The sequence below is a fragment of the Vibrio ordalii ATCC 33509 genome (genome assembly GCA_000257205.1).
In the GTDB taxonomy this organism is placed as follows: Bacteria; Pseudomonadota; Gammaproteobacteria; order Enterobacterales; family Vibrionaceae; genus Vibrio; species Vibrio ordalii.
In genome coordinates this window covers 1-46,432 of the sequence record AEZC01000106.1, presented here as the reverse complement: position 1 = coordinate 46,432, position 46,432 = coordinate 1, and the positions used below count along the sequence as shown (strand labels likewise).

At 44.2% G+C, this 46,432-nt stretch carries 37 protein-coding genes and 3 pseudogenes; 16 read left to right on the top strand and 24 right to left on the bottom strand.

Features of this window, described 5'->3' with window-relative positions:
* The 3 genes from VOR_RS16915 to yjjX all read left to right on the top strand — a co-directional run.
* The coding region (locus VOR_RS16915; protein WP_010319166.1) for an extracellular solute-binding protein at positions 1 to 324 on the top strand (324 nt) is incomplete at its 5' end.
* Positions 308 to 2,662, top strand: a complete 2,355-nt coding sequence (locus VOR_RS0107870) for a putative bifunctional diguanylate cyclase/phosphodiesterase (protein ID WP_010319165.1) — start codon at positions 308 to 310, stop codon at positions 2,660 to 2,662. The genes VOR_RS16915 and VOR_RS0107870, both read left to right, overlap by 17 nt.
* On the top strand, positions 2,634 to 3,161 hold the full coding sequence (gene yjjX, locus VOR_RS0107865; RefSeq protein WP_010319164.1) for an inosine/xanthosine triphosphatase: 528 nt from the start codon (positions 2,634 to 2,636) through the stop codon (positions 3,159 to 3,161). The genes VOR_RS0107870 and yjjX overlap by 29 nt, the downstream gene beginning before the upstream one ends.
* 24 nt (positions 3,162 to 3,185) lie before the next feature.
* Here yjjX and trpR read toward each other — a convergent pair whose 3' ends face one another.
* The gene (gene trpR / locus VOR_RS0107860) at positions 3,186 to 3,485 is read right to left on the bottom strand and encodes a trp operon repressor (protein WP_010319163.1); all 300 of its coding nucleotides are present in this window, start codon (positions 3,483 to 3,485) and stop codon (positions 3,186 to 3,188) included.
* Positions 3,486 to 3,543: 58 nt separating this feature from the next.
* The gene (locus VOR_RS0107855; RefSeq protein WP_010319162.1) at positions 3,544 to 5,493 is read right to left on the bottom strand and encodes a transglycosylase SLT domain-containing protein; all 1,950 of its coding nucleotides are present in this window, start codon (positions 5,491 to 5,493) and stop codon (positions 3,544 to 3,546) included.
* Positions 5,494 to 5,754: 261 nt separating this feature from the next.
* Between VOR_RS0107855 and ettA the strand changes: the two genes are divergently transcribed.
* Both ettA and VOR_RS0107845 read left to right on the top strand, forming a co-directional pair.
* Positions 5,755 to 7,422: an energy-dependent translational throttle protein EttA gene (gene ettA / locus VOR_RS0107850; RefSeq protein WP_010319161.1), complete on the top strand. Its 1,668-nt coding sequence runs from the start codon at positions 5,755 to 5,757 to the stop codon at positions 7,420 to 7,422.
* A gap of 190 nt (positions 7,423 to 7,612) precedes the next feature.
* Complete coding sequence (locus VOR_RS0107845; RefSeq protein ID WP_010319160.1) at positions 7,613 to 7,990, top strand: PilZ domain-containing protein; 378 nt, start codon at positions 7,613 to 7,615, stop codon at positions 7,988 to 7,990.
* Positions 7,991 to 8,035: 45 nt separating this feature from the next.
* Here the strand turns inward: VOR_RS0107845 and tyrA are convergent, their stop codons facing one another.
* Both tyrA and VOR_RS0107835 read right to left on the bottom strand, forming a co-directional pair.
* Positions 8,036 to 9,163 carry a bifunctional chorismate mutase/prephenate dehydrogenase gene (gene tyrA / locus VOR_RS0107840; RefSeq protein ID WP_010319159.1) on the bottom strand — a complete coding sequence of 376 codons (1,128 nt, stop codon included), beginning with the start codon at positions 9,161 to 9,163 and terminating at the stop codon, positions 8,036 to 8,038.
* Positions 9,164 to 9,174: 11 nt separating this feature from the next.
* Positions 9,175 to 10,254, bottom strand: a complete 1,080-nt coding sequence (locus VOR_RS0107835; protein WP_010319158.1) for a 3-deoxy-7-phosphoheptulonate synthase — start codon at positions 10,252 to 10,254, stop codon at positions 9,175 to 9,177.
* A 375-nt stretch (positions 10,255 to 10,629) separates the two neighbouring features.
* Here VOR_RS0107835 and VOR_RS0107830 point away from each other — a divergent pair, with 375 nt between their 5' ends.
* Together VOR_RS0107830 and btsR are read left to right on the top strand one after the other, a co-directional pair.
* Positions 10,630 to 12,309 (top strand): sensor histidine kinase, encoded by a 1,680-nt coding sequence (locus VOR_RS0107830; RefSeq protein WP_010319157.1) that lies wholly within the window; start codon positions 10,630 to 10,632, stop codon positions 12,307 to 12,309.
* A 9-nt stretch (positions 12,310 to 12,318) separates the two neighbouring features.
* A pseudogene (gene btsR / locus VOR_RS17775) lies at positions 12,319 to 13,036 on the top strand (two-component system response regulator BtsR).
* Positions 13,037 to 13,090: 54 nt separating this feature from the next.
* Here the strand turns inward: btsR and nagZ are convergent.
* Positions 13,091 to 14,077 carry a beta-N-acetylhexosaminidase gene (nagZ, locus tag VOR_RS0107820; RefSeq protein WP_010319154.1) on the bottom strand — a complete coding sequence of 329 codons (987 nt, stop codon included), beginning with the start codon at positions 14,075 to 14,077 and terminating at the stop codon, positions 13,091 to 13,093.
* A 98-nt stretch (positions 14,078 to 14,175) separates the two neighbouring features.
* On the opposite strand from nagZ, the gene VOR_RS0107815 reads away from it, so the two are divergent.
* Both VOR_RS0107815 and murQ read left to right on the top strand, forming a co-directional pair.
* Complete coding sequence (locus VOR_RS0107815) at positions 14,176 to 15,288, top strand: anhydro-N-acetylmuramic acid kinase (RefSeq protein WP_010319153.1); 1,113 nt, start codon at positions 14,176 to 14,178, stop codon at positions 15,286 to 15,288.
* Positions 15,289 to 15,303: 15 nt separating this feature from the next.
* Complete coding sequence (gene murQ / locus VOR_RS0107810) at positions 15,304 to 16,221, top strand: N-acetylmuramic acid 6-phosphate etherase (protein ID WP_010319152.1); 918 nt, start codon at positions 15,304 to 15,306, stop codon at positions 16,219 to 16,221.
* Positions 16,222 to 16,251: 30 nt separating this feature from the next.
* Here the strand turns inward: murQ and VOR_RS0107805 are convergent, their stop codons facing one another.
* Entirely contained in the window at positions 16,252 to 16,593 is a 342-nt protein-coding gene (locus tag VOR_RS0107805; RefSeq protein ID WP_010319151.1) for a DUF2799 domain-containing protein, read from the bottom strand.
* 243 nt (positions 16,594 to 16,836) lie between these two features.
* On the opposite strand from VOR_RS0107805, the gene VOR_RS0107800 reads away from it, so the two are divergent.
* Positions 16,837 to 18,321, top strand: a complete 1,485-nt coding sequence (locus VOR_RS0107800; RefSeq protein WP_010319150.1) for a carbon starvation CstA family protein — start codon at positions 16,837 to 16,839, stop codon at positions 18,319 to 18,321.
* 95 nt (positions 18,322 to 18,416) lie between these two features.
* Here the strand turns inward: VOR_RS0107800 and ispH are convergent, their stop codons facing one another.
* From ispH to murJ, 6 genes are all read right to left on the bottom strand, one after another.
* The gene (ispH, locus tag VOR_RS0107795; RefSeq protein WP_029626990.1) at positions 18,417 to 19,379 is read right to left on the bottom strand and encodes a 4-hydroxy-3-methylbut-2-enyl diphosphate reductase; all 963 of its coding nucleotides are present in this window, start codon (positions 19,377 to 19,379) and stop codon (positions 18,417 to 18,419) included.
* 26 nt (positions 19,380 to 19,405) lie between these two features.
* Entirely contained in the window at positions 19,406 to 19,837 is a 432-nt protein-coding gene (gene fkpB / locus VOR_RS0107790) for an FKBP-type peptidyl-prolyl cis-trans isomerase (RefSeq protein ID WP_010319148.1), read from the bottom strand.
* A gap of 169 nt (positions 19,838 to 20,006) precedes the next feature.
* Positions 20,007 to 20,516 (bottom strand): signal peptidase II, encoded by a 510-nt coding sequence (gene lspA, locus VOR_RS0107785; RefSeq protein ID WP_010319147.1) that lies wholly within the window; start codon positions 20,514 to 20,516, stop codon positions 20,007 to 20,009.
* A 17-nt stretch (positions 20,517 to 20,533) separates the two neighbouring features.
* The gene (gene ileS / locus VOR_RS0107780; RefSeq protein ID WP_010319146.1) at positions 20,534 to 23,392 is read right to left on the bottom strand and encodes an isoleucine--tRNA ligase; all 2,859 of its coding nucleotides are present in this window, start codon (positions 23,390 to 23,392) and stop codon (positions 20,534 to 20,536) included.
* 63 nt (positions 23,393 to 23,455) lie between these two features.
* Positions 23,456 to 24,391: a bifunctional riboflavin kinase/FAD synthetase gene (gene ribF / locus VOR_RS0107775; protein ID WP_010319145.1), complete on the bottom strand. Its 936-nt coding sequence runs from the start codon at positions 24,389 to 24,391 to the stop codon at positions 23,456 to 23,458.
* A 72-nt stretch (positions 24,392 to 24,463) separates the two neighbouring features.
* On the bottom strand, positions 24,464 to 26,026 hold the full coding sequence (gene murJ, locus VOR_RS0107770; protein ID WP_010319144.1) for a murein biosynthesis integral membrane protein MurJ: 1,563 nt from the start codon (positions 26,024 to 26,026) through the stop codon (positions 24,464 to 24,466).
* Between the two features lie 257 nt (positions 26,027 to 26,283).
* Here murJ and rpsT point away from each other — a divergent pair, with 257 nt between their 5' ends.
* On the top strand, positions 26,284 to 26,544 hold the full coding sequence (gene rpsT, locus VOR_RS0107765; protein WP_010319143.1) for a 30S ribosomal protein S20: 261 nt from the start codon (positions 26,284 to 26,286) through the stop codon (positions 26,542 to 26,544).
* Between the two features lie 151 nt (positions 26,545 to 26,695).
* On the opposite strand, the gene VOR_RS0107760 is transcribed toward rpsT, so the two are convergent.
* Positions 26,696 to 26,989: an ArsR/SmtB family transcription factor gene (locus tag VOR_RS0107760; protein WP_010319142.1), complete on the bottom strand. Its 294-nt coding sequence runs from the start codon at positions 26,987 to 26,989 to the stop codon at positions 26,696 to 26,698.
* 276 nt (positions 26,990 to 27,265) lie between these two features.
* Positions 27,266 to 28,157: pseudogene (gene nhaR / locus VOR_RS17770) on the bottom strand (transcriptional activator NhaR).
* A 436-nt stretch (positions 28,158 to 28,593) separates the two neighbouring features.
* On the opposite strand from nhaR, the gene VOR_RS16895 reads away from it, so the two are divergent.
* Positions 28,594 to 29,688 carry a Na/Pi symporter gene (locus VOR_RS16895; protein ID WP_286118384.1) on the top strand — a complete coding sequence of 365 codons (1,095 nt, stop codon included), beginning with the start codon at positions 28,594 to 28,596 and terminating at the stop codon, positions 29,686 to 29,688.
* 103 nt (positions 29,689 to 29,791) lie between these two features.
* On the opposite strand, the gene VOR_RS0107740 is transcribed toward VOR_RS16895, so the two are convergent.
* The 5 genes from VOR_RS0107740 to rppH are packed head-to-tail and all read right to left on the bottom strand — an operon-like array spanning position 29,792 to position 35,073.
* Positions 29,792 to 30,643, bottom strand: a complete 852-nt coding sequence (locus tag VOR_RS0107740) for a thymidylate synthase (RefSeq protein ID WP_010319137.1) — start codon at positions 30,641 to 30,643, stop codon at positions 29,792 to 29,794.
* 15 nt (positions 30,644 to 30,658) lie between these two features.
* Positions 30,659 to 31,462 (bottom strand): prolipoprotein diacylglyceryl transferase, encoded by an 804-nt coding sequence (gene lgt / locus VOR_RS0107735; RefSeq protein WP_010319136.1) that lies wholly within the window; start codon positions 31,460 to 31,462, stop codon positions 30,659 to 30,661.
* Positions 31,463 to 31,505: 43 nt separating this feature from the next.
* Positions 31,506 to 32,297 (bottom strand): sulfite exporter TauE/SafE family protein, encoded by a 792-nt coding sequence (locus tag VOR_RS0107730; RefSeq protein ID WP_010319135.1) that lies wholly within the window; start codon positions 32,295 to 32,297, stop codon positions 31,506 to 31,508.
* A gap of 8 nt (positions 32,298 to 32,305) precedes the next feature.
* Entirely contained in the window at positions 32,306 to 34,552 is a 2,247-nt protein-coding gene (ptsP, locus tag VOR_RS0107725; RefSeq protein ID WP_010319134.1) for a phosphoenolpyruvate--protein phosphotransferase, read from the bottom strand.
* 2 nt (positions 34,553 to 34,554) lie between these two features.
* Positions 34,555 to 35,073: an RNA pyrophosphohydrolase gene (gene rppH, locus VOR_RS0107720; RefSeq protein WP_010319133.1), complete on the bottom strand. Its 519-nt coding sequence runs from the start codon at positions 35,071 to 35,073 to the stop codon at positions 34,555 to 34,557.
* Between the two features lie 604 nt (positions 35,074 to 35,677).
* On the opposite strand from rppH, the gene mutH reads away from it, so the two are divergent.
* A complete protein-coding gene (gene mutH / locus VOR_RS0107715; protein ID WP_010319132.1) occupies positions 35,678 to 36,343 on the top strand; it encodes a DNA mismatch repair endonuclease MutH in 666 nt (221 codons plus the stop codon).
* A gap of 134 nt (positions 36,344 to 36,477) precedes the next feature.
* The gene (locus VOR_RS0107710) at positions 36,478 to 37,512 is read left to right on the top strand and encodes an NADP(H)-dependent aldo-keto reductase (RefSeq protein WP_010319131.1); all 1,035 of its coding nucleotides are present in this window, start codon (positions 36,478 to 36,480) and stop codon (positions 37,510 to 37,512) included.
* Between the two features lie 37 nt (positions 37,513 to 37,549).
* Here VOR_RS0107710 and VOR_RS0107705 read toward each other — a convergent pair whose 3' ends face one another.
* The 5 genes from VOR_RS0107705 to brnQ form a co-directional block, all read right to left on the bottom strand.
* Positions 37,550 to 37,801 (bottom strand): hypothetical protein, encoded by a 252-nt coding sequence (locus VOR_RS0107705; RefSeq protein ID WP_010319130.1) that lies wholly within the window; start codon positions 37,799 to 37,801, stop codon positions 37,550 to 37,552.
* A 500-nt stretch (positions 37,802 to 38,301) separates the two neighbouring features.
* Positions 38,302 to 39,636, bottom strand: a complete 1,335-nt coding sequence (gene vpsR, locus VOR_RS0107700; RefSeq protein ID WP_010319129.1) for a cyclic-di-GMP-binding transcriptional regulator VpsR — start codon at positions 39,634 to 39,636, stop codon at positions 38,302 to 38,304.
* A 262-nt stretch (positions 39,637 to 39,898) separates the two neighbouring features.
* Positions 39,899 to 41,431: a lysine--tRNA ligase gene (lysS, locus tag VOR_RS0107695; protein ID WP_010319128.1), complete on the bottom strand. Its 1,533-nt coding sequence runs from the start codon at positions 41,429 to 41,431 to the stop codon at positions 39,899 to 39,901.
* A gap of 33 nt (positions 41,432 to 41,464) precedes the next feature.
* Positions 41,465 to 42,563, bottom strand: a protein-coding gene (gene prfB / locus VOR_RS0107690; RefSeq protein ID WP_155815350.1) for a peptide chain release factor 2 whose coding sequence is annotated in 2 segments (ribosomal slippage) — positions 41,465 to 42,487 and positions 42,489 to 42,563 — 1,098 coding nt in all. Because the reading frame shifts where the segments join, the coding sequence is not laid out codon by codon here.
* Between the two features lie 168 nt (positions 42,564 to 42,731).
* Complete coding sequence (brnQ, locus tag VOR_RS0107685) at positions 42,732 to 44,045, bottom strand: branched-chain amino acid transport system II carrier protein (protein WP_010319126.1); 1,314 nt, start codon at positions 44,043 to 44,045, stop codon at positions 42,732 to 42,734.
* 308 nt (positions 44,046 to 44,353) lie between these two features.
* Between brnQ and VOR_RS0107680 the strand changes: the two genes are divergently transcribed.
* Together VOR_RS0107680 and srmB are read left to right on the top strand one after the other, a co-directional pair.
* The gene (locus VOR_RS0107680) at positions 44,354 to 45,076 is read left to right on the top strand and encodes a tRNA1(Val) (adenine(37)-N6)-methyltransferase (protein ID WP_029626988.1); all 723 of its coding nucleotides are present in this window, start codon (positions 44,354 to 44,356) and stop codon (positions 45,074 to 45,076) included.
* A 92-nt stretch (positions 45,077 to 45,168) separates the two neighbouring features.
* Positions 45,169 to 46,408: pseudogene (gene srmB / locus VOR_RS17765) on the top strand (ATP-dependent RNA helicase SrmB).
* The last annotated feature ends 24 nt before the right edge of the window (positions 46,409 to 46,432 follow it).

Below are 46,432 nucleotides of genomic sequence, written 5' to 3'. Positions count from 1 at the left end.
ACCCCACAAGGCCAACCCTATATTTGGGTTGATTGTTTAGCCATCAACAGTAATTCAAAAAATAAAGAGCAAGCAAAAGCATTTATAAATCACTTATTGAGTCCAGAAGTTGCTGCAATCAATGCAAAAGATATTAAAGCTGCGACACCGAACTTAAGTGCCCTAAATTTAATGCCAGATAGTTACCTAAATGATGCATCATTATTTCCAGATCCTGCTTTGTTAGAACAAAGCATTATTGATAGCGAATTGCTCCCAGAAGACCTTAGTTTGAGAGCAAAAATCATTAACAGTATTTTGGAACAACATGAAGCTCAACAATAGAATTCTGTTGCTGGTAACACCGGTTATTCTTCTCAGTGCAGTGGCATCAAGTTACATTATCTACTCAAATCAGAAAGATGCTTTACTAAAAAGAGAGGAAAGCTATCTTCAACTGAGTATGGAAAAACTCGCAGGGCACTTTCGTCAAACTCAATACCTTGTGAATAGCTACGCTTACACTCTAACGAAAAGCGATATCATTCGTCATTACATCACACATGAGCGCAATCCTTATCGGGAATTAGAGTTGGTTGATAACTTCCAACAGACCTTAGATATCCTTCAAGCTCAAGAGAATCGTTTTATTGCATTGTCGATTTTAGATGGCAGTAAAAATGTGCTTTATTACGCTGAAAATAGTGGTGATCCTTTTGCAAAAATTGACACTAAAATACTTAGTCATATTCAAGATACTTTTTATAACACGCAAAAGACCTCTTATATTGACTATACGACAAATTCGAGTGGTGAAGACGTTTTCGTTCGCTATGATGTCTTAGATACACAGACACTCACCACTCCGCTGAGTTATAACCGCGATAAAATTTTCTTTGTGGTTGTTTTTGTCGCCTTAGAGCCCTTTAATCGACTGAAAACAAAAATAGAATTTGATAACCAAAGCTCCATATTTTTTACTGATAGGCCCGATATTAAAAAAGTAGGCTTGACGCAAACGGTTGAATTAAAATCTGATCTGTATGCCACGCTTGATCCTGCACAGTATCTAATTAACGACAAACTTTATGCAATTAAAAAACGATTGGCATTATCATTTGGAATATCGACATTAGTCACTGTATTGCTACTCTTGTATTTACTGTATCGATATGTCATTAAACCCATATCTCAATTAGATCAACAGCTAAAAGAGGTCGAAAATAAGCAACGTGACAATATCGAAACACTCAATAGCAACGATGAAATTGGTCGATTATCCTCTCGTTTTTACGATATGTATCAGGAGCTTGATACCACATATAAGAAAACGAAAGCGCTTGCTGAATACGATCATCTGACCAAACTGGCTAATCGTCACCACTTTCAGCAATCAGTAGAAAGAGTGCTATCCAAAGCAAAGCACACAGATAACATCTGGGTTCTATATATTGATTTAGATAATTTCAAATACGTTAATGACAAATACGGCCATCAGGTCGGTGATGCATTATTAGCCAACTTTGCACAGCATATTGGCTCATTGCGCCACTTTTTCTTTGAAAAGTATCAAGTAAAAAGCCTAGCAGCGCGACTATCAGGGGATGAGTTTTCAATTTTTATTTCTACACCTGATAGTAATTTTATACAAGCGGCAAGCGAATTTGCCACTCAGCTATTGATCCCATTACAAAACCAGCATAATTCACCGCTCGGAAATTTTCCGATCACAGCAAGTATTGGTATCGCTACCTACCCAACCGATGGCTATGCCTTAGAAAAATTATTATCTAATGCTGATACGGCCATGTATCAAGCAAAAAATGCTGGGAAGAACCAAATAGCTTACTACTCGCCAGAGCTCAATAAGGGTGTTCTGCGCAGAGCCAATATTGAGCAAGCATTACGCCGAGGTGATTTTGATCAGGAATTTAGCTTGGTCTATCAACCTTATTTAAATCGTGCAGGTAATACAGTCTCAGGATTTGAAGTTTTACTTCGTTGGGAATCCAAGCTGCTCGGTACGATTTCACCAAAAGAATTTATTCCGATAGCCGAACAAACCGGGTTATTTGGCAACATTGATCGCTGGGTCGTCCGTTCAGCTTTCGAGGATTTCCACGCACTGCAAGCGATATTTGAACACCCTGTTCAGTTATCAATTAACCTTTCATCAGCAGAATTAAACTCTTTGCAATTGGCTCATTATATTCATAAACACGCACAGGAGAATGCGGTTCCTCCTCATTTGATTGATTTTGAAATTACAGAAACTTTTTCAACCAATTCAAAAGGTTTTCCGCTACTTCACGAACTATCGCACCTGGGCTACGGCTTAGCAATTGATGATTTTGGTTCTGGTTACACCTCTATTACTCAATTGGTTCAGTATCCCGTACAAAAAATTAAGTTTGATCGTCTTTTTTTAGATACACTCATCACCACGAATAATCACAAAGTCATTAAACCTTTGATCGAACTTTGTCATTCTCAATCAATGCAAGTCACCGCCGAAGGTATTGAAAGTAAAGAGATGCATCATTGGCTTGCTGATTACCAATGTGATTTTATGCAAGGCTACTATTTCGCCAAACCGATGCCATTAAATGCGTTGGTTTCATGGCATCAACAACAAAAAGAGTTAAACGCTGTTTATGAAAAACGTGATCATTGCCTCTCTTAACCCGGCCAAAATCAATGCCGTCAAAAGTGCATTTGAAAATACCTTTCCACAGGGTATTTTCTCATTTAAAGGCGTGAGTGTGCCCAGTGGTGTCGCGGCTCAACCGATGACAGATGAAGAAACTCACCTAGGTGCACTTAATCGCGTACGAAATGCGAAAGAGCAAGATCCTACGGCAGATTACTACGTTGGATTAGAAGCTGGCATTGAGAATACCGTGACTTTTGCATGGATGGTGATTGCATCTACCACTCATAGAGGAGAATCTCGCTCAGCCAGCTTAATGCTACCACCTCAAGTATTGAAGCTGTTAAGCCATGAAAATGAGCTAGGCGATGTAATGGATAAACTGTTTGACTGCCAAAATATCAAACAGAAAGGTGGGGCAATAAGCGTGCTTACTCATAACCAGCTCACTCGCAGCTCGGTCTACCATCAAGCGTTGATTCTCGCACTAATCCCTTTTATCAACCCAGAGCATTTTCCTGCTAATTTGTAAAAAGCTGGCAAACTCAAGGGGTCACTAAGACACCTTGAGTAGCAAAGCAGCTAATTGCGACTTTTCTTGTTCTGATTTACTTTTGAGCTCATTTGAGCCGCGCGTAATGGTCGCAATTCCCACTCCGAGCAATTGGCTAATCTGCCGCTGTGATAACTCCCCTTTAAGTAGCTCACATAAGATGTTCGCACGCGCCACGAGCGCATCTCGCTCATCTGGGGTCATCATCATGGTGAGTAGCATGGTGTGCTGCTCTTGCTCTGTGGCAGATTTAACCAATTCCATTAACTGCTGCCAATCAGTGTACTCAGGTTGGTGTGGCATGAATGTACTCGCTAAGTGATACGTTCCGCTATTGTAGAACTTTCACTTTGTATTGGAATTAATATTTTGTATTGAGCTCATCTTGGTTGAGAAATTCACCTTCAATGCCCATCAAATCTCGGTAGTAAGTCTCAAACATCAAAATATTTTGCACATACCCACGTGTTTCTCGAAAAGGGATCGCTTCAATAAAAGCGTAGGCATCTAACTTGCCTTGTGTCTTCTCTCGCCACTGATTGACACGATTTGGCCCCGCATTATAAGCAGCCAATGCCAAAATACGGTTGTCTCCGTATTGTTTTAATAAGCCATTTAAGTAATGGCTGCCTATTTCGATATTTTTGCCCACCTCATATAACTCTTGCTCATCGTTATAGGCCAACTGATATTTTTTAGCTGTGTACTTAGCCGTACTCGGCATAACTTGCATGATGCCACGAGCACCTACGGGTGATTGAGCCTCGACATCCATTCCGCTTTCTTGGCGAGCAAGTGACATCAACATAATCGGATCAATACCATGTTTTTCGCCATAAAAATTAAACCACCATTGATGGGCTAACGGAAAACGCAATTGTATATTGTCCCACATCTGAGCCGCGATCGAGGCCGTTACGGTCAAACTATACCAGTGCTGAGAATCCGCGTAGGCCGCTAGCATCTCTTTTTCTTTTGTACCGACGCGCTCTAGTAGCCATTTCCATTCACTTTTTGCAGCCGCGATTTTATCTCGTTCAATCAGCTCTTGGATTCGTAATAACGTTTTTTTATGCGCTGTCAGTAGCTTGGGGTTTAAAGTAATTGATGAACTCGGATAATTAACAGACTGTTTCACCATATTGGCGGCCGCTACACTGTAAAAATTACGTTGTCCTACCATCGCACTTAAACGTTGTAATCCTTTGGCGTCATCCCCCAACGCAATATCCGCCCGCCCAAGCCAATACTGCCAGCGTAAGCTGGCTTTTTCATCGGCGGGGAGCTGTTCTGTCCAGAATTTCACTTCATCCCAATGACCTGCGGTCAGTGCCTTGCGGATCCTCAGCTCAAGTAAGAGACTGTTTGAGCTTTGTGCTATCACATTATCTCGCCAGTTTGCGAGTGCTTGCTCCTCGGTATCAAGTAATATTCTGGCTATATATTCTGCAATAGGACGCTGATAAGCATCCGCCAGTATTTTCTGATCGAAAAGAGTTTGATACACGCTTTGTGCAAACTTCGCATCTTGGCGTGCTAGTTTTTCTAGAGCAAATTGAATTGACTGCTGATTAAAATCACCATTGGAGTGTTGCTGAGCAAAAGCCAGTACATTGTCTGGCGAGTTATAGAGCGCAATCATCGCTTGCGCCATTACTTGCGATTTTGGCTTGGTTAACTTTTTCTGTAAGAATTTCATTAACGTCAAATTACGCCCCTCAAACGCCAGTAACATTCGCTTGAGTAGCAAATCATCACTTAACCCACCATGTTCACTCAATGCAGTAAAAAGTGGATCGCAAGCATCGGAAATGCTACTGCCACTGAGCCATAGTTTTTGCGCGCCTTTGAACGCAATATCTCTATGGCCTGTTTGGTAGTGCGCGTTGTAATAGTGGCAACGATAAGACTCATCATTCGGCTCCTTTTTTTGAAAATCAAGCAAGGTGGCCCATTTCCCTTTCGCCGCCAACGCATCTAAATACGGTGCTCGAATGCGGTTTGAAAAAGGGAAATCTTGATGTGTATCGATAAAAACCTGAACCGCTAATGGCGGTTTATTACCAATATCGACCAGCAGAGATCGATAATCCAGATAAGGCGTCAATGGATAGTTTTTGATCTTATTTCTAATTTTTTTAGCTTCATCAACTTTATCTTCATCAAGCCACCTCTGCGCTTGATCGTACAGCTCTCGTTGACTATCCAAATCCTCTATTGCGCCTGAAAACGCGGTGCCGCACACCAAGGAGCTCAAGGCTAATATTGATGATAACAATCGCTGCGGTCTTATAAAATGCATGAGCGTCATGTGTGCTCTCGTCCTATCCAAAGCAAGGTGATTTCCGTTTCATTACGCTGATTCTAGATAAAAAAGTAAAGGCCATAGATGTAAATAATATTAAATTCATAAAAGTGCGACATATGAACTTAGTAACTTAATGTTTCGTTACTTTTTTATCGATGAAAAACACCATCTAAGCTCTAAAAATTAGGTACCTAGTAACAAATGCGATCGCTTTGGTATAAAATGACCACTTTCTTCTGTTACTAAGATTAGGAACAATCGGCAATGGCTGAATACGTATATACCATGTCGCGGGTGAGTAAAATTGTCCCGCCTAAGCGTCAAATTCTCAAAGACATCTCTCTGAGCTTTTTCCCTGGAGCTAAAATCGGTGTTTTAGGTCTCAATGGTTCAGGTAAATCCACCCTGTTACGTATCATGGCTGGCATCGATACTGATATTGATGGAGAAGCACGCCCGCAAGCAGGATTGAAAGTCGGCTACTTGCCTCAAGAACCAGTACTCGATGAATCAAAAACCGTGCGTGAAGTGGTGGAAGAGGCCGTTTCTGATGTGGCTGGCGCACTAACTCGCCTCGATGCTGTTTATGCGGCATATGCAGAACCCGACGCCGATTTTGATGCGTTAGCCAAAGAGCAAGGTGAGCTCGAGGCTCTGATTCAAGCCAAAGATGGCCATAATTTAGAGAACGCTTTAGAACGTGCGGCCAATGCACTTCGTCTACCAGAATGGGATGCTAAAATCGCCGTTTTGTCTGGTGGTGAGCGCCGCCGTGTGGCGATCTGCCGTTTGCTACTTGAAAAGCCAGACATGCTGCTGCTTGACGAACCAACCAACCACTTAGACGCGGAATCTGTTGCTTGGCTAGAGCACTTCCTTGTCGACTATTCAGGCACAGTCGTCGCCATCACCCACGACCGTTACTTCCTTGATAATGCTGCGGGTTGGATTTTAGAACTTGACCGCGGCGAAGGCATTCCTTGGCAAGGTAACTACACCTCGTGGCTCGAACAGAAAGATGAACGCTTAAAGCAAGAATCATCTCAAGAGAGTGCTCGCCAAAAAACGATTGAAAAAGAGCTGGAATGGGTTCGTAAAAACCCGAAAGGCCGCCAAGCAAAATCCAAAGCACGTATGGCACGCTTTGAAGAACTTAATAATACTGAACATCAAAAACGTAATGAAACCAACGAACTCTTCATCCCGCCTGGCGAACGTTTAGGCGACAAAGTATTGGAAGTTCGCAACTTAACCAAATCGTTTGGTGATCGTGTATTGATTGATAATTTGTCATTTAGCATGCCGAAAGGAGCGATTGTCGGTATCATCGGTGCTAACGGTGCGGGTAAATCAACGCTGTTTAAAATGCTAAGTGGCGTAGAGCAACCAGATTCTGGTGAAATTGAATTGGGTGCAACCGTGAAACTAGCTTCGGTTGATCAGTTCCGTGACAGCATGAACGACAAAAATACCGTCTTCCAAGAGATCTCTGAAGGGGCGGATATTATCAAGATCAACAATTTTGAAATTCCTGCGCGTGCTTACTGCTCTCGCTTTAACTTCAAAGGCGTCGATCAACAAAAAGTGCTCGGTCAGCTATCGGGCGGTGAGCGCAACCGTGTTCATTTAGCCAAATTGCTTAAAGCTGGCGGTAACGTCCTATTACTCGACGAACCAACCAACGATCTGGATGTTGAAACGCTACGCGCATTGGAAGAGGCGCTGCTGGAATTCCCGGGTTGCGCCATGGTTATCTCGCACGACCGTTGGTTCCTAGACCGTATCGCGACCCACATTCTGGACTACCGTGATGAAGGTGAAGTGAAATTCTATGAAGGCAACTACAGCGAATACACTGAGTGGTTAAAACAGACGTTGGGCGCTCAAGCAGCAGAACCACACCGCATTAAATACAAGCGTATGACCAAATAACTCTGTATTTGAAGTCTCTGGCCGCAATCTATTGCGGCCTTTTTGTTACTTGTACATCACCCATCACACAACAAAATGCTGGATCCGCGACACTGCCTTCAATTAGGTCTAAACTTAATGGGTATAATTTTTCAATGATCGATACAGAGCCGAAGCTGGCACAGGTCAACGCTCAACAAGAGAGAGTACCATGATTGAAAGACGTCGCTTTTCACGCATCATCTATCAGATGCCTGCCACCTTATTGCAAGGTAAACATACCGTCACCACGACGATTCAAGATTTATCGCTGCATGGGTTATTGCTCTCATGCCCTGACGCGGACAAATTGGTGCTCAATGAAATGGCACAAGTTCATTTCACACTTCCAGACAGCGATGTCACTATTAATCTGGTCGCCAAGCTGATCCACATTCAAAACAACATTATTCGTATCAGCATCGATCACATTGATATTGAAAGTATTGGTCATTTGAAACGTTTAGTTGAATTGAATATGGGAGATGAAAGCTTGCTCCATCGCGAGCTGGAATACTTGTCTGATTTAGGGGATGAACCGGAAGAATGAGCGGCGGCCATATTCACAACCACCGCACTCGCCGTTCAGACAGCCTTAAGCACGATGAATGGCATCGTTCGCTTGTTTTAACAAGTTTTGACTTTCAAGCATAAATTGTTGTGAATAACTGCCAAACCATTCGCTCACTTTGCTAAAGTTTTCCACAAAAGCTTGCTTCTCACGTCCATCAAGTAAGGTTAACGCTTCGCCAAAACAGGCATGAAAACGTTTTATCATCTCAACGTTCTCTTCCGATGAGAAAATGATATCGCCATACAAGTGAGGGTCTTGACCAAAAAGCCGTCCAACCATCGCCAGTTCTAAACGATAAATCGGTGAACTCAGCTGCAGTAATTGTTGGATATTCGGATTTTCTTTAGAAAGATGTAAACCGTATACAAACGAAGTGAAGTGACGCAGTGCTTGGATCAAGGTCATGCCGTGATCGTGTTCTGCGGCATCAATCTGGCACAAACTCGCTCCCCATATCGAAAACTGTTTTAGCAACCACTGATAACTCTCTTCTCCTCGCCCATCGCAATAGACGATCACTTGCTTGGCCATGCTAGGGACATCTGGGCCAAACATTGGGTGCAACCCAACCACTGGGCCAGAGTGTGTTTTAAGCATCGCCTGTAGCGGCTTAGATTTAATCGATGTGAGGTCGCACAAAATACAATCGGCAGGCAAATGAGCGAGTTTTTCAATCACACCGACCGTTAAATGAATAGGAACCGTCACCACAACCAAACCAGCATCATGCAGTATCTCATCGGCTTGGTGCCAATCTTTACTGCCTAATACTTTCACCTGATAGCCCGACAGTTTGAACATACGGCCAAATAAGCCGCCAAGTTGACCATGACCGCCAATAATCACCACAGAGCGCAGCTCTGGGTTTAAGCACTTAAAGCCAGAATCCTTTTCACTGGCATAAGATTCACGCATAGTACGGCGCAAAATATCTTCAATCAGTTGCGGGGGTACGCCTTTTCTTTCCGCTTCAGCGCGGCGAGAAGCCAGCATCGCCGCTTCTCGATCAGGAGCATAAATCGGTAGACCATGTCGGCTCTTGACTTCCCCCACCTTTTCAACCAAAGCTAATCGGCGTGCAAGCAGCTCGACCATTTGTTTATCGACAGCATCAATTTGATCACGTAATTCGTTAAGTTCAACAGCCATGGCACTTCCCTTTATTCACCTTTTTTTAGGCGATTTTCTAAGAACGGAACGAGCTCTTGATGAGCATGTCGTAATAGTGCCTCAGTTGATGACCAATTAATACAGGCATCCGTAATCGATACACCGTATTCCATTTCGTTGCGAGGAAGGTCAGAAGATTGATTACCTTCATTGAGGTGACTTTCAATCATCAAACCAATAATAGACTGATTTCCTTCACGAATTTGATGAATCACATCTTCAGCGACTAACGGCTGACGACGGTAATCTTTACGTGAATTAGCATGGCTGCAATCCACCATTAACGAGGCATCCAATTTATGTTTTGCCATCTCTTGCTCACACTCGGTGACCGACACTGAATCGTAGTTGGTTTGCTTACCGCCACGTAAAATGACATGCCCATTTGGGTTGCCTTGTGTGGTAAGCAAGGCCACTTGCCCTTCACTATTAATGCCCATAAAGCGGTGGCTGGATGATGCCGCCTGCATCGCATTAATTGCCGTTGCTAAATTGCCATCGGTACCATTCTTAAACCCAATAGGCATCGACAAACCACTGGCCATTTCTCGGTGTGTTTGAGATTCCGTGGTGCGCGCACCAATCGCCGCCCAACTGAATGTATCGGCTAAATATTGAGGGCTGATCGGATCAAGCGCTTCGGTCGCCAGAGGGATCTCCATCTCCGCTAGCTCAACTAACAATTGACGACCAACGTGTAAACCATGTTCGATATCAAAACTGCCATCAAGATGAGGATCGTTAATCAGCCCTTTCCAGCCAACCGTTGTACGCGGCTTTTCAAAGTAAACACGCATGACAATGTACAGTTGATCGCTCAACTGCTCTGAGAGTGATTTCAGGCGCTTTGCATACTCTTTTGCCGCATCAATATCATGAATAGAGCAAGGGCCGCACACCACCAGTAAACGGTGATCTTTTTTATGGATAATATTGGCAATTGTCTGACGAGAGTGTTGGATGAACTGGCGAGCTTGATGACTGAGCGGCAGCTTAGCTTTTAATTGTTCCGGAGTGATCAGCACTTGCTCATCACTGATATTAATGTTACTTAGTTCACTTTTTTGCATCTCATCACCTGTAATTATTTTCTTACACGAAATTTTATCGCATACCTAAACACCAATAAAAGACAAATTAACAGGCTTTAAAAACATTTCAAGTGTAAATTTAAAAAAACATCATGTGTAAAAATAAAATTACACACATATTTATCTTATCTTAAAACGAAAAATATAAGCTGACGCGTATTTTATTCTCTCTATCTCACCTAAAATAGTGAGGATGAATCGTAAATCATACCCAAAAAGATTGGCGTTACAGTCGGGCCATCCGTACATAAATCCTAATGTATATAGAAAACTCTACGCTTAGGAAAATGAGCAAAGCCAATACCACTGTAGCTTCAAGTGAAAAGGGGATCACCAAACCAACGGGTTTTTGACATGGATTTAATTCTTTCCTTACTGCAACAGATGTGTGTTTACCTCGTTCTCGCTTATATGTTGAGTAAAACACCCATTTTCTTACCGCTGCTTAACATTTCCAGTCGAATTAGCCACAAAATCAGTACCTATGTTTTGTTTTCCCTCTTTTGCATCATGGGCACCTATTTTGGTTTGCAGATCAACGATGCGATTGCCAATACGCGGGCAATAGGTGCCGTCATGGGTGGGTTATTTGGTGGCCATATTGTGGGCTTTGCGGTTGGGTTTACTGGCGGTATGCATCGCTACACTTTAGGCGGTTTTACCGATGTGGCATGCGCCATTTCAACCACTGCAGAAGGTTTGATTGGTGGATTGCTGCACACCTATTTACTGAGAAAGGGCAAAGGACAACTCCTGTTTAGCCCCAGCATTGTCTTTGCCGTAACACTGTTTGCTGAAATAGTGCAAATGTTGGTGATTTTGTTAGTCGCTAAACCGTTTGTTGATGCATACGCCTTAGTCTCGACCATCGCCGCGCCCATGATCATCGCTAACTCAGTCGGTGCGGCGCTGTTCATGAGCATTTTACAAGACAGAAAAACCATTTTTGAAGAGTACTCCGCCACCTTTTCTCGTCGCGCACTGAATATTGCTGAGCGTTCAGTTGGCATTTTGGCCAACGGTTTTAATCCACACAATGCAGGCAAAGTGGCTCGAATTGTTTATGAAATGACCAACGTAGGCGCGGTATCCATTACCGATAGAGAAAAAATACTCGCGTTTATCGGTATCGGTGATGACCACCACAAACCCAATACACCCATCTCATCACAAAGTACATTGGATGCGATCACCAAAAACCGCATTATTTACCTCGACGGAAAAGATTCCCCTTATCAATGCTCACTTTCTAAAAGCTGCAAACTCGGTTCAGCGTTAATCATTCCACTTAGAGCAGGTGATCGCGTAATTGGAACCATAAAGCTGTACGAGCCGAAACGTAAGCTTTTTTCAACCATTAACATGTCAATGGCGGAAGGGATTGCACAATTACTGTCAAGCCAAATTCTGTACGGTGAATACCAACAAAAACAGATGCTACTTTCCCGTGCCGAGATAAAACTGCTGCATGCTCAAGTCAACCCTCACTTTCTGTTTAATGCGCTCAATACCATTAGTGCCATCACCCGCCGTGATCCCGACAAAGCGCGAGAACTTATCCAGCATCTTTCGCACTTCTTTCGTAGTAACCTCAAACAAAATATTGAGACAGTAACTCTTAAAGAAGAGTTAGCACATGTCAAAGCTTACTTAACCATAGAGCAAGCGCGTTTTGCCGATCGCCTTGAAGTGGATATCGCCATCGATGATGCATTACTGCTTGAACGCAACGTACCCAGTTTTACCCTACAACCACTGGTAGAAAATGCGATAAAACATGGCACCTCTAACTTGTTAGAAGGCGGGCGGGTACGAATCTACAGCCAAGTGCAAACGGAAGGATACAAAATTGTAGTGGAAGATAATGCGGGCAGTTACCAAGCTCCGAATGAAGATTACGATGGTTTAGGTATGCAGATTGTCAATAAACGCTTAACCAATAAATTTGGTGAACAAGCCGCACTAAAAACGGAAGTATTGGCTAATCAATACACACGGATGAGCTTTCTCATTCCTCATCAAGGATTTTACTAAGGGAATAACATGTTATCGGCACTGGTTATTGATGACGAATTACTTGCTCGGGAAGAACTGAGTGAGCTGCTAGAAGAGACGGGTGATGTTGATGTGGTTGGTCACGCCAGTAATGCGATCGAAAGGGTTAAAAAAAATCAATCAGCTAAAGCCAGACGTGGTGTTTCTCGACATCCAAATGCCACAAGTTACTGGTATTGAGTTGCTAGGGATGCTTGACCCAGATACGATGCCCAATGTGGTGTTTGTCACCGCTTATGATCAGTATGCGCTGCAAGCGTTTGAGGAAAATGCGTTTGATTACCTACTCAAGCCGGTTGACCCCGAGCGCTTAAAGAAAACACTGCAACGCTTAATTCGCCAAGGGCAAAAAAAGCAGGATTTTTCGATTTTATCGCCTGCAGGGTTAGATCAAGTTCCTTGCATTGGATTAAATCGGATTGTGATCATTGCCACCCAAGATATCGAGTTTGCTTTGAGCGACATCAGTGGTGTTCATGTGCAAACCAATTTACAACGAGCCACCAGCCAATTAACGCTCAAAATTTTGGAAGAAAGAACCGCACTGGTTCGCTGTCACCGCCAGTATCTAATCAACACTAAGGCCATTAAAGAGATCAAATTATTGGACAATGGGCTGGCGGAAATCATCACCCTTAGCAATCACAAAGTGCCCGTCAGCCGACGTTATCTGAAAAATTTAAAAGAAGTTCTAGGTTTTCACTAACCGCAACGAATAGGAAATAACGGCGCTGAAGCTCTGACGCGTAGCGCCATTTTTTTACTCACCAAGCAGTCGTTTCATCGCTTCTGAAGCTTGTTTCCACTGTTCAGTACTTTGCAGTTGAGACAGATTAAAAGCACGGCGTTTGAGAAGAGACTCGGCCGCTGGCACGTCCAAAATCGGCAAATTATCCAATACTTCAATTTGAGCTGCGCGTTGATTGCACACTAAAATCATGTCACATCCAGCGGCTAACGATTGATGCGCGCGCTCGGCAGGACCGCCCATGACAGATGCCCCTTCCATTGTTAAATCATCAGAAAAGACTAATCCTTTAAAGCCTAACTGCTGACGAAGTACTTGCTTCAACCAAAACCCAGAGCCGCTGGCCGGTTGATCATCATAGTGAGGATAAATCACATGCGCAGGCATCATGGCATCGAGCACTCCAGCTTCAATCTGCGCTTTGAATATCGCCATGTCTTCTTCCATCACAGTGCTGCGCTCATCATAGGGCGTCTCAAGATGCGAGTCAGCGATTACCCCGCCGTGACCGGGAAAGTGTTTACCTGTTGTTGCCATGCCAGCCTCTTTCATGCCTTGCATATAGGCTGAACTGTGGCGAATGATGCTCTGTACATCATCACCAAAAGCACGATTACCAATCGCTTTACACGCATGACCTTTATCCAGCACAGGAGCAAAACTGAGATCAATATCATGAGCAATCAACTCCGCCGCCATCAGCCAGCCGCCTTGGCGAGCTAATGCTTCACCATTATTCTGCTTGGCATACTGCTGCGCGGCGGGGATCAGCGAAAACCCATCACGAAAACGTTGTACTCGCCCACCTTCTTGATCAACACCAATTAAAATCGGACGTTTTGCTGCGTGGCGAATCGCTTTATTAAGCGCAAGCAACTGCGCGTTATCGTGATAATTACGCGCAAAAAGAATGACCCCGCCGACAGTCGGATGCTCAAGAATCTCGTTGTCTTCAACGCTCAATTCACAGCCTGCCACATCTAGCCACAACGGTCCCATGCTCACTCCAAAAATTTACTTAAACAGTTAATTTAACGAGGTTATTCGCTTTGAATTTCTATTACAATGATTTTGTTTTCGAGTTGAAGGAGAAGCGAATGAAGAGCATTGAACGCTACATTGGTGTGATGTCTGGCACCAGCATGGATGGTGTCGATACAGCGCTGGTCGAAATGGATGGCAACCAAATTCGTTTATTGGCTCACGCTGATTTCCCAATGCCAGAAGATCTCAAACAGCGTTTGCTGAATGTCTGTATTGGGCAATCAACCAATGTGCAAGAGATTGGCGAGTTAGACCACTTGCTCGGCCATCTGTTTGCAGATGCAGTCATTGCTTTACTGGCTCAATCAGGCTATCAAGCGTGCGATATTCGCGCGATTGGCTGCCATGGCCAAACGGTTTTTCATCAACCCAACGGCAATACGCCTTTTACGATGCAACTCGGTGATGCCAATATTATCAGCAGCAAAACTGGCATCGACACGGTGGCTGATTTTCGGCGCAAAGATATGGCGCTCGGCGGCCAAGGAGCTCCATTAGTCCCTGCATTTCACGACACCATTTTCAAATCAATCGATTCGAGAGTTGTAGTACTCAATATTGGCGGCATCGCTAATATTTCGGTACTGCGGCCGCAGCAAAAAGTATTAGGCTACGATACGGGCCCGGGCAATATGTTGATGGATGCGTGGTGCTTTGAACAGACAGGCCATAAGTTTGATGATAATGGCATGTGGGCGAGATCGGGAAAGGTGCATCAGCCACTACTCGAACGTCTCAATCAAGAGCCGTACCTTGCGTTGAATGCACCGAAAAGTACGGGCCGCGAGCTGTTTAATCTCCCTTGGCTTCAGCAGATACTGGCTGAGTTTTCGTTAGCAGCAGAAGATGTTCAACGTACACTCTGTGAATACACAGCACTCACCATCGCCACGCAAGTCGCACACTACCAATGTGGGCCAGCGCCGGAATTGCTGCTGTGTGGGGGCGGCGCCCGTAACCCGCTATTGGTTGAACGTCTGCAGGCCCATTTAGCACACTGGCGCATCATGCCCACCAGCGATAAAGGGGTGGATAGTGACTACATGGAAGCAATGGCTTTTGCTTGGCTTGCTCAACGTCGTCTGCATAATTTACCCAGCAATCTACCAGAAGTAACCGGAGCAAGCGCTCTCGCTTCGTTGGGTGTGGTCTATTTTACTCATTAATAAGTAAGGAATGGTATGACTAATGACGCGCTGCTCTCTGCGCTTTCTCACCTTATTTCCGAAGGTCGCAACCCTGACACAATGGATATTGACCTACTATCAGCACAAGAAATTGTAGAACGGCTCAATCAACAAGATAAACACGTTCCGCTGGCCGTCGAAAAAGTCCTTCCGGAGATCGCCTTAGCCGTGGATCGAATTACCTATGCCTTCAAACATGGTGGTCGATTAATCTATATCGGTGCAGGAACCAGTGGCCGATTAGGCGTTCTTGATGCGTCTGAGTGCCCTCCAACATTTGGGGTTAGCGATCAGATGGTGATTGGTTTGATTGCCGGCGGGAAAGAGGCCATGTTCAGTGCTCAAGAAGGGGCGGAAGATTGCGCAGAACTCGGCATTCAAGATCTCAAAAGTGTTCATTTTACGGATCAAGATGTGGTTGTTGGCATTGCCGCTAGTGGGCGCACACCTTATGTCATCGGTGCCTTGGAGTATGCTAATGATTTGGGAGCGACAACAATTGCCCTATCATGTAACCCGGATTCCCCGATTGCAGAATTGGCTCAAATAGCCATTAGCCCTGTCGTTGGGCCAGAAGCTCTGACCGGTTCAACGCGCTTAAAATCCGGTACAGCGCAGAAGCTGGTACTCAACATGCTCACCACCGCTAGCATGATCCGCCTTGGTAAGAGTTACCAAAATTTAATGGTCGATGTTAAGGCCACTAACAGAAAACTCATCGCCAGAGCGGTGCGAATTGTGATGCAAGCAACCGACTGTGAACGCGCTGAGGCTGAATACTTATTAGCCCAAAGCAACAACAATGTAAAAGTAGCTATATTGATGCACTTGACGGGGTTAAGTTATGCAGAAGCTATGGATAAATTGACTGAGTCTGATGGTTTTCTTCGCCGGGCAATGGAAAGCGAATAAGAGAGCCGCTAGCGGCTCTCAATCAAAAAGTCAGTTAGAAAACTCATTCCAACCCCGCTGCCATTCCATGCGAAAGCGCTGTGCTTGTTCGGTGCCTTCGCAGACACCTTCATAATATTGGCCTGACAACCCCATTTGATAAGCGAAATGGGGGTTACAATACTCGCTTAGCCCTTTAACGTATCCCGCTTCGTAATCGGCTTGTTGCACCGAACCCAGCTCAGAAAGCTTTTTATAGCTGCGCTCAGCGTGGCCGGTGACTCCATCTTGGTAACCAATTTGTTGCCAATCTCCGTTTTGCGCTAATTCAGCATCAGAGGCCGCACACCCAACCATCAATATAGCAGCGCACAGTACACTTAACTTTTTCATTGTTGTCCTTAAGTTCTTATTTTCATTCGATTAGCCTAGCAGATTGCTTGTAAGATGCCACTCATTGCCTCCCAGCAGCAAAGCATTATTGATCCAGATGATGAGACGAGCCCTAAACCACTTATTGTGTGAAATAGCCACTTAACTGGCTATAGTGCCGCTCACTGGAAAAGCAGATGTTTCTCGTCACAGAGCCCTTTATTATCCACAGTGAGCTTAATTCATTCATAAAGGACAATTGCTATGATGTGGTTTCTTACCTGTGTCGCAGCCCTACTGGCCGGATACTTTATCTACGGCGCTTTTGTAGAAAAAATATTTGGAATTAACGAGAACCGTAAAACACCCGCCCACACCATGAGTGATGGCGTGGACTATGTTCCCATGTCGACCAAAAAAGTCTACTTGGTACAATTACTTAATATTGCTGGTGTAGGCCCAATTTTCGGCCCAATCATGGGCGCACTCTATGGTCCTGCGGCGATGCTGTGGATTGTCGTCGGCTGTATTTTTGCTGGTGCCGTACATGACTATTTTTCAGGCATGTTGTCGGTACGCAATGGCGGCGCTTCAGTGCCCACCATTACTGGTCGTTACCTAGGCAATGGCGCCAAACATTTTATGAACATTTTTGCCATTGTACTGTTACTGCTTGTGGGGGTTGTTTTCGTTTCAGCGCCTGCGGGGATGATCACCAATCTGATTAACGAGCAAACAAGTCTAACGGTGAGCATGACCTCAATGGTGGTGATCATTTTCGCTTACTACATTCTTGCCACCATCGTTCCTGTCGATAAAATCATCGGCCGCTTCTACCCACTGTTCGGCGCATTGTTGATCTTTATGTCGGTTGGCTTAATGACCGCGATTGCGCTTTCCAGTGAACACACTGTGATGGGCGGTTTTGAAATGAGCGACATGTTCAGCAACATGAACCAGAACGACCTACCACTTTGGCCAGCGCTCTTTATCACGATTGCTTGCGGTGCTATCTCTGGTTTCCATGCAACTCAGTCGCCATTGATGGCTCGCTGTATGGAAAACGAAAAAAATGGCCGCTTCGTATTTTACGGTGCGATGATTGGTGAAGGCATTATCGCACTTATCTGGTGTGCGATTGCACTCTCTTTCTTTGGCTCATTGGAAGGATTATCAGAAGCAGTGAAAAACGGCGGCCCAGGTAACGTTGTGTACAGCGCATCCTTTGGCTTATTAGGTGTGTTTGGCGGCATCATTGCCTTCTTGGGTGTGGTTATCCTACCGATCACCTCAGGCGACACTGCATTTCGCTCTAGCCGTTTGATCTTGGCTGAATATTTCAATATGGAACAAAAAACGCTGCGTAATCGCTTGTTCATGGCACTGCCGCTGTTTGTTTTGGGTGCCATTCTCACTCAAGTGGATTTCGCTATTATTTGGCGCTACTTCGGTTTTGCCAACCAAACCACAGCAGTAATGATGCTTTGGACCGCTTCCGCCTATTTACTACGCCACAACAAACTGCATTGGATTGCGACTATACCCGCGATGTTTATGACCACGGTTTGCGCCACATTTATTCTTAATAACAGTGCATTAGGCTTCGGCTTACCGATGCAAGCATCAACCATTGCCGGTATTTTGTTCTCACTGTCCGTAACCATATATGTAATTAGAATCTCCAAAGGTAAAGGCGACATCGAACTTACCGATGAAGAAAAACCGAAAGCAGTCACAGAAACTGCATAGTGTGAATGACGCTTCGCTTGCGTTATAGAAAAGGGCTTCCATTTGGAAGCCCCTCTTCTTTTATTGGTACGTCTAATTCAACTACTTTTTATTGACTAGTCGATTTGCTTGATTTGCAGCTCTTTGGGCACTTCAAAAAACATGTTTTCTTCTCGCCCAAGCACTTCTTCAACCGATTGAGCACCAAGCTCTTTAATACGCTCTAGGATCTGATTTACTAATGCTTCGGGTGCCGATGCGCCGGCCGTGACGCCAACGGTTTTCTTACCATCAAACCACGTTGGATCAATATCTTCAGGGCAATCAATCAAGTAACCCGGCGTTCCGAGCTTTTCCGCCAATTCTTTTAAACGCGTAGAGTTTGATGAGTTTTTCGAGCCCACCACCACCACCAAATCAACATCCAATGCAAGTTGACGCACCGCATCTTGGCGGTTTTGTGTCGCGTAGCAGATATCATCTTTCCGTGGTCCCTGAATATCGGGAAACACTTCACGCAATTTATCAATCACATCGGCTGTTTCATCCACCGACAAGGTGGTTTGGCTAACATAATGTAAATTAGTCGGATCTTTAACGATAGCTTTTAGCGTTTCAACATCTTCCGGTTTTTCAACCAAGTACATGCCGCCTTTTTTACTGGCGTATTGGCCCATGGTTCCTTCCACTTCAGGATGACCTGCATGGCCAATCAGCACTACTTCCATACTGCGGCGACTGGCTCGAGCCACTTCCATATGCACTTTAGTCACCAAAGGGCAAGTGGCATCAAACACGGTTAATGCACGCGCTTTCGCTTCAAGTCTCACCGCTTGCGAAACGCCATGAGCAGAAAAGATCACAATATTGTCATCAGGTACTTCGTGTAAGTCCTCAACAAAAATGGCCCCGCGCTGCTTCAGCCCTTCCACCACAAAACGGTTATGCACCACTTCATGTCGTACATAAATCGGAGGCTGATACAGCTCAAGTGCGCGTTCAACAATGCTGATCGCACGATCAACACCGGCGCAAAAACCACGAGGGTTGGCTAACAATATTTTCATTTCATTGCTCATTGAATAGGGTTATCGCAAGTTGCCAATTATTCTACAGACAAAATTTCAACATCAAAAATGACATTTTGTCCTGCAAGTGGGTGGTTAAAATCAACCGTTACCGAATCGCCCGCAATAGCGGTGATAATGCCAGGAATTTCTAAGCCATCACGGCCACTAAAGGCCATAATTGTGCCGACGTCCACCTCAGTATTACCGACAAATTTGGCGCGATCCATATGATGGATGTTATCTGGGTTAGACAAACCAAACGCATCTTCGGCTTTTAACTCAATGGTTTTGGATTCTCCGGCACTCAGACCGATTAAGCACAACTCAAAATTGTCGCTTAGGCTGCCATCACCAATAACCAATTTCGCTGGTTTGCCCATATTATGAGTGCTATCCGCAATAGAGCCATCTTTTAATTTAATGGTGAAGTGTAGAGTTACCGCACTGTTTGCTTTTATTGTCGTCACGTGATTTCTCTTTATTTATTTTTAGTATGGAGACAAGGCATCCATAACGACATAAAAATGCCCGTTTTTAGTACGCCTATCGCCACCGTATTTTTAGAGATGAAGAGTAAACAAAAAGCGCCACCTGAATCAACAGACAGCGCTTAGGGTTATTCAACTATTTTAGCCATTATGAGTGCGCATCGTCTTTTTTACGAAAGCCATCAAGGATAATCATTGCTGCACCAAGGCAAATGGCACTGTCAGCCAAGTTAAACGCTGGCCAGTGATAATTGCCCCAGTAGAAATCAAGATAATCAACCACAAAACCGTGCACGATACGATCAAACACGTTGCCGATTGCGCCACCAATAATCATGGCATAAGCGATATTATGCCACTTCTCTTGCACAGGCAGCTTACTCATCCAGTAAGTGAGGAGCCCCGTCACCGCAAAGGCGATAGCGGTAAACAACCAGCGTTGCCAACCCGATTGATCGCCTAAAAAGCTAAATGCTGCACCATAGTTGTGCACATAAAGTAGGTTAAAAAATGGCAGCACTTCGATGCGATTTTCCCAACCATACCCCATGTTATCCATGACCATCAGCTTTATGCCGACATCAAGGGTAAATACCAGAAGCGCTAGCCATAGCCAGCGGACTCCTGATTGTTTCCAAGTAAGCGTCTGCTCTGTCATATTGAATCCCAATATTATTAAGCGAACTTACGAACTTCGCCTTCACCATCGACGTTTGACACACAACGGCCACAAATAGTTTCATGACCAGTGATAGTGCCTACGTCAGGAGTATGATGCCAACAGCGATCGCACTTCTCTGCTTCCGTTGCGTTCACCAACACAAACAAACCTGCAGTTTCCGTCGCTTGTGCCACATCGCTTTTCTCAGCCAGAGGCTTCACTATCGCTTTTGATGTCAGCAGTACAAAACGCAGTTCATCTTCAAGCTTGTTCAACTGAGCCACTAAAGCATCATCAGCAAACAGCACCACTTCAGCTTGTAATGAGCCACCAATGATTTTTTCACTACGAGCAGTTTCAAGCAACTTGTTCACCGAGCTACGAACTTTTTGCATCTCTGCCCAAAATTCATTGTTCAACTCTTCGCCTTCAGTTAAGCCAAACAGACCTTCTAACCACTCACCCGTGAAGACAAATTTTTCACGCGGCTCGCCGTTAGCTTGCATCGCTGGCATTTCGTTCCAAATTTCATCAGCCGTAAATGACATGATCGGTGCCATCCAACGAACCAAAGCCTCAACGATGTAATACAGCGCCGTTTGACAGCTACGCTGTGCATGTGCACCTTGTTTAGCCGTGTATTGGCGATCTTTAATCACATCAAGGTAGAACGAACCCATTTCAATTGAGCAGAAGTGCATCAAGCGTTGGATCACGCCATGCGTATTATACTCTTCATATGCTTTGACAATTTCTTGTTGCGCCGCAAAGGCACGACCTACGGCCCAACGATCCAGCGACACCATCTCGTCTGCTGCAACCATATCCGTTGCTGGATTAAACCCATTGAGGTTGGCTAAGAAGAAACGTGCTGTGTTACGGATACGGCGATAAGCATCCGCCGAACGTTTTAGAATTTCGTCAGAAACCGCCACTTCGCCAGTGTAATCAGTCGATGCAACCCATAGACGCAGGATGTCTGCACCCAGTTTATTGGTGACATCTTTTGGCGCAACCACGTTGCCGATTGATTTTGACATCTTGCGGCCATGACCATCGACCACAAAGCCATGCGTCAATACTTGTTTGTAAGGCGCAGCGCCTTTCATTGCTACCGATGAAATCAATGAAGATTGGAACCAACCACGATGCTGATCCGAACCTTCAAGGTACAGATCTGCACCGTGGCCATTGAACTCTTCGCGCTTATCAACAACGGCGTAGTGAGTCACACCAGAGTCGAACCATACATCCAGTGTATCGAGTACTTTTTCGTAATGCTTGGCGTCTTCTTCGCCCAAGATCTCAGCAGTGTCGACATCCCACCACGCTTGAATCCCTTTTTGTTCTACCAATTGCGCCACTGTTTCAATCAGCGCAGGGCTATTAGGATGAAGTTCTGCCGTCTCTTTATGCACAAATAGCGCAATCGGTACACCCCAAGTACGCTGACGAGAAATACACCATTCAGGACGACCTTCAATCATTGCTTCGATGCGGCTTTGACCCCATTCCGGCATCCATTGCACGCCCTTGATCGATTCTAGAGCTTGGGCGCGCAGACCGGCTTGCTCCATAGAGACAAACCATTGGGGTGTTGCACGGAAAATGATCGGGGTTTTATGACGCCAGCAATGAGGATAGCTATGCTCGTAGGCATGGTGGTGCAACAAAGCACCTTTTTCTTTCAGTACTTCAAGTACCGAGTCATTCGCTTTAAACACGTGTTGACCAGCAAATAGCTCAGTATCTGGTAGATAAACACCATTTGAACCGACAGGGTTAGCCACTTCAAGGCCATATTGTTTGCCAACCACGAAGTCTTCTTGACCATGGCCAGGTGCAGTATGAACAACACCAGTACCCGATTCAGTGGTTACGTGCTCACCTAAAATCGCAGGCACAGTAAATGCGTAAAATGGGTGATTAAAAGGCATGAGTTCAAGGTCTGCACCTTGGCAAAAACCAAGATTGTGGTAATGACTGATACCAGCACGATCCATGACACTTTTTGCAAGTTCTGAGGCAACGATAATGCGTTCAGCTGGGCGTTCACCATCGGCTTCAATTTGGATCAATACATATTCCAGATCATCACGTAAGCAGACTGCGCGGTTAGCTGGCAAGGTCCAAGGCGTGGTTGTCCAAATAACAATCGACACTTGACCGTGGCCGGCGTGATCAGCCGCGAGCGTGAACTTTTCAAGCAGCGCCGCTTCATCGGCCGCTTTGAATCGCACGTCAATTGAAGGAGACACTTTGTCTTTGTATTCCACTTCTGCTTCCGCTAATGCTGAACCACAGTCTGTACACCAATGAACCGGTTTGAAACCTTTCAACAAATGGCCTTTATCAGCAATTTTACCTAATGCGCGAATAATGTTGGCTTCAGTGGCAAAATCCATGGTGCGATAAGGTTTATCCCACTCACCCATAATGCCTAAACGCTTAAAGCTCTCTTTCTGGCCTTCCACTTGACCTGCTGCATATTCACGGCATTTTTCACGAAACTCAGCCGCGGTCACTTTCTGGCCCGGTTTGCCAACTTTTTTCTCTACCATCAATTCGATAGGTAGGCCGTGACAATCCCAGCCTGGGATGTAAGGCGCGTCAAAACCAGATAAGGTTTTCGATTTGATAATAATGTCTTTAAGAATCTTATTCAGTGCGTGACCAATATGAATATCACCATTGGCATAAGGAGGGCCATCGTGCAATACGAAAGATTTTTTGCCTTTTTTGGCTTTACGGATTTCGCCGTAAAGATCTTCTTGATACCAACGCTTTAACATTTCTGGCTCACGTTTAGCCAGATCGCCACGCATTGGAAACCCTGTTTCAGGTAGGTTCAGGGTATCTTTATAATCACTCATCGATTCTTAATTCCGTTATATTGGGCGACGTTAGACATGATATTAATCGGTGGAATAATCCGACTAATTCTTTAGCTGATGCAACCACACCCTTGCCGCATCAGCATCCAATTCAATTTGTTGCTTTAGTGCTCCAAAAGATTCAAATTTCTTTTCATCTCGAAGCTTATGTAAAAGTGCCACTTCTAGCTGTTTGCCATATAAATTGGCATGAAAGTCAAACAAGTGCACTTCAAGTTGTTGGCGAACCCCGTTGACTGTTGGCCGATTACCAATATTGGCAATCCCTCCAATGGGCGAGTTATCAAGGCCAGAGACATTGACGACGTAAACACCAGAGACCGGAGAAACACAGCGCTTAAGCGGAATATTCGCTGTAGGGAAACCAATAGTTCGCCCTAATTTTTGGCCATGCGACACTCGACCACTGATACCGTAATCACGACCGAGCATCTGCTTAGCTAACACTAAGTCATCGCTTGCTAAAGCGTTACGAATAGCAGTACTACTCACTCGCTGTTGTTGCAAGCAAAAACTGTGGGTACTTACCACCTCAAAACCAAACTGTTGTCCAGCTTGCTGCAGCATACTGAAATTACCTTGGCGATTTTTACCAAAACAAAAATCATCACCAATCACCAGAAACTTAACACCCAACTGAGCGACCAACAAGTCACGAATAAAAGCTTCTGCCGTTAAATCAGCAAAGTGTTGGTTAAAATTCACACATAACAATCGGTCAACCGACTGTTTGTTCAGTTGCACAAATTTATCACGTAATCGAGTTAATCGAGCGGGTGCATTGTGCTTGACGAACAATTCTAATGGCTGCGGTTCAAACGTCATCACCACCGAAGGTAAGCTCAATAATTGCGCTTTCTTGGATACTTGCTCCAAAACTTGCTGATGCCCCAAATGAACACCATCAAAATTTCCGATGGTTAATACACAGCCATGATGCTGTGGCTTAATATTGTGAATGCCGCGGATCAATTCCATTAGAAAATGCTTAAAACCTTATAGTTCTCAATTAGCAAGGTGCGAAACCGACGGATTATATACTAATCACCGTTAATCTGTCGCCGCTTTTAAGTCTTTTAAACGCACGCCAAGCACGGTTAAGCAAAGTAAATAACTTACTGCACCGATACCGAGCAACATCACCAGCGATGTAGCTCGCTGTGTCAGGCTCCACTCTAGCCACGTTGACATTTCTTCCAATTGCCAAACAATGGCCGCAGTCATTACAATACTGGCCACCACTAAGCGAGCAATAAAACCAATGGTTTTGCGAGTGATCTGATACACCCCTTGCACATGTAACCCTCGATAAAGCAGTGCCATGTTGATAAAAGCAGACAATGAGGTAGCTAACGCCAAGCCAACATAACTTAAATGCCACGCTAAAAGCGCATTGAAGACCATATTAGAGATCATGGCGATAATGCCATAACGAACTGGCGTTTTGGTATCTTGCCGAGAGTAGTAACCCGGTGCGAGCACTTTGATCAGCATAAAACTGATCAAGCCCAAACCAAATGCATAGAGTGACAACGCCGTTTGATTGACATCATTCGGGGTAAACTCACCTCGCATGAACAGCACCATAAGCATCGGTTTTGCCAATACGATCAAGCCTAACATCGCAGGAAAACCGAGCAGACAAACCATACGAATACCCCAATCCATAGTTTGCGCAAATCCTTCGCTGTGGGCATCAACATGTTTACGAGACAACGCAGGTAAAATAACGGTCGCAATCGCAATACCAAATAAGCCAAGCGGGAATTCTAGCAAACGGTCTGAATAGTAAAGCCAGCTGATGGAGCCCGTTTGTAAGAAGCTGGCAATGAAGGTGTCCAGCAATAAGTTAATTTGACTAACCGATACCCCAAAGAGAGCAGGCAACATCAAAGTGCGAATTTTCACAACCCCCGGTTCATTCCAGCCCCATTGAGGCCAAACCAATAAACCTGCTTTGAGCAAAAATGGAATTTGGAATAGAAACTGGACCAATCCCCCAAGAAGGACACCAATCGCCAAGCCAATTTCCGGTTGCTGTAAGTGCGGCGACAAAAACCAAGCGCAACCGATGATCATCACATTCAAAAAGACAGGGGTAAAAGAAGAGACGGCAAATTTGCCTAAGGTATTAAGAATCGCTCCTGATAAAGCAACAAAAGTGATGAACCATAAGTAAGGAAAAGTGATTTTTAATAATAAACTCGCAAGCTCAAACTTATGCGCATCAGGACCATCATTAAGCCAATCTAAAAACCATCCGGCCCCAAACAGTGCCGTCACGGCACCAGAACATAAGATGCCAACGACCGTTACTAAGGTCACAATCACTCCGAGTGTGCCTGATGCTTTGGCGATGAGCTCACGTGTTTTATTGAGGTCTCCAGATGAATGATATTCGGTCAATACCGGTACAAATGCTTGAGAAAAGGCACCCTCAGCAAACAGCCGACGTAAGAAGTTAGGAATTTTATTGGCAAGAAAAAAACAATCAGCACTCGCGCCAGCCCCCATCAAATTCGCAACAACTACGTCACGAACTAGGCCCAACACACGAGAAATCAACGTCATAGCACTGACAATCAAGCCAGATTTGAGTAGGCGTTTGCTCACTATTACCTCGAAAAACAAGCCAAAACGTCATTATCCACAGCAACACATAAGGAATGTCAGTGCGAGATCAGATAAGTATTAGCATTGGAAAAAAAATACTGTTAGAATCCCCGCATCTTAACCGCGATGACCTTCCTATACCAAAATTTGTTTGGCCTAGAACGGTTTTTGCACAAATCATTTGACAATTGAGAGCAAATAAGGGATATTCCCAGCCCTTAAATTGTCACCGAACTAAGTTTTTGGGAGTTAGACCCTTGGCAAATAGTAAATCTGCTAAGAAGCGCGCTATCCAAGCTGATAAACGTCGTCAGCATAATGCTAGCCGTCGTTCTATGATGCGCACTTACATGAAGAAAACCATCGCAGCTATCGCAGCTGGCGATAAAGAAGCTGCAACTGCTGCATTTGCTGCAGTTACACCAATCCTTGACCGTATGTCGACTAAAGGTCTTGTTCACAAGAACAAAGCTGCTCGCCATAAGTCTCGTTTCGCTGCAGCAATCAAAGCTCTATAATTTAGACTTAGTTCCACGCGAAAATAAAAACCGGCTAAGGCCGGTTTTTTTATATCTGCAGCGTCAAGTAAAGTATTTGCTCTAATTTCAATATAAAAAATCCGAACTATGTTACTGAAACATAATTTCGGATTGTGTGTTTTTCAAAACACTAGCGGCAGTATAAACCGTGTAACAACTCAATCATCGCCTTGATTTCATGGCTGCTGAGTGTGTAGTAAACCGTCTGAGCTTCTTTTCTCGTATCCACTAACCCATCTCTTCTTAACCAAGCAAGATGCTGCGAAAGTTCCGATTGACTCAATTCTAATTTCCCACATAGCTCACCAACCGACAGTTCTTGGTTGTGTAATAAACACAATATTTGTAGGCGTCTTTCGTTAGCCATCGCTTTTAGCAGAACGACTGCTTTAGCGGAGTTTTTTTCCATTTCTTGTAGGTTCATAAGTAAGCTCCCTTGGAACAACTTCTTACATCAAACACATCACAAGTTTGCATCATCCCTAACCCAACCCAACCCAACAGGTTATGAGTTTATAAGTAAGGTTAGTACCCTTTTTTATGTCGTTTAATTTGTTATCCCGCTAACGACTGCAATCATTCAACCGAACGGCAAGAGAAGGCGTGAAACCATTTTGAATCAGTACTATTTAGCAAGTGATAATCAATAACATCAATAGATAATGCGATAGTAATCTATTTATAGTTAGTAATGAAAGTATCATACAAACAAATTACTAAAATCTGCATCACAAACATTTTTTACTGCCGGATGTTGAATCATCCTCTCAGCAAAAATGACATAGTACTCTTCTTTTAAATCATCAATCTGGCCGATTAATTGTAAAGGGAGATCATCGCCTACTTCAGTAACATAAATTGAAGGTGCCAAAAAAATTGCATCATGATGATAACGCGCAAAAGCTTTCATCAATGCCGCATCATCAAATTCTCCTAAAATATTCGGCTTCAGGCCTTGACGGTCAAACCATTGCAGTAGATTACGCCCCATCGCAGTTCGGCTGCCGGGTATCAACAATTTTCGATGCTCTAAAATAGCGGGAAAAGAGACATCATCGACATTACCCGAACAAAAAAAGACTCATATGACTCTCACCCAGTTTTTTACTGTACAGGCCAGGGCTTTGACTGGAGTCAACCGGGTAATCGGAGAGAATCATATCCAATTTATGTTGTGAAAGTTGCTCTAATAGCATTTCATGGGTCGATTCAAAGCAACGCAAGTGGATGCTGCTATCGGCCGGGACTGTCGTCATTAATATTTTACTGACAAGCCGTTTAGAGAGAGCATCAGCCACTCCCACATCAAACAGCAGATTAGAGCGCTGGCTGTAATTAACAATATCGAGCATCTCATAACTTAAACCGAACATTCGATCAGCATACTTAAAAACCAGTTGCCCAAGTTCTGTTGGTTCAATGCTACGGCCATTACGCTTGGTCAGCTTACCATCCATGCGCTCTTCAAAAGCTTTAATTTGCCCGGTAACCGTTTGTGGTGTTAAGAAGAGTGCTTCAGCCGCTTTAGTAACCGAGCCTTGCTTGCACACCATCCAGAAGTAATAGAGATGGTTATAGTTGAGGTGAAACATAATGATGGAGCTCAATTTGAACAATTTTCTGTTTATAACAAACCCAAGCCAAATGTTCAATTAGCTCGAAAAAACCGAACAATTCGATTTAAAACCACTTTATGAGCGAGCAATTGAAACCTGAAAATGACAACTTTGTCATAAAATATGTCATAAATAACTCATTACCCTAATTGCTACCGATACAACTAAAAAATAAAACCATTAAAAATCAATAATTAAAATAATTTGCACTGATAGGAATACTGCGTTTAAAACCAAATTATTTGAAACAATCAATAGAAAAGGCACTGTCATATAAATGAAATAATCATCCTCTACTATCGCGCTCAGATTCAACAACAGACCAAATAACATCATAAAGGTCAATGGAGAAAAAATGAACCAAGCGACTACGGCTACAGCTACAGCTCCCATTTAGAGTACCACTCGTTGGCTGCGTTGGGCGAACTTGGCATTCATGCTTTACTTACTGCTACTTGCAGTAGCAATGGTAGGTAGTGGATTCAAATGGGCGACAGGTGATCAGGCTAAAGTACTGTTTGAATTTGCCTCACACCCGATAGCAGGATTAATGATAGGGCTAGTCGCCACAGCATTAATTCAATCTTCAAGCACGGTTACATCGATTATTGTTGGCTTAGTTGCTGGCGGCTTACCTGTTGAAATGGCAATCCCAATGGTGATGGGCGCGAATATCGGCACCACAGTAACGAATACCCTCGTTAGCCTAGGCCACGTTCGCTGCCAAGTCGAATTTAAACGCGCTTTTGCAAGTGCAACGATTCACGACTTCTTTAATCTGTTAGCGGTTGTGATTTTCTTACCATTAGAGATGATGTTTGGTATTTTAGAGAAAATTTCTCATTGGCTTGTTTCACCGCTGCTTTCTACTGGTGACATGAGCATGAAAGGGCTTGATTTTATCGGACCTCTCACAAAACCTGTTGTCAGTGGATTAAAATCTCAGCTCTCTATTTTTGGAGACACCATTGGTGGTATCGCTCTGATTTCACTTGGAATATTTACCATATTTATCGCGATAACAGCCATGGGAAAACTAATGAAAAGTTTGATGGTCGGCCGTGCGAAGGAGTTACTCAAAAATGCAATTGGTCGTGGACCATTGCACGGTATTGCTTCAGGATCCATTGTGACGATATTAGTCCAATCTTCCTCAACGACGACTAGCCTAATGGTTCCACTTGTCGGATCTGGAGTCTTAAAAGTACGCGATATTTACCCATTCACTCTAGGTGCCAATATTGGTACTTGTATTACCGCCCTACTCGCTGCTACTGCGGTTTCTGGAGAATTTGCGGTTTTTGCCTTGCAAATTGCCTTAGTTCACTTAACGTTTAATTTACTCGCTACGCTACTAATCTATGGGGTTCCATTTTTACGCGAACTGCCAATTAAAGGCGCAGAAATGATTGCTGAGATGGCAACAAAGAATAAAGCGATCGTTGCGGGTTATTTACTATCGGTCTTTATCATTATGCCTGGCGGTATACTGGCACTGACAGCTTAAGTAACGAACCAACCACACGCCAGATCAAAAAAAATCCCCGAGCAACGCTTCGGGGATTTTTTACAACTAGAAAACAGTACTTTTTAATAATGCGAGAGGGCAACTAAACCGAAAACGGGTACTGAATCGCATCATGGCATTGGTAGCCTTCAATCCAGAAATCATCCAAGGTAACCCACGTTTCAAGATCTTCTAGCGTTTTAATTTTCGGGTTGATATGAAACTTCGCCATAGGGAGCGGTTCACGCTTAAGTTGTACATCTTTCATCAACGCCAGTTGGTCTTCATAGATATGCGCATTGACGATCTTATGGTAGGCCACGCCCGCTTTTTTGCCGGTAATTTGCGCCATAATTGCGAGGAACACGTAGACCTGAACCATATTAAAATTCAAGCCAAGCGGGACATCACACGAGCGTTGCGTACTATTGAGATACAAAGTATCGCCCAACAACGAAAAGTGATGACTGTACATGCAGGGGCGCAAGCAGCCCATATGAAACTCACCTGGGTTGTAAAAGTTTAGGATTTCGCCTCTATCATCAACGCCACGTGAAAGATCATCAACAATCTTACGCAGTTGATCAATCTGCCCACCATCCGCCTTGGCCCACGCACGTCCTTGAACTCCATACACGCGGCCCATATCATCTTCACCTTTGCGGTATGGATTGTTAAGCCAAGCTGCATTTAAATTTGCATTCGCATCCCACGTTTTGGTTCCTAAAGCGCGAAAATCGGCTGCATTATCGTAGCCACGAATATAACCAAGTAGCTCAGCAACTGCGGCTTTCCAGAAGCTTTTACGCGTCGTCACCAACGGGAATTGATTTTGACCTACATCATAGCTGAGATCGGCGTTAACTACCGTTAGGCAGCGTTTGGCGGTACGTTCATTTTCGATCCAAACGCCCTCATCAACAATTCGCTGACAAAGTTCAAGATACTGTTTCACAAACTATCCTTAACACTATTGAGTCACTTTATGGTTAACCTTGTACGCCCATACCATCATCAATGCACCAACGATGATCATCGGTAACGACAGGATTTGCCCCATGGAGATATATCCAGCAAACAATCCTAATTGTGCATCAGGTTCACGAACATATTCGACAAGGAAACGGAATGTCCCGTAGCCTATCAAAAATAGCCCTGAGACTGAACCAATTGGCCGATTTTTGCGGATAAACAGGTTCAATATAATAAACAGCACAATCCCTTCTAAGAAAAACTCATAAAGCTGTGATGGATGGCGAGGCAAAGGCCCGCCGTTTGGAAAAATGATCGCCCATGGAACATCGGTTACTCGTCCCCATAATTCACTGTTCATGAAGTTGCCTAATCGTCCCATGCCTAAACCAAATGGAACCAAAGGAGCTACAAAGTCCGCTACACCAAAAAAGGGTCGGCTATTTTTCCGTGCATACCAAAACATTGCGCTGATCACGCCAAGTAGACCACCATGGAAAGACATCCCGCCTGTCCACACTTTAAAGAGATAGAGCGGGTCTTGGAGAAACAGATCAAAATTATAAAACAACACATAACCGACACGGCCACCAATGACCACCCCTAAAAATCCAGCAAACAGAAGATCTGAGACTTGCTCACGACTCCAGCCACTGTTGGGCTTGTCCGCTCTGCGATTGGCAAGCCACATCGCAAAAACAAAACCAACTAAATACATTAAGCCGTACCAGCGAATGGATATAGGACCAATCGCAATCAGCACGGGATCAATATTTGGGAACTGCATAAAACCCTGAGACATAAACGTGTTCTCTTACTAAAAATGAGGTGGAGATAATAAGTGATTAAAACAGCATAGTTGCCGCTATAACCATCAGAAAAACGGAGAATATTTTTTTCAGTACCGCCGTTGGTAAATGAGTCGCGTAACGAGCTCCTAATCGAGTAGTGAGAATAGAGGTCGAAGCAATGGCGACCAACGCAGGTAAATAGACATAGCCAATGCTGTAAGGTGGTAAATTCTCCACTTGATAGCCGTGCAAAATAAAACCAATCATGCCAGAGATTGCGATCACACAGCCACAGACAGAAGAAGAACCGACGGCTTTACGCATTTCAACGCCATGACGATTCAAAAAAGGAACGGAGAGCGAACCGCCACCAATTCCCGCTAAACTAGAGACAATACCAATACCACTGCCACATAGCATGGTCACCCACGCACCTGGCATCGATCTTTGCATTTGCGCTTTTATCGATAAAAACATTTGAATCGCCAAGCAAAAAACAATCACGCCAAATACTTTCGGTAGATATTGAGTCGGGATCACGTCTGCAATCATTGAGCCAACAAACCCACCGACGATAACACCTGGCATGAGCCATTGGATGACAAACATATCCACATTGCCTAATTTAAGGTGATTTAATGCCGAAGACGCCGAAGTAACAATGATGGTCGCTAGCGATGTCGCTAACGCTAAATGCATACTCAGCTCGGGTGAAATACCCGCTTTGGGAAGCAAAAATAGTAGTGCTGGAACCACAATTAAACCACCACCAATGCCCAGTAAACCAGCCATAAAACCAACGACTGAGCCCAATAACACCAGCAACACCATCAACTCAAAATTCACATTAGTTCCTATTTTTTGCCTGCGCGGATAAAGCCAGCAAAGCCTTTATCTTCAAAGTATGAGTGCATCATATTATAAATGTCGTTGCCGTAAGCTTGCATCAACGCTTTGTCAGCAAGTTGCCGTAACTGCCCTAATTGAGAGTGCCTCACCAAATATTTGACCTTGGCTACGTTGGAGGTATTCATACTTAGCATGCGATAACCCAAACCAATTAATAACAGTGAACCGATAGGGTCCCCGGCCAACTCACCACACACACAAACAGGTATACGATGAGACTGGCAAGTCTCTAAAATCTGTTTAAGCGCCATCACCACCGCTGGATGCATGGAGTCATAGACATCAGCAACATGTGCATTGTTCCGATCAACGGCCAACAAATATTGGGTTAAATCGTTGGTTCCAACCGAAACAAAGTCCACTTTGCTCGCAATCAATGGTAGAAGATAAATCATCGATGGAACTTCAATCATTATGCCAATCTTGGGCCTGGTAATCCGCTCGTCTAATTTAGAGACTTCCCGATAAGCTTGCTCTATCAATAGCACCGCATCATCCAACTCCTTAACACCAGAAATCATTGGCAATAAAATACTGAGATTTTGGTTATCGCCGCTGGCGCGCATCATCGCCCGCAGTTGAATCAAAAAAATATCAGGATGATCGAGCGTAAAACGAATGCCTCGCCAGCCAAGAAAGGGGTTGTCTTCTTCAATAGGTAGATAAGGCAGTGCTTTATCGCCACCAATGTCTAACGTTCTCATCACCACCCGTTTATCAGGATAAGCGTTCAAAACGCTGCGATATTGCTGCACTTGTTCTTCTTCTGATGGAAAGCGATGTTGCAGCAAAAAGGAAATTTCGGTTCGATACAGCCCGACACCATCAACCCCTTGGTTAATTGCGATGTTAGTATCCGCACTTAACCCAGCATTGATCATCACTTCAATACGTGTGCCATCTTGCGTAAAAGGAGCTTCTGCAATGGTTTCATTAACCATTTGAGAAAGTTCGCTTTCTTCATAAGCTAAAGCGCGATATTCCGCCAGAATTTGTCTATTTGGTGAGATAAAAACCTTGCCGCTATAACCATCGACAATGCCCTTTTTACCGTTGATCTCCTTGAGATTAAGTGAAATCCCCATCACTGCGGGAATGCCCAACGCCCGTGACAATATTGCTGCGTGGGAATTGGCAGCCCCTTCTAAAGAGACCACCGCCAGTAATTTATCTTTAGGAATAGCGGCGAGAATCGAAGCGGTAAGTTCGCGCACCACCAAAATGATCGGTTTATCAAGTTGCTGCTGATCATGCTCAGTGTTGTGCAAAAAAAATAGCAGTCGCTGACCTAGCTCACGAATATCCTGTGCACGCTCACGTAAGTAAACATCTGACATCTTCGCAAAACGGTTGGAATAACTCTCCACAACCTGCCGTAATGCCCAATCTGCACGATCGCCTTTTTGGATCTGGCTTTTCAGATCGTTGCGTAGAATCGGATCATTGAGTAGGTGAGTAAAGAGATCGAAGATGGCTAACGCATCTTTATTAATATCACTATCGAGTTTTTTTCTTAAACGACGAAAATCGTTCAAGGCGCTTTCTACCGCCAGCACTAGCCACTCTTGTTCTCGTTCAATATCGAGCGTTGAGGCGGGGTAAACATCAGACAGTTGAGGCTGGGTGTCATCCCACCAAAACTCACCAATCGCTATGCCAGATGATGCCGCAATGCCACTGGTGGATAACTGTTTTTTCGAAAGCAGCCACTGCCCTTGTGTTTGAGCATGAGCAATAATCACGGCCACTTGCGCCGCCAGAGTGACAATAAAAGACTCTTCCATCTCACTAAATAAGCGAGGTGTTTTTTGCTGCACGACCAAGACACCCAATACTCGCTTGCGATGAATAATCGGTGTACCAAGAAAGCTTTGATACACCTCTTCACCAAGCTGTTTGAAGTATTTGAAATTAGGATGTTTCGACGCTTCAGCAATGTTGATTGGCTCAGCTGAACGTTTCACTAAGCCCACTAAACCTTCGTCAAAACCGATGTGGATTTTGTCGCCTTTGAACTTTAAGCCTTGCGTTGCCATCAGTTCTAGACGATGTTTTTCTTCGTTAGCAAGATAGACAGTGCAACACTCGGTACTCATCGCATTGCACGTTTGCTTAACCAAAATATCCAAGGCTTGGTGTACATCTTCTACCTTGGATACTTGTTCAACTATTTCCCTTAGCTGAGAGAGCATGTCTATCCTCTTTTATTTTTGCGCTTACCTTTGTTATTACGTTCTTTAAATGGCATCGCGAATGATGCAAACTCTTTCATCGCGCGACGATAAACATCTCGCTTGAAAGAGACTACTTGTCTCACTGGATACCAATAACTGACCCAACGCCAACCATCAAATTCAGGGGTACTGCCGCGCTGCATGTTGATTCTTGATTCATCACACTCTAAGCGCAGAAGAAACCATTTCTGTTTTTGCCCAATACAGACGGGTTGAGAATCCCAACGAACGAGCCGTTTTGGTAATTTATATCTTAACCAATGGCGGCTTGTCGCTATGATTTTCACATCTTTCTTTGTAAGCCCAACCTCTTCGTAAAGCTCTCTGAACATTGCTTGTTCAGGAGTTTCATCGTCGTCAATTCCACCTTGTGGAAACTGCCAAGAGTGTTGTCCGTATCGTTTCGCCCAGAATACCTGACCATGGTTGTTACAAATCACAATACCAACATTGAGTCGGTAACCATCGCCATCGATCACTGGCCAACCTCTAGTAAAATCTTAATTGCTTTGATTTTTCCACATATCCCCAATAGGAGCAAACTTACTAGTGTGATTAACACGAGATTTATGTGTTCCTAATCATTAATTGGATAACTTTTCATCAAATTTAAAGTTATCAACAAAATAATGCGACACCAGCCACATTTATTCACCTTTTCTGTGAGTAACTATGTGAAGAATCTCTAGATAGCGACTTACTTCCCCAAAAAGCAAAAGAATACCAACCAATACAAAAAAGATAATAATGAAATAAATAGATTAAAAACAATGAATTAATTGAAATTTCCATTTTTTGAATTACGTTGCTATTAACAAAAAATCAACCAGCCAATAACATGCTCAAAGATCCACCAATTTGCTCGTTATCCACACCCCTACTCTGGTGGAAATAAGATTTGCTGATTAAGAGGCCCACTCTCTCAAGCAAAATCCTGTAAATGCATACAGATAAACAAAAAATGGAATATTTTTCCGATCAACTTGTGGATAACTCGGATTGCGATGATCTTTTAAGCAAAAGAAACGACACACATTGTGTATAAGAATTTGCTACAATCGCGTTTTTATCATTCAAAGTATCATGAAACCTGCACCTAAAACTGAACATGAATTAATGCTTAGAGCCCAAGACATTGCAGGCTTAAGCTTTAGTCAACTGGCCGAAGAAGCCAAGATGGCCGTGCCCCCTGACTTAAAAAAAGATAAAGGATGGGTCGGTCAGCTATTAGAGTGGCATTTGGGTGCAACGGCAGGCAGCAAACCTCAGCAAGATTTCGAGCAATTAGGTATCGAGCTCAAAAGTATTCCAATCAGTTACACAGGAAAACCACTCGAAACAACCTTTGTGTGTGTAGCCCCACTCACCGGTGTCCATGGTTTAACATGGGAGCAAAGCCACGTGCGAAATAAACTCTCTCGGGTACTGTGGATCCCAATAGAGGGTGAGCGAGAGATCCCCCTAGCCCAGCGCCATGTCGGCTCGCCATTGCTATGGAGCCCTTCACCTGCACAAGAACAGCAGCTAAAAAATGATTGGGAAGAACTGATGGAGTTCATCGTTCTTGGCAAAGTTGAGCAGATCACCGCTAAGCACGGTGAAGTATTACAGCTCAGGCCAAAAGCGGCAAACGGGCGAGCATTAACCGAAGCCTACGGTGCTAATGGCAAACCTATCAAAACCCTGCCACGAGGCTTTTATCTTCGAACTCAATTTACCGCGAGCATTCTTGAGCAGCACTTTATTTAAAAGTGCTCGTTATTGCTTATGAAAAAACGTAACCGTTTGATCTTTCACTGCACAATTCGTTTCCGTTTCACTGCCATCTTCGCTTATAGTAAAAACGTCACACACTCCACCAGCGAGAGCATCAAGGAAGGAATATGCAATACACCAAACTGCCTCATTCCACACTGGAAGTGAGCAAGATCTGCTTAGGTACCATGACTTTTGGTGAACAAAATAGCCAACAACAAGCCTTTGAGCAGCTCGATTACGCCTTAGACCAAGGTGTGAATTTCATCGATACTGCGGAAATGTACCCAGTTCCCCCCAACGGTAAAACCCAAGGTCTGACCGAAAGCTATATTGGCAACTGGTTAGAAAAATCAGGTAAACGTGAAAAAGTGGTGTTAGCGACTAAAGTGGCAGGCCCGCGTAACGTGCCTCACATCCGCGAAAAGATGTCACTCGATAGACGCAACATTCATTTAGCGATTGATGATAGTTTAAGACGCTTAAAAACAGACTATGTCGATTTGTATCAATTACATTGGCCTCAACGCCAAACGAACATGTTCGGCCAACTTAACTACCCTTATCCTGATCAGCAAGAAGAAGTCACCTTAATCGAAACGCTCGAAGCGCTTAATGATCTCGTCAAGGCTGGAAAAGTGCGTTACATCGGTGTATCAAATGATACCCCGTGGGGTGTGATGACGTTGCTAAAATTGGCAGAAAAACACGATCTAGCAAGAATTGTCTCTATCCAAAACCCTTATAATTTACTGAATCGCAGCTTTGAAATTGGCTTATCTGAGATTAGCCACTTCGAAGGTGTTCAACTGCTGGCTTACTCGCCACTGGCGTTTGGTTGCCTGAGTGGTAAATATTTAAATGGCGCAAGACCTGACGGCGCTCGGTGCAGCCTATTTGAACGCTTTTCTCGCTATTTTACGGCGCAAGGTGTGCAGGCCACTCACGCTTATGTTGAGCTAGCTAACCAGTATGGCCTTGATCCAGCACAGATGGCGTTGGCGTTTGTCAATCAACGTCCGTTTGTCGCATCCAATATCATTGGCGCGACAAACCTAGAGCAGTTGAAAACAAATATCGATAGTTTAGATGTCGTACTCAGTGATGAATTGCTTCTTAAAATTCAAGAGATTGGGACGACTTACTCCAACCCTTGTCCATAGATATCTTCGGGGATAGCGAAGCCACTAGCCCCTCGTTTTACGTTGTTATTCGCATACTTAACACACGGCGAAGATGACGAATATGACGTTCAGCTTTAATTGAGTCAGGGACTGAAACGCCAATAGCGCGTCCATCACTTTCTAAGCCAATATCTTTAAGCAAATGTTGGCTATTAAAAGGCAGCTCAAAAGCATGACGGCGAACATTTCGTTGCCATTGACGCTCTTCACGGCGTAAATCAGCACGGACCAGTAAAGTAGCAAGTTGTAAATAAATTGAATGACGCATGAGTATTCTCCAGTAGTAAACTAAACGTTGACGGCTGGAAAAATGGGGGCAAACAAGGTGGATCAACACTTTGATAAGCTGCCATTTTTCCGCAGCCTATCTCAAGGTTACGGATTAACTAAAAATCTGTGCCTTTTTTATCATCAAACATACGACAGGCGTCTGTAGTAAGAGACGATTTAGGCGCAGTAAGATCGATAGAAACGCGAACAGTATGAACAAAAACGAAATGATTCATGTTGCGCCTCCAAGCAAATAGTTAATCCAAAGTGAAATGAGTGTGTGAGCACGGCTAACGGTTAAATTCTATGCAACTGAGGTGATTATTCAACTCTTAATTTTCAAACAATTAAAAAACAATGCATTAACCTAAAATGAAAGCCGATGACAGCAAATAAGTGACACATTCAGCTAGAGAATAACTTATTCGCAAAAGATATGATTATAAAAAATGGCCACATGGATTAAATGTGGCCATTTTTACTTGAAGAATCATCAAGTTAATAGGTATTTTCAGTGATTAAGTTATGTTTATTAAGCAAGCGATACATAGTAGCTCTAGATACACCTAGCTCTTTGGCGGCCATTGAGACTTGCCCTGAGTTCGATTCTAGAACCAGTAATAGCGCATCTCGCTCTGAACGCTCACGAATGCTTTTTAGGCTGCGCTTACCATCACTGCGTTTTGGTAAGTCGAGTTGCAATTCATCCAACATGACTGAATCGGACATCAGCACCACTCGTTTGATCTGATTCATCAGCTCACGAACATTACCCGGCCAGTGATAACGAGTCAATGAGCGTGTCGCTTCTTCAGTAAAACTGCGCGCCTGCGCGTTAAACTCTTTAGAATATTCCTGCAAGAAGTGACGCGCTAATAATGCTATATCGCCAGCTCGCTCTTTTAAGCTCGGGACATTAATACGCAATACGTTAATGTAGTGGTACAGCTCTTCGTTAAAATTGCCATCAATCAGCGCTTTTTCAATATCGGAAGAGTTGGCAGCTAAAATGCGCACGTCCACCTCTTTGACACCCATTGAAGTCTCTATCGTTCCTTCTTTCAAAAAGCGTAATAGGTTTGCTTGTTGGCTTTTAGGTAGCGTGAGGATATCTTTGAGTAAAATAGTTCCGCCATCGGCCCGCTCCAATAATGAAGTTTGAGATGAGTCTTCACAACCAATACCGAATAGCTCACATTCAAAGCGGCTCTCCGATAAAGCTCGGCAATTCACTGAAATAAAAGGTTTTTGTGCACGAGATGAGGTTTTGTGTACCGCTCTAGCGACCGTCTCTTTGCCCGTTCCATTTTCCCCATAAATGAGGATACTGACATCCGTAGGGCCGATGCGCTTGATCTGATCACGCAGGCGCTTCATGGGAGTGGATTCACCAATTAAACCCATATCCCCTGTTGCTCCATAATGTGGCCATACTTTTTTCTCTAACTTAAGCATTCCAAGTTGGTGTCCAATGGTGCTCAGTAGCTGCGCATCGGGAATCGGCGCCGTAAAAAAGTCGATACAAAAGTTAACAATGAATTGGCAAATTGTATCCGAGCTCAACTGTGATTCGCGAATGAACGCTAACCAACGTACTTGTTTATGGTTGCTGACCAAATTTGCAATGCCATTGAGGCTGAATTCATCATGGCTCAAATCAACAATACCAATGCATGGGCCTGTTTCTGCAAACAAGGCATCCGCTTTACGTAAATCTGCGCATTGTGTACAACGCCAACCAACCTGTTCAAGTACAGATAACCAAGGCTCGTATGTCCCACCAACGACGACAAGCGAACCTGGGACAGAATCCATTCGGAATTGAGTGCCCATCTATTATTCCTTATCTTAAAATTTATATGCAGTGCTACTTTTGGCACATTAAACGGCTGTTACATTAACGAGACTTGGCGCTGTAGTCTGTCTCGATAATAAGACTAGACAACAAATAAGCGCTTTGCCATTTAATATAGGGAACTATTTCATAATCCTTTCGAAATTGTTGCCTGTTAGCCCATGCTAGTGAACAAAATTTTTCAAACTAATGCAAAAAAAAACCGCCTATTTAGGCGGTTTATCGGAACGAAAGTAGCAATTACTGCTGTGGGCGCATCGCAGGGAATAGGATAACGTCACGAATCGTATGGGTGTTGGTGAGTAACATCACCAAACGATCAATACCAATGCCTTGACCCGCCGTTGGTGGTAGACCGTGCTCTAACGCAACAACATAATCAGCATCGTAGAACATGGCTTCATCGTCGCCAGCATCTTTGGCATTCACTTGCGCTAAGAAGCGCTCGTCTTGATCTTGAGCATCATTAAGCTCAGAGAAGCCATTGGCGACTTCACGACCACCGATGAAGAACTCAAAACGGTCGGTGAAGAATGGGTTGTTATCGCTACGACGCGCCAATGGTGAAATATCTGCAGGGTATCCAGTGATGAAGGTCGGTTGCATCAACTTAGGTTCAGCCGTTTCACCGAAGATCTCTTCAAGCAGTTGGCCACAAGTCCAGAAAGGTTCAACGTCTACATGAACCGATTTGGCGATAGATACCATCAGCTCACGGTTTTGCAGATCCTGTTCCGTTAACGCTTGGATTTGAGCGTGCTCTGGGTTGTAGTGTTTGATGGCTTCAAACATACTCATGCGAGCATATTGACCACCAAATTCTACCGTTTCATCACCATAAGGCATTGATGTTGACCCCAAAACTTCAAGTGCAACTGAACTCAATATCTCCTCAGTAAAATCCATCAGATCTTTGTAATCTGCGTACGCCATATAGAATTCCATCATGGTAAATTCAGGGTTATGGCGAGGAGAAAGACCTTCGTTACGGAAGTTACGGTTGATTTCAAACACGCGATCAAAGCCACCCACAACTAGACGCTTAAGGTAAAGCTCAGGTGCGATACGCAAGTACATTGGCATGTCGAGCGCATTGTGATGAGTGATGAATGGACGCGCACTAGCACCGCCAGGGATCACATGCATCATTGGCGTTTCTACTTCCATGAACTGTTTTGAGATCATGAAGTTACGAATTGCAGTCATTACTTTAGAGCGGACAATGAACGCATTACGTGAACTTTCATTAACAATCAAATCCACATAACGTTGGCGGTAGCGCATCTCTTGGTCAGTCAAACCGTGGAACTTCTCTGGTAACGGACGAAGTGCCTTTGTCAGCAATTCGTACTCTTCCATATTAACGTAGAGATCGCCTTTGCCAGATTTGTGCAACGCACCTTTCACGCCGATGATGTCACCAATGTCGAGTCCTTGGTATTTTTCCTTCAGCTCAGTTTGAACCTCTTTTGAAGCATAAGCTTGAATACGACCAGAGGTTTCTTGAATAACAAGGAAAGGACCACGTTTCGCCATGATACGACCCGCAATCGCCACAACATGGTTTAAGGCTTCTAACTCTTCTTTGCTCTTTTCACCGAATTGCTGTTGAAGATCGCCCGCAAGGCTGTCACGACGAAAGTCATTTGGGTGGCCATTCGCTTTACAGCTCTTACGGATGTGATCCAGCTTGCTGCGACGCTCTGCGATGAGTTTGTTCTCTTCTTGCGCAATTTGCTCTTGATTCATTTCGTTTTGAACAGCATCAGTCATTTTACATGTACCTTATATGTCGGTAAAAAAGCCTTAAAGACCTGATTTCAGGCTTGCTTCAATAAATTTGTCTAAATCACCATCTAATACCGCTTGGGTATTACGGTTCTCAACGCCAGTGCGTAAGTCTTTGATTCGGGAGTCATCCAATACATAAGATCGAATTTGGCTTCCCCAGCCAATGTCAGATTTTGCATCTTCATTGGCTTGCTTTTCTGCATTCTGCTTTTGTAACTCAAGTTCAAACAGTTTTGCACGCAATTGTTTCATCGCTTGGTCTTTGTTTTTATGCTGCGAACGATCGTTTTGGCATTGAACAACGGTATTGGTTGGAATATGCGTAATACGCACCGCCGATTCGGTGGTGTTAACGTGCTGACCACCCGCTCCCGAAGCGCGATAAACATCGATACGAAGATCGGCTGGGTTGATGTCGATAGCAATATTTTCATCAATCTCAGGATAGATAAACGCAGAGGCAAAAGAGGTATGCCGGCGGCCACTCGAATCAAATGGCGATTTACGAACCAAGCGATGTACGCCAGTTTCGGTGCGTAACCAACCATAAGCGTAATCACCGATAATGCGCACTGTTGCGCCTTTTAGACCAGCAACATCACCTTCAGACACTTCAATCACTTCAGTCTTAAAGCCTTTCGCTTCTGCCCAACGTAAATACATGCGTAGCAGGATTGATGTCCAGTCTTGAGCCTCGGTGCCGCCCGAACCAGACTGCAGATCAATATAGCAATCTGAAGAATCGTGATCACCAGAGAACATACGGCGAAACTCAAGCTGTTCAAGCTTAGTTTCCAGTTCATCCAGTTCAGGACCAATTTCATCGAAAGTTTCTTGGTCTTCGGCTTCAATAGCCAGTTCCAGTAGCCCTTCCACATCATCCACACCTTGATCTAACTGATCAATGGTATCGACAATGGCTTCGAGCGAAGCGCGTTCTTTACCTAGCGCTTGTGCACGCTCAGGTTCGTTCCAGACATTAGGTTGCTCGAGTTCGACATTCACTTCTTCTAAACGCTCTTTCTTAGCGTCGTAGTCAAAGATACCCCCTCAGGATATTTGTGCGCTCTGACACATCCTGAAGACGGTTTTTAATAGGATTGATTTCAAACATGTTTGCTCAACATTTATGAGTAGAATTTAACCGAAGAATTCTACTTAAAAATGTGATGAAGATACAGGAAAAATTAGTTTGAACTCTTGAAACAAAAGCTGGCACGCACTAAAAAAAAGGCCGAACAATCATGCTCAGCCTCTTCGATACTAACGGATAAAAACTCGATTATGCCGCGTTTTTAGCCACACTTTGCTGCACGTTAGTAGCGATAAAAAACATGCAAATCATCGCCGCAAGTGTTGGGAGTAACCACCCCATACCGACTTCAAACAGTGGCAGCATATTAAACGCAGACACATCCACGCCAGCCACTTTTGCCGCATCGATCAACGCAAAAAGAAACGCAATCAACAATACCACACGGTATGCCACTGCAGGATTTGGTAGTTTCCCACGTAAAAAGGTCAACACAATCAGGGCAATCGCAACCGGATACAGTGCAAATAACACAGGGATAGAAAGAGCGATCAATTCTGATAAACCAACGTTTGCCACGATAGCGCAAGCAACACCAATAATGATCACCCAAGATTTATAAGAAATTGGAGTCAATGTGCAAAAGTAGTCTGAGCATGCTGAAATCAAACCAATCGCTGTGGTTAGGCAAGCCAGCAAGACTATGGTGGAGAGAACAATCTGTCCATAAGGGCCAAATAGCGCTTGTACATATTGGCTAAGCACCACGCCACCATTTTCTGCGCCAAAAGCAACTACAGAGCTTGTCGCGCCAAGATAAAATAGTGAAATATAAACAAAAGCCAAACCAGCCGCCGCAATGCACGCCGCGCTGATTAAATACTTTGTGGTTGCCGCACGCTCAGTAATGCCTTTGCTGCGCAGTGCATCAACAATTAACATCCCAAACATCAGAGCACCAAACGTATCCATGGTGTTGTAACCTTCAAGGAAACCTTTCGTCAACGGCTGAGTCAAGTATTCACCTTGTGCAGCGACCATCTCACCTTGCGGATTAAGAAAAACAGCCACAGCGAGGACAAGAAAACCAATAAATAACGCTGGTGTTAACACTTTACCGATGACATCGATGAGTTTGCCTTGAGACCAGGCAAAAAACATCGCAACAACAAAAAAGAGAATAGAAAAGAGCGTCAAGTGCGATTGTTGGGCATCAATGAAAAACGGTTTCACTGCCATTTCATACGCCACAAGGCCAGTGCGAGGTGCTGCAAAAGCAGGGCCGATGATGATAAAAATCATCACCGCTATCATTGTCGCTGCCTGTTTGGGTAAATCTTTAGTTAGATGATCCCAAGAGCCACCAGCAACGGCAATAGCAATGATGGTCATTAGAGGTAGACCAACCGCAGTAATTAAGAAGCCAGTCATAGCGGGCAGCAAATGCTCTCCAGCAAGTTGGCCAGCGATTGGCGGAAAGATGATGTTACCAGCACCCAAGAAAAACGCGAAAAGCATAAAGCCGACCGCGATAATATCTGTTAGTTTTAACGTCTGCTTCACAGATAACCCTTAATTATTATTTAATAAATGTTGTGTGTGCATTGTTGATACAGTTTAAACCGCATCTAAATCTAAAAATTAAGGGCGAATAATGACGAAACACTCAAGACTTCGCAAGGGCAAAGCAAAAAACGCTACATTAATTTATAATATTGGTGAAAAACCAGTTTAAAACTCTAAATGTTAAAAAATAGCAAGAATGATATGTTGATTATTTGCTTATACACATCCATAACAAATAGAGCAATAATCCAAACAAATAGATAACAATAGTGGTTATCACTTAATTAGAGCCATGTTTTGAAATAATGATGAAAAGTCACACGCCCAAAAATAAGCGTTTCAAATTTAAACAATTTTCCATTGACGGTGGACAAGCGGGAATGCCTGTCAGCACCGATGGGGTTCTATTAGGCGCGTGGGCTTTCACGCACCATCCCAAAACCATTCTCGATATTGGCACAGGTACCGGGTTATTGGCATTAATGTGCGCGCAACATTTTAGCGATGCACAAATTACGGCCATCGATATCGATGCCTTTGCTTTTGAAGCAGCCCAATACAACAGTGATACCTCTTTATGGGGACAGCGTATACGCGTTATACAAGGTGATATTTTAGACACCTCTTTTGCACCGTCCTTTGATGCAATTATTTGTAACCCACCCTATTTCAACAGTGGTGAACTGTCTCATGATCCCAAGCGAGCTACTGCTAGGCACACCAATCAACTTGCTCATCACGCTTTATTAGTCAGAGCAAAAAGTCTCCTCAACGATGAGGGGCAAGCTTGTTTTATTTTGCCCGTGTATGAAGGGGAACAATTTATCGAGCAAGCACTCACGCTCGGCTGGCAGCTTAAGCGGCGCTGCACTGTACAACCCGTAGCACACAAACCCGCTCATCGGCTATTGATTGAACTAAGTTTAGCCTCGTCTGCTGTGATTGATTCATCATTGGTCATTCACTCATCAAGCGGTTATAGCGAAGCCTTTATCGCCCTAACTCAAGATTTTTATCTCAAGATGTAGAAATAACATGTGATCCTAATCACCAATCCCCCTATAATGTTCGACCTTAATTTTATAGCCAAATAAGCCTAACGGCTTGTGGAGTACTCACTGTGATCAAAACCTTTGCTGACCTCGATCTTGACCCTTGCATCATTGCGGCCATTGAAGATATGGGCTTTGAACGTCCCACCCAAGTTCAAGCTGAAGCGATCCCACAAGCCCTAGATGGTCGAGATATTCTTGCCTCTGCGCCAACGGGAACCGGTAAAACCGCTGCATTTGTTTTACCGGCGCTGCAATATCTTTTGGATTTTCCGCGCAAGCGAGCTGGCCCTGCACGCGTCTTGATTCTGACCCCAACTCGTGAACTGGCGATGCAAGTGGCGGATCAAGCGCGTGAACTGGCGAAGAATACTCGTCTCAATATCGTCACCATCACCGGCGGCGTACAATATCAAGAGCACGCCGACATCTTAGCCAAAACGCAAGATATTGTGGTGGCAACGCCTGGTCGCTTGATGGAATACATTGAAGGCGAGCGTTTTGATTGTCGTGCGATTGAATGGCTTATTTTGGATGAAGCTGACCGCATGCTGGACATGGGCTTTGGCCCAATCGTCGATCGTCTCGCGGCGGAATGTCGCTGGCGTAAACAGACCTTGCTCTTCTCTGCAACGCTGGAAGGTCATGGTGTGGAAGGTTTCACTGCCGATCTCTTAAAAGAACCGGCAACAATCAATGCCGATCCTTCTCGTCGTGAACGCAAAAAAATCACCCAATGGTATCACCGTGCCGATACCATGGTGCACAAAGTTGAGCTATTGAAGAAAATCCTCACCGAGCAAGCCGAACGTTCTATCGTGTTTATCAAAACTCGTGAGCGCTTAGCTGATTTGCGTACAGAGCTAGAAAAAGCGCAAATTCCTTGTGCTTGGATTCAAGGCGAAATGCCACAAGATCGTCGCAATAACGCCATTACGCGATTCCGTGAAGGCACTGTCAACGTGCTATTGGCTACTGACGTAGCGGCGCGTGGTATTGACTTACCAGACGTGAGTCACGTGATCAACTTTGATATGCCACGCTCAGCGGATGTGTACTTACACCGCATAGGCCGTACGGCTCGTGCTGGTAAAAAAGGCAATGCGATCTCTTTGGTTGAAGCCCATGATCAAGTGATGATGGATCGCGTCGCGCGTTATGTCGATGAGGAGATCAAAGAGCGCTTCATTAAAGATATGCGCCCGCAGCACAAAAAGCCGGTATTACAAAAAGAAAAAGAAAACCGATAGAACAAAAAAGTCAAAGTGGTTTCGAAGAAGAAGAAAGCGAGACAAAAAGAAAAAATAGCGTTCCGATACCACCCATAAAAAA

What these genes read in the sequence shown, in the direction of transcription:
- ribF (WP_010319145.1), bottom strand. Translation starts at nt 24,391, where the DNA reads ATGGAATTGATCCGCGGCATTCACAATATTAAGCCACAGCATCATGGC.
- trpR (WP_010319163.1), bottom strand. Translation starts at nt 3,485, where the DNA reads ATGCCACACCAACCTGAGTACACTGATTGGCAGCAGTTAATGGAATTG.
- VOR_RS0107815 (WP_010319153.1), top strand. Translation starts at nt 14,176, where the DNA reads ATGAAGAGCATTGAACGCTACATTGGTGTGATGTCTGGCACCAGCATG.
- ettA (WP_010319161.1), top strand. Translation starts at nt 5,755, where the DNA reads ATGGCTGAATACGTATATACCATGTCGCGGGTGAGTAAAATTGTCCCG.
- lspA (WP_010319147.1), bottom strand. Translation starts at nt 20,516, where the DNA reads ATGACAGAGCAGACGCTTACTTGGAAACAATCAGGAGTCCGCTGGCTA.
- lgt (WP_010319136.1), bottom strand. Translation starts at nt 31,462, where the DNA reads ATGTCTCAGGGTTTTATGCAGTTCCCAAATATTGATCCCGTGCTGATT.
- VOR_RS0107855 (WP_010319162.1), bottom strand. Translation starts at nt 5,493, where the DNA reads ATGACGCTCATGCATTTTATAAGACCGCAGCGATTGTTATCATCAATA.
- VOR_RS0107835 (WP_010319158.1), bottom strand. Translation starts at nt 10,254, where the DNA reads ATGCAAAAAAGTGAACTAAGTAACATTAATATCAGTGATGAGCAAGTG.
- yjjX (WP_010319164.1), top strand. Translation starts at nt 2,634, where the DNA reads ATGAAAAACGTGATCATTGCCTCTCTTAACCCGGCCAAAATCAATGCC.
- ileS (WP_010319146.1), bottom strand. Translation starts at nt 23,392, where the DNA reads ATGAGTGATTATAAAGATACCCTGAACCTACCTGAAACAGGGTTTCCA.
- lysS (WP_010319128.1), bottom strand. Translation starts at nt 41,431, where the DNA reads ATGACTGATGCTGTTCAAAACGAAATGAATCAAGAGCAAATTGCGCAA.
- mutH (WP_010319132.1), top strand. Translation starts at nt 35,678, where the DNA reads ATGAAACCTGCACCTAAAACTGAACATGAATTAATGCTTAGAGCCCAA.
- VOR_RS0107710 (WP_010319131.1), top strand. Translation starts at nt 36,478, where the DNA reads ATGCAATACACCAAACTGCCTCATTCCACACTGGAAGTGAGCAAGATC.
- tyrA (WP_010319159.1), bottom strand. Translation starts at nt 9,163, where the DNA reads ATGGCTGTTGAACTTAACGAATTACGTGATCAAATTGATGCTGTCGAT.
- VOR_RS0107805 (WP_010319151.1), bottom strand. Translation starts at nt 16,593, where the DNA reads ATGAAAAAGTTAAGTGTACTGTGCGCTGCTATATTGATGGTTGGGTGT.
- VOR_RS0107705 (WP_010319130.1), bottom strand. Translation starts at nt 37,801, where the DNA reads ATGCGTCATTCAATTTATTTACAACTTGCTACTTTACTGGTCCGTGCT.
- nagZ (WP_010319154.1), bottom strand. Translation starts at nt 14,077, where the DNA reads ATGGGACCGTTGTGGCTAGATGTGGCAGGCTGTGAATTGAGCGTTGAA.
- vpsR (WP_010319129.1), bottom strand. Translation starts at nt 39,636, where the DNA reads ATGGGCACTCAATTCCGAATGGATTCTGTCCCAGGTTCGCTTGTCGTC.
- VOR_RS0107800 (WP_010319150.1), top strand. Translation starts at nt 16,837, where the DNA reads ATGATGTGGTTTCTTACCTGTGTCGCAGCCCTACTGGCCGGATACTTT.
- VOR_RS0107680 (WP_029626988.1), top strand. Translation starts at nt 44,354, where the DNA reads ATGATGAAAAGTCACACGCCCAAAAATAAGCGTTTCAAATTTAAACAA.
- VOR_RS0107830 (WP_010319157.1), top strand. Translation starts at nt 10,630, where the DNA reads ATGGATTTAATTCTTTCCTTACTGCAACAGATGTGTGTTTACCTCGTT.
- ispH (WP_029626990.1), bottom strand. Translation starts at nt 19,379, where the DNA reads ATGAGCAATGAAATGAAAATATTGTTAGCCAACCCTCGTGGTTTTTGC.
- murQ (WP_010319152.1), top strand. Translation starts at nt 15,304, where the DNA reads ATGACTAATGACGCGCTGCTCTCTGCGCTTTCTCACCTTATTTCCGAA.
- ptsP (WP_010319134.1), bottom strand. Translation starts at nt 34,552, where the DNA reads ATGCTCTCTCAGCTAAGGGAAATAGTTGAACAAGTATCCAAGGTAGAA.
- VOR_RS0107760 (WP_010319142.1), bottom strand. Translation starts at nt 26,989, where the DNA reads ATGAACCTACAAGAAATGGAAAAAAACTCCGCTAAAGCAGTCGTTCTG.
- VOR_RS0107870 (WP_010319165.1), top strand. Translation starts at nt 308, where the DNA reads ATGAAGCTCAACAATAGAATTCTGTTGCTGGTAACACCGGTTATTCTT.
- VOR_RS0107845 (WP_010319160.1), top strand. Translation starts at nt 7,613, where the DNA reads ATGATTGAAAGACGTCGCTTTTCACGCATCATCTATCAGATGCCTGCC.